Raw genomic sequence first — 57,671 nt, 5'->3', positions numbered from 1 at the left:
GGGCGTCACGATCGCGATGGTCCCCATGCTGGTGGTCTACCTGTCCTTCCAGCGCCAGGTCCAGGCGGGCCTGACCTCGGCCACCCTGAAGTGACGCCGGTGACCTCTGCTTCTGGAGACAATCGCCGGTAGCCCTCCGCAGTGCCCTGTGCGCACGCCGTTCCCGCCCCAGGTGACGGCGTGCGCACTCCTGTGCACGCGCACGGAAACTGTTCAACCTCTTGACGGGCGGCACCCCGAACGGCTCAGCTTAGAGTTCACTAGTTGGACATGGACGGGGCCTCATAGAAGCGGTCCCGCGCGCAGGAGGTCGTCGTGGAGACTCCGGGGTCGCAGTCGTCGCTGCACCGAGCCAACCTGGAGCGTGTCGTACGTGCCGTGCGGCTGGCCGGATCGCTGACCCAGGCGGAGATCGCCAGGACGACGGGGCTGTCCGCGGCCACCGTCTCCAACATCGTCCGGGAGCTGAAGGAAGGCGGGACCGTCGAGGTCACGCCGACGTCGGCGGGGGGCCGCCGGGCCCGCAGCGTCTCGCTGAGCGGGGACGCCGGAATCGTGGTCGGCGTCGACTTCGGGCACACGCATTTGCGCGTCGCGGTCGGGAACCTCGCCCACCAGGTGCTGGCCGAGGAGTCCGAGCCGATGGACGTCGACGCCTCCGCCGCACAGGGCCTGGACCGGGCGGAACAGCTGGTCAACCGGCTGATCGCGGCGACCGGCGTGGACCGCTCCAAGGTCGCCGGCGTGGGTCTCGGCGTACCGGGTCCGATCGAGGAGTCGGGGACGCTGGGCTCGACCGCCATCCTGCCCGGCTGGGGCGGCACCAAGCCCGCCGAGGAGCTGCGCGGACGGCTCGGCGTGCCGGTGCACGTGGACAACGACGCCAACCTCGGCGCCCTCGGCGAGCTGGTCTGGGGCAGCGGCAAGGGCGTGCGGGACCTGGCGTACATCAAGGTCGCCAGCGGTGTCGGGGCGGGTCTGGTGATCGACGGGAAGATCTACCGGGGCCCTGGCGGCACCGCCGGAGAAATCGGACATATTACACTCGATGAGTCCGGCCCCGTCTGCCGCTGCGGCAACCGCGGCTGTCTGGAGACGTTCACGGCGGCGCGCTACGTGCTCCCGCTGCTCCAGCCCAGCCACGGCACCGAGTTGACGATGGAGGGTGTGGTGCGGCTGGCGCGGGACGGAGACCCGGGCTGCCGTCGGGTGATCGCCGACGTCGGCCGCCACATCGGCAGTGGAGTCGCCAACCTGTGCAATCTGCTGAACCCGAGCCGGGTGGTCCTCGGCGGCGATCTCGCCGAGGCCGGAGAGCTGGTGCTCGGGCCGATCAGGGAGTCCGTCGGCCGCTACGCGATCCCCAGCGCGGCGCGCCAACTCTCCGTTCTCCCGGGGGCTCTCGGTGGCCGTGCGGAGGTGCTCGGGGCGCTCGCCCTGGCCCTCAGCGAGATGGGTGATTCAACCCTTCTGGACGGAAGTGCGGGGGGTGCCCTGCACACCGCGGCACCTGCCTTCACTTAGAGAACGGATGGCACCGTTGCCAACCCGTTAAGGATTTACTTCTTGACGTCGCACGTGTGGCCGAGTTGACTTCCAGCCACCTCGGCCGCAACGACGCGGCCTCGTCAGGGAGGTTTCTGAAGTGAACACGCGTATGCGTCGTGCCGCCGTTGCCATCGCCGCCGGTGCGATGGCCGTCTCGCTCGCTGCCTGTGGCAGCGCCGAAGAGGCGGACGGCGGCAGTGACGACGCCAGCAAGTCGGCCGCCAAGGGTGACGACATCAAGGTCGGTCTCCTGCTTCCGGAGAACAAGACCGCGCGGTACGAGAAGTTCGACCGCCCCTTGATCGAGAAGAAGATCAAGGAGCTGACGAACAACAAGGCGGAGATCCAGTACAACAACGCCCGCCAGGACGCCAACCTCCAGGCCCAGCAGGTCGACACGATGATCACCAACAAGGTGGACGTGCTGATCCTGGACGCCGTGGACGCCAAGGCGATCAAGAACTCCGTGCAGAAGGCCGTGGACGCGGGCATCAAGGTCGTCGCGTACGACCGCCTCGCCGAGGGCCCGATCAGCGCCTACACGTCCTTCGACAACGTGCAGGTCGGCAAGACCCAGGGCGAGGCCCTGCTGGAGGCGCTGGGCGACAAGGCCGAGGACGGCCAGATCGTCATGATGAACGGCTCCATCACCGACCCGAACGCCGCCATGTTCAAGGAGGGCGCGCACTCCGTCCTCGACGGCAAGGTGAAGGTCGGCAAGGAGTTCGACACCAAGGAGTGGTCGCCGGACAACGCCAACGCCAACATGGAGGCGGCGATCTCGGCGATCGGCAAGGACAAGATCGTCGGCGTCTACTCCGCCAACGACGGCATGGCGGGCGGCATCATCACCGCCCTGAAGGCCGCGGGCATCGACGTCCCCGTCACCGGCCAGGACGCCGAACTCGCCGCCGTGCAGCGCATCGTCGCCGGTGAGCAGTTCATGAGCGTCTACAAGCCGTACGCCCCCGAGGCCGAGGCCGCCGCGTCGATGGCCGTCGCGCTCGCCAAGGGCGAGGACCTCGGCTCCATCGCCCAGGACAAGGTCGACAGCGACAGCGCCAAGGCGATCCCGTCCGTGCTGGTCGACGTCACCTCGCTGACGCAGGAGAACATCAACGACACCGTCATCAAGGACGGCGTCTACACGGCCGACGAGATCTGCACCAGCAAGTACAAGGCCGCCTGCGACAAGCTCGGCGTCAAGTAACACCAGCCGCCGCGCCGTCCGCCCCGGGCCGGTACGGGAATCCCCGCAGGGTTCCCGTACCAGGCCCGTCAGGGGCCGGGTATCCGGCCGGTACGGGAGTTCCCGCAGGACTCCCGTCCCCGGCCGCCGTACCGCCCCGGGACGGCCGCGGCGCCCCAGGCTCCTTCCGGCGCCCCGCGTCACACAGCCCCGCAAGCTACCCGCGGGGCGCCGGACGGAACATCCCCCCTCTTTCTCTCTGCACAACCTCCCGCCGGGTCAGGCGGCGAAGGAGATGGTTCACGTGTCCGCTACGCCCGTGCTGGCGTTGCGCGGGGTCTCCAAGCGGTTCGGTGCCGTCCAGGCGCTCACCGACGTCGAGCTTGAGGTCCACGCCGGTGAAGTGGTCGCCCTGGTGGGCGACAACGGAGCCGGAAAGTCCACGCTGGTCAAGACGATCGCCGGCGTGCACCCCATCGATGAGGGCGTCATCGAATGGGAAGGCAAGGCCGTATCGATCAACAGGCCGCACGACGCCCAGGCCCTGGGCATCGCGACCGTCTACCAGGACCTCGCGCTGTGCGACAACATCGACGTCGTGGGCAACCTCTTCCTCGGCCGTGAGCTGAGGAGGTTCGGCGTCCTCGACGAGATCGAGATGGAGCGCCGCGCCCGCGAACTGCTCCAGACGCTCTCCATCCGCATCCCCAGCGTGCGCATCCCGATCGCCTCGCTCTCCGGCGGTCAGCGCCAGACCGTGGCCATCGCCCGCTCCATGCTCGGCGAGCCCAAGCTGGTGATCCTCGACGAGCCCACCGCCGCCCTCGGCGTCGAGCAGACCGCCCAGGTCCTCGACCTCGTCGAACGGCTGCGCGAGCGCAACCACGCGGTCATCCTCATCAGCCACAACATGGCCGACGTGAAGGCCGTCGCGGACAAGGTGGCCGTGCTCCGCCTCGGCCAGAACAACGGCGTCTTCGAGGTCAACACGACCTCGCAGGAGGAGATCATCTCCGCCATCACCGGCGCCACCGACAACGCCGTGACCCGCCGTGCGGCGCGCACGAACGGGGAGGTCTCCAAGTGAGCACCGACAACACCTCCACCAACCTGGCCAAGGACGACCACGCGGTCGACAACCCCGAGGCCGCCGCCGCCGCGGTCACCGCCGTCGACCCGCGCCTGCTGGTCCGCGAACAGGGCCTGGCGGGCTACGTCGGCGAGTTCAAGCGGCGGATGAAGGTCGGTGAGCTGGGCTCCCTCCCGGTCGTTCTCGGCCTGGTCATCATCTGTGCCGTCTTCCAGAGCCTGAACTCGGCGTTCCTGTCCGCGCAGAACATCAGCGACATCACCGTCACGATGGTCGGCACCGGCATGATCTCCGTCGGCATCGTCTTCGTGCTGCTGCTCGGCGAGATCGACCTGTCGGTGGCCTCGGTCTCCGGCGCGGCCAGCGCCATCGCGGCCGTCCTGGCGGTCAACCAGGGGCTGCCCGAGTGGCTGGCCGTGGTCATCGCCGTCGCGGCGGGCGCCGCCATCGGCGCGATCCACGGCTTCTTCTTCGCGGTCCTGGGCGCGCCCGCCTTCGCGGTCACCCTCGCCGGTCTGCTGTTCTGGCTGGGCTTCATGCTCCAGACCCTCGGCGAGAACGGCACCATCAACCTGGACAGCGACGGCCTCATCGGCCAGCTGACCACGTACTTCTTCACGGACATCGCCGCCGCCTACGTGCTGGCCACGGTGGTGACCGCGGTCTTCTTCGTCACCTCGTTCCTCGGCAACCGCCGTCGCGAGGCCGTGGGCGTGCCCTCCCGGCCGCTCAACGACACCATCCTGCGCACGGCGCTGCTCGCGGTGGTCTCGTTCGCCGCGGCCTACATGTACAACCAGTACAAGGGCCTGCCGCTGGCCACCGTGATCTTCCTGGTGTTCCTGATCGCGACGGACTTCCTGCTGCGCCGCACCACCTACGGCCGCAAGGTGTTCGCCCTCGGTGGCAGCGTCGAGGCGTCCCGTCGCGCCGGTATCAACGTCACCGCGGTCCGGATCTCGGTGTTCGCGATCTCCGGCGGCTTCGCGGCGATGGGCGGCCTCTTCCTGGCCTCAAAGATCGCCTCCGCCAACCAGAGCGCCGGCACCGGCGACCTGCTGATGAACGCGATCGCCGCGGCCGTCATCGGCGGCACCAGCCTCTTCGGCGGCCGGGGCCGCACCTGGAACGCCCTGCTCGGTGTGCTGGTGATCGTCTCCATCCAGTACGGCCTCCAGCTGGAGTCCATCGCCGAGCCGGTCAAGTACATGATCACCGCGGGCGTCCTGCTCACCACGGTCGTCATCGACTCCGTGACCCGCAAGACCCAGCGGACGGCGGGCCGCGCCTGACCTCCGCTCCGCACGACCCCGTGCCCGGCGCCAACGGCGGCGCCGGGCACGGTCGTGTCGTACGGCCGTCCGGAGCCGTACGGCCGTCCGGAGCCGTACGGGCGGACGCGTGACGTACGACGCACCACCTGCGGTACGCCGACGCGACCGGAACATTAGACTCGACAGGCCCGGCAACAGCTCGATCAGCTCTACTGCAAGGAGGCACGGGTGCCGCTGCTGACCCGCATCAGGGGACCGCGCGATCTGGACCGGCTCACCCCCGAGGAGCTGGACCAGCTGGCCGAGGAGATCCGCACCTTCCTCGTCGACTCGGTCTCGAAGACCGGCGGCCACCTCGGACCCAACCTGGGCGTGGTCGAGCTGACCATCGCCCTGCACCGGGTCTTCGACTCCCCGGCCGACCGGGTGCTCTGGGACACCGGCCACCAGGCCTACGTCCACAAGCTGCTCACCGGCCGCCAGGACTTCTCGAAGCTGCGCACCAAGGGCGGCCTGTCCGGCTACCCCTCGCGCGCCGAGTCCGAGCACGACGTCATCGAGAACAGCCACGCCTCCACGGTGCTCGGCTGGGCCGACGGCCTCGCCAAGGCCAACCAGCTCCTGGAACGCGACCAGCACGTGGTCGCCGTCATCGGCGACGGCGCCCTCACCGGCGGGATGGCCTGGGAGGCGCTGAACAACATCGCCGAGGCCAAGGACCGCCCGCTGGTCATCGTCGTCAACGACAACGAGCGCTCCTACGCGCCCACCATCGGCGGCCTCGCCAACCACCTGGCGACCCTGCGCACCACCGACGGCTACGAGCGCTTCCTGGCCCGCACCAAGGAACTCCTGGACCGCACCCCCGTCGTCGGCAAGCCGCTCTACGAGACCCTGCACGGCGCCAAGAAGGGCCTGAAGGACTTCATCGCCCCGCAGGGCATGTTCGAGGACCTCGGCCTGAAGTACGTCGGCCCCATCGACGGCCACGACATAGAGGCCCTGGAGTCCGCCCTGGCCCGCGCCAAGCGGTTCAACGGCCCCGTCATCGTGCACTGCCTCACCGAGAAGGGCCGCGGCTACGAGCCCGCCGAGCAGGACGAGGCCGACCGCTTCCACGGCATCGGCCCCATCCACCCGGACACCGGCCTGCCCATCAAGGCCGCCGCCGCGAGCTGGACGTCCGTCTTCGGCGACGAGATGGTCAGGCTCGGCCGTGAACGCCAGGACATCGTCGCCATCACGGCCGCGATGCTCCAGCCGGTCGGCCTGAAGAAGTTCGCCGACGCGTTCCCCGACCGCATCTACGACGTCGGCATCGCCGAACAGCACGCGGCGGTCTCCGCGGCGGGCCTGGCCACGGGCGGCCTGCACCCCGTCTTCGCCGTCTACGCCACTTTCCTGAACCGCGCCTTCGACCAGGTCCTCATGGACGTCGCCCTGCACCGGTGCGGGGTCACCTTCGTCCTGGACCGGGCCGGGGTCACCGGTGACGACGGCGCCTCGCACAACGGCATGTGGGACATGTCGATGCTCCAGGTCGTCCCCGGCCTCAGCATCGCCGCCCCCCGCGACGCCGAGCAGTTGCGCGCCCAGCTCCGCGAGGCCGTCGAGGTCGAGGACGCGCCGACCGTGGTCCGCTACTCCAAGGGCGTCGTCGGCCCCGCCGTCCCCGCCGTACGCCGCGTCGGCGGCATGGACGTGCTGCGCGAGCCGGGCACCGACCGCCCGGACGTCCTCCTGGTCTCCGTGGGCGCCCTCGCCCCGATGTGCCTGGAGATCGCGTCCCTCCTCGACAAGCAGGGCATCTCCACGACCGTCGTCGACCCGCGCTGGGTCAAGCCGGTCGACGAGGCCATGGCCCCGCTCGCGGAACGCCACCGCGTCGTCGTCACCGTCGAGGACAACTCCCGCGTCGGCGGCGTCGGTTCCGCGGTCTCGCAGTCCCTGCGGGACGCGGGCGTCGACGTCCCGCTCCGCGACTTCGGCATCCCGCCCCGCTTCCTCGACCACGCCTCCCGCGCCCAGGTCATGACGGAGATCGGCCTCACGGCCCCCGACATCGCCCGTCAGGTCACGGGCCTGGTCTCGAAACTGGACGGCCTCCCCCAGTCTCGGCTGCGCTCAAACGGGGGGACCCCCACCGACCGCACGGCGGCGGACGAGGTGGAGGCGGCGAGGGACTAGAGGAGCGTGCGGGCGACGCCCTTGAGGGGGCGCGGGGAACTGCGCGACAAGCCACCACGGCGCCGCGCCTGCGGAACTCACCCGCACCGCCCCGGCACGTGGCCGGTCACCGCGGCACCGTCCGCGGACCGGCCACCTCCGCCCCCAGCCCCGCCACCCGCCGCCGCAACTCCCGGTCCGCCGTCACCACCAGGCACCGCCGTTCACCCGCTCGGGCGACCAGCTCCACCATGTGGTCGTCGCCGCTGCCCGGCGCGGACTCGACCCGCACGCCGGGCGCGGACTCCACCCCCCGTGCCGCGCCCTCCACCACGAGGACGATCTCCACGGCCCCCGCGTGACCGGGCAGACCCTCCGTGGCCAGCCGGTCCCGCAGCCGTTCCGCGGCCCCGCGCCGGTCCCGCCACCACCCGTCGGGCACCGACCCGACGACGTTCGCGGCGTCGACGATCACCAGCAGCGGGTCACTCATGGCACCCAGGGTCGCACGGACCCGGGGAGCGGACGCCCTCCGGTACCCGATTACAGTGGGCCACGTGTCAAAGGTCCGCACAGTGAACGGCGGCTGGCTGATACGGGGCCGCGACGGCCGGATCGCCGCCTACGCCCCCGGCGACGACGCGGTGTGGTGCCGGGCGGAACAGCGCCCCGGCGGCTCCGTCCTGCCCGCGCGCAGGACGGGCGGTGACCAGCGGCTGCACCCGGGGTTCGCGGTCGGTCAGGGCGCCGACGGCTACGCCCACCTGGTGGCCTGGCGGCCCACCCGGGACGGTGAGTCCGGTCTGGTGCACTCCACCCACTTCCGTGGCCACCTCGCCGCCCTCGACTGGCTGCCGATCGGCCACCCCAACCGGCGCGGCGACCGCACCGGCCACCCCGCCGTGGCCGTCGACTCCGCGGGACGCGCGTACGTCTTCGTCCGCAACCGCGGCCTGGGCGTGCACACCGTCAACCAGAAGGCCCGTGGCGGCTGGAACGCCTGGCACGACCTCAAGGGCTCCAGGGTGGACGAGGAACTCGTCGCCGTCACCGGGGAGTCGGGCTTCGTCGAGGTGTACGCCACCAGCCCGGCGGGCGTCCTGCGCTGGGTCCAGGAGGAGCCCGGCGCCCGCCCCGTCGCCGCCGACCCGCTGCCGGTGCGGGCGGTGCCGGGCACGCTGAGCGCGCTGCCCACCTCCAAGGAGGCCACCACCCTGTTCTACGTCGACCAGGACGGCACCCTGCACGCCTGGCGGCCGGGCGGTGACCCGGTTCCGCTGGCCCCGGCCGCGGGGCCCGGCCCGGTGGCCGCCGTGCGCTGTTCCCTGGACGGCCACGACTGCACGCTGCTGGCCCAGCGCTCCGCCTCCGGGCGCGTCGCCTTCGCCGCGTACCCGACGGAACGGGAGTCGGCGGGCCTGTGGTGGACGGAGTCGGGCCCGCAGCTCCCCGTGGACACCCGCGTCGACCTCACGGAGGACGCCGAGGGCCGTGTCGTCGCCGCGACGATGACCCCGGACGGGGTGCTGCGCCTGACCCGCCAGAAGGACGAGCCGGGGCTGGCGCTGGCGGCCTGGCGGGAGGTCTGACGGGGGTTCGCCTCGGGCACGGGGCGGGTGTGTCTCCGGCCCGTCCGGCGTGGGAGGACGAGGCCGTGCAGGCCGGTACGAGGGTCCGGGGGCGGAGCCCCCGGGACCCCGACGCCGGTGCCCCGCACACCGACAGGCGTACGGGGCACCGGCGAACCCGGCGGAGCTACCGCGGGACGCTCGCCACGCCCGGCTCCAGGAACCGCTTGCCGTTCACCCGCTCGGCGACGCCCTCGCGGTCCAGGTACGGCGTGATGCCGCCCAGGTGGAAGGGCCAGCCCGCGCCGGTGATCAGGCACAGGTCGATGTCCTGGGCCTCGGCGACGACGCCCTCGTCGAGCATGAGCCCGATCTCCTGCGCCACCGCGTCCAGCACGCGCGCCCGCGTCTGCTCCTCGGTGAGGACGGTGTCGCCCTGCTTCAGCAGCGCGGCGACCTCCGGGTCCAGCTCGGGCTTGCCGCTGTCGTAGACGTAGAAGCCGCGCTTGCCCGCCTCGACGACCGCCTTCAGGTTCGGGGAGACCGTGAAGCGGTCCGGGAACGCCCGGTTGAGCGTCTCGGAGACGTGCAGGCCGATCGCCGGACCGACCAGCTCCAGCAGGACCAGCGGGGACATCGGCAGGCCCAGCGGCTCGACGGCCTTCTCCGCGACCTCGACCGGCGTGCCCTCGTCGATGACGTTCTGGATCTCGCCCATGAAGCGGGTCAGGATGCGGTTGACGACGAACGCCGGGGCGTCCTTCACCAGCACCGCGGTCTTCTTCAGCTTCTTGGCGACCGCGAACGCGGTCGCCAGGGACGCGTCGTCGGTCTGCTCGCCGCGGACGATCTCCAGGAGCGGCAGGATCGCGACGGGGTTGAAGAAGTGGAAGCCGACGACCCGCTCGGGGTGCTTCAGCTTCGACGCCATCTCCGACACCGACAGCGAGGAGGTGTTCGTCGCGAGGATCGCGTGCGCCGGGGCGACCGCCTCGACCTCCGCGAACACCTGCTGCTTGACGCCCATCTCCTCGAACACGGCCTCGATGACGAAGTCCGCGTCCGCGAAGCCCTCGGCCTTGTCCAGGACGCCGGTCACCAGCGCCTTGAGGCGGTTCGCCTTGTCCTGGTTGATCCGGCCCTTGCCGAGCAGCTTGTCGATCTCGGCGTGGACGTAGCCCACGCCCTTGTCGATGCGCTCCTGGTCGATGTCCGTGAGGACGACCGGCACCTCAAGGCGGCGCAGGAAGAGCAGGGCGAGCTGGGAGGCCATCAGGCCGGCGCCGACCACGCCGACCTTGGTGACCGGGCGGGCGAGGTTCTTGTCCGGGGCGCCCGCGGGACGCTTGCCGCGCTTCTGCACCAGGTTGAACGCGTAGATGCCGGCGCGCAGTTCACCGCCCATGATGAGGTCGGCCAGCGCCTGGTCCTCGGCGTCGAAGCCCGCCTGGAGGTCGCCGTCCTTGGCGGCGGCGATGATGTCCAGGGCGCGGTAGGCGGCCGGGGCGGCGCCGTGCACCTTGCCGTCGGCGATGAAGCGGCCGGTGGCGACGGCCTGGTCCCAGGCCTCACCGCGGTCGATGACCGGGCGCTCGACCTTGGTGTCGCCCTTGAGGACGCTCGCGGTCCACAGCAGCGACTGCTCCAGGAAGTCGGCGCCCTCGAAGATCGCGTCGGCGATGCCGAGGGCGAAGACCTGCTCGCCCTTGAGCTGCTTGTTCTGGTTGAGGCTGTTCTCGATGACGACCTTGACGGCGTTCTCGGGGCCGATCAGGTTCGGCAGCAGCGTGCAGCCGCCCCAGCCGGGCACCAGGCCGAGGAAGACCTCGGGCAGCGAGAACGCGGGCACCGACTTGGACACCGTGCGGTAGGTGCAGTGCAGGCCGACCTCGACGCCGCCGCCCATCGCCGCGCCGTTGTAGTACGCGAACGTCGGTACGGCGAGGGAGGCGAGGCGCTTGAAGACCTCGTGGCCGCCCTTGCCGATGGCGAGCGCGTCCTCGTGCCTCTTCAGCAGCTCGACGCCCTTGAGGTCGGCGCCGACGGCGAAGATGAACGGCTTGCCGGTGACGCCGACGCCGACGATGTCGCCGTCCGCGGCCTCCTTCTCGACCTGGTCGACGGCGGCGTTGAGGTTCGCCAGCGACTGGGGGCCGAAGGTGGTCGGCTTGGTGTGGTCGAACCCGTTGTCCAGGGTGATCAGCGCGAACTTCCCGGCGCCGTACGGCAGGTCGAAGTGGCGTACGTGCGCCGCGGTGACGACCTCGTCCGGGAACAGCTCGGCCGCGCCCTTCAAAAGCTCAGCGGTGGTGCTCACTTGCTGCCTCCGGCGTTTTCGAAGTGCGGGTTCTCCCAGATGACGGTCGCGCCCATGCCGAAGCCGACGCACATGGTGGTCAGGCCGTAGCGGACGTGCGGCTGCGCCTCGAACTGGCGGGCCAGCTGGGTCATCAGCCGGACGCCGGAGGAGGCCAGCGGGTGGCCGAAGGCGATGGCGCCGCCGTACTGGTTGACGCGCGCGTCGTCGTCGGCGATGCCGTAGTGGTCGAGGAAGGCGAGCACCTGCACGGCGAACGCCTCGTTGATCTCGAAGAGGCCGATCTCGGAGATGTCCAGGCCCGCCTTGGCGAGGGCCTTCTCGGTGGCCGGGATCGGGCCGTAGCCCATGACCTCGGGCTCGACGCCCGCGAAGGCGTAGGAGACGAGGCGCATCTTGACGGGGAGGCCGTTCTCCCGGGCGAAGTCCTGGCTGGCGATGACGGAGGCGGTGGCGCCGTCGTTGAGACCGGCGGCGTTGCCCGCGGTGACCCGGCCGTGGACGCGGAACGGCGTCTTCAGCCCGGCCAGGTTCTCCAGGGTCGTCCCCGGGCGCATCGGCTCGTCGGCGGTGACCAGGCCCCAGCCGGTCTCCCCGGCCTCCGCGTTGGTACGGCGCACCGAGATCGGCACCAGGTCGGCCTGGATGTCGCCGTTGGCGTACGCCTTGGCGGCCTTCTCCTGCGAGCGCACGGCGTACTCGTCGGCGCGCAGCTTGGTGATGTGCGGGTAGCGGTCGTGCAGGTTCTCGGCGGTCATGCCCATGAACAGGGCGGACTCGTCGACCAGCTTCTCGCTGACGAACCGCGGGTTGGGGTCGACGCCCTCGCCCATCGGGTGGCGGCCCATGTGCTCGACACCGCCCGCGATGACGGCGTCGTAGGCGCCGAAGGCGATGGAACCGGCCGTGGTCGTGACGGCCGTCAGGGCGCCCGCGCACATCCGGTCGATGGAGTAGCCGGGGACGGACTGCGGCAGCCCGGCGAGGATGCCCGCGGTGCGGCCGATGGTCAGGCCCTGGTCACCGATCTGGGTGGTCGCGGCGATGGCGACCTCGTCGATCTTCTTGGGGTCGAGGCCGGGGTTGCGGCGCAGCAGCTCCCGGATCGCCTTCACGACCAGGTCGTCGGCGCGGGTCTCGTGGTAGATGCCCTTCGGGCCCGCCTTGCCGAACGGGGTGCGGACGCCGTCGACGAAGACGACGTCCCTGACGGTACGAGGCACGATGGCTCTCCTCCAGGATGCGGGACGGCACTGCTGCGATGCGCTGAGCGCGCGCTCAGGCCCCATGCTACTTGTGGGTAATGTAGCTGCCCAGTCCCCCCGCCCTTAGCGGTGAACATCACACTTTCGGCGGAGCCGTCGACCCCCTGGGCGTCAGGGCCGGGGTCGGCACCGGGTGGGAACCCGGCCCTTCGAGCGGTGCATGTTGCGTACCCGGCCGAGGAGGCGCCCGTCGAGTGAGACCTCGGCGGCGGTGTCGAGGCCGTCGAAGACCAGGTCGGTCCGCTCGTGCCCGGCACCGGCCCGCAGCCGCCGCTCGTACGTCCACTCCAGGCGCCCGACCCACGCCACCTCGGTCTCGTTGGCGCCGAGGAACGGGTCCGGGATCAGCCCCGCCGCCAGCAGGTCGGTGTGCACGCAGCCCGGCACCGCATCGTGCTCGCGGTGACCTGGGTGCAGCGGCGCCTCGTCCCCGACGACAAGGTGGACCTCACACGACGCGCCGCGCGGTGGCCCGCACCCTCGTGTACCTGTCCCTGATCGGCGCGACCGTCGTCGTGCTGCTCCCGCTGACGGCCGTCCTGCTGACCTCGCTGAAGTCGGAGCGGGAGATGGCGTCCGGCAGCGACGCGCTGGCGCCCCCCGACGACCCGCTCGACTTCGACAACTACGTCACGGCCTTCCAGGACGGCGAGATGCTGCGGGCGTTCGCCAACACCGCCGTCATCCTGGCCGTCGCCATCGGCGGAACGGTCCTCATCGGCTCGATGACGGCGTACACCATCGACCGGTTCACCTTCCGCTTCCGGAAGCTGGTGGTCGCGCTCTTCCTGGTCGCCGCCCTGGTCCCAGGTGTCACCACCCAGGTCGCCACGTTCCAGATCGTCAACAGCCTCGGCATGTTCGACAGCCTCTGGGCGCCGATCGTGCTCTACACGGGCACGGACATCGTCTCGATCTACATCTTCCTCCCGTTCGTCCGGTCGATCCCGGTCTCCCTGGACGAGGCGGGGCGACGCGATGACGGCCGCCGCGCTCACCCGGCCTGCGTGGCCAGCGCCTTCACCAGCACCGGCGTCACCAGCTCCACCTGCCAGGGCCGGGCCCCGTAGCCGGTGAGGGCGGCGCCGACCGACTCGGCCGTGGCCTCCGCCGGGGGCTCCCAGCACACCCGGCGCACGGTGTCCGGCGTGATCAGGTTCTCCTGCGGCATGTTGATCCGCTCGGCCAGCGCGGAGACCCCGGCGCGCGCCGCGGAGAGCCGGGCCGCGGCGGCCGGGTCCTTGTCGGCCCAGGCGCGCGGCGGCGGAGGCCCCGTCACCGGCTGGCCCGGCTGCGGCAGCTGCGCCTCGGACAGCGCCTTGGCACGGTCCACCGCGGCCTGCCACTGCTCCAGCTGACGGCGCCCGGTGCGCGGGCCGAAACCGTTCAGCGCGCCGAGCGCCTGCGCGCTGGACGGCAGCGCGAGCGCGGCCTCCACGATGGCCGCGTCCGACAGCACCTTGCCGGGGGAGATGTCCCGGCGCTGCGCGATCCGGTCCCGGGTCTGCCACAGCTCTCGCACCACGGCGAGCTGTCGGCGTCGGCGCACCTTGTGCATTCCGGAGGTGCGCCGCCAGGGGTCCTTGCGGGGCTCGGGCGGCGGGGCCGAGGCGATCGCGTCGAACTCCTGCCGGGCCCACTCCAGCTTGCCCTGCCGGTCCAGCTCCTTCTCCAGCGCGTCCCGCAGGTCGACGAGGAGTTCCACGTCGAGGGCGGCGTAGCGCAGCCAGGGCTCGGGCAGCGGGCGGGTGGACCAGTCGACGGCGGAGTGCCCCTTCTCCAGGACGAAGCCCAGGACGCCCTCCACCATCGCGCCGAGCCCGACCCGCGGGAACCCGGCGAGCCGTCCGGCCAGCTCGGTGTCGAACAGCTGGCTGGGGGTCATGCCTATCTCGCGCAGGCACGGCAGATCCTGGGTGGCGGCGTGCAGCACCCACTCGACACCGCCGAGCGCCTCGCCGAGCCCCGACAGGTCGGGACAGGCCACCGGGTCGACCAGCGCGGTCCCCGCGCCCTGGCGGCGCAGCTGCACCAGATAGGCGCGCTGGCCGTAGCGGTACCCGGAGGCGCGCTCGGCGTCGACGGCGACGGGACCGGAGCCGGCGGCGAAGGCGGCGACGACCCGCGCGAGGGCTTCCTCGTCCGCGACCACCGGCGGAATGCCCTCGCGGGGTTCCAGCAGCGGGATCGGCGCCTTGGTCTCCGCAGATCCGCCGTCGTCCGGAGGGGCGCCCCCGGTGGTTCGCAGTGAAGTGTCTGCTGCGGTCTCTTGGGCGTCGGTCACCCGTCAAGGGTATCCGGATGTTCGACCCCCTGACCTGCGCGTTCCGGCCATTGGGTGGCTGACCTGCCGAAACGCTGCCGGAATCCATGATCGGCCCGGTCGGGGCGGCGGCGGTCACGGGACCGGACCCTTCCGTTGCTCTCCGCAAACCGGTGGTTCGTGGTCGCGGGGCTGGTGGGCCGGGGGGCGCGGGTGGCCGGCCGGTGGGGGCGTGGCTGGAACAGGGTCCCTGGGGCGGCTGGGGCGGCTGGGGCGGCTGGGGCGCTGGGGCGGCTGGGGCCGATCCGGGACACGGGCGCGCCCGTCGACGGTTCGGGTCCCGTCGGCGGGCGCGGTGGGCGGGGGGCGTGGGGGTCAGTGGATGATGCCGGTGCGCAGGGCGACCGCCACCATTCCGGCGCGGTCGCCGGTGCCGAGCTTGCGGGCGATCCGGGCGAGGTGGCTCTTGACGGTCAGGGCGGACAGGCCCATCGAGACGCCGATGGCCTTGTTGGACTGGCCCTCGGCCACCAGTCGCAGCACCTCGACCTCACGGCCGGACAGCTCGCGGTACCCGCCGGGGTGGCTCGGGGCCCCCGGAGGGCGGCGGTGCAGCCGGGCGGCGGCGGCACCGATCGGGGCGGCGCCGGGACGGGTGGGCAGGCCGATGTTGGTGCGGGTGCCGGTGACGACGTACCCCTTCACCCCGCCCGCCAGGGCGTTGCGGACGGCGCCGATGTCGTCGGCGGCGGAGAGCGCGAGGCCGTTGGGCCAGCCCGCGGCGCGGGTCTCGGAGAGCAGGGTGAGGCCGGAGCCGTCCGGCAGGTGGACGTCGGCGACGCAGATGTCGCGCGGGTTGCCGACGCGGGGGCGGGCCTCGGCGATGGACGAGGCCTCGATGACATCGCGCACGCCGAGCGCCCACAGGTGGCGGGTGACGGTGGAGCGGACACGCGGATCGGCGACGACCACCATGGCGGTCGGCTTGTTCGGACGGTAGGCGACCAGGCTTGCGGGCTGCTCGAGAAGAACGGACACCAGGCCTCCTGGAGTGCGGGAAGTGCGGGGACGGGTCGGCTCGTGGGGATGGAGCCGGGACGAACCGTGCTTTCAAGGTCACAGTCGTCTTCGGCACCAACCGCGTCCGCCTTTAGGAAATGATCACGATCTGGTGAGTAACAATCCGTGCAATTCGGACACGCGATCGATCATCCGAAGGTCGAGTCGGATCGTTCACGCTCACGTGGGTGTCGATACGTGTCAAAAAGTGGTCGTGTCGACAAAGCGTGCCGACCGAAAGGAGGTCGAGCGTGAGCAACGGAGCTCAGTGTGACTGCGGCCCCCGGCGCTGCGGCAGCGTCACCACCGACGCGTCCCCCGGGCCGGCCGGGGGCAGCCCCGCGACCTGGGCCAGCAGGTCGCACCAGGACGCCAGGTGCGCCGCCGTGTCCGGCACCCCGCCCAGGCCCTCCCGCGGCGTCCAGGACGCCCGGATCTCGATCTGGGAGGCGGCCGGGCGCTCGGACAGCCCGCCGAAGTAGTGCGAACTCGCGCGTGTGACGGTGCCGCTCGGTTCGCCGCACGCCAGCCCGCGCGCCTGCAGCGCCCCGGTCAGCCACGACCAGCACACCTCGGGCAGCAGCGGGTCCGCGGCCATCTCCGGCTCCAGCTCCGCCCGCACCAGCGTCACCAGCCGGAAGGCGCCCCGCCAGGCGTCGTGCCCGGCCGGGTCGTGCAGCAACACGAGCCGGCCGTCGGCGAGATCCTGCTCGCCGTCGACGACCGTGGCCTCCAGCGCGTAGGCGAAGGGCGCGAGCCGCTGTGGCGCGCGGGTGGCCTCCACCTCCACCTGCGGGCGCAGCCGCGCCGAGCGCAGCGCGTCGACGGCGGCGGCGAAGGCCGCCGGAACCGTCTCGCCCGCGCTGCCGTCGTTGTCCCCGTTCCCCTTGTCATGCCCCCTGGATTCGCCCATTCCGCCAGCGCCGTCCGACAGTCGTCCCTGAGCCGCAGCCATGCGGGGAAGATTAAGCGGAACGCGGGCCGAGCGCAGGGAGGACACCCCGCCCGGACCCGTGCCTCACGCGCCCCGGCGCCGTGCGAGACTCTTTCCCGTGAGTGCCAAGGGAAGCCCGACGGGCAAGCAGCCGACAGCCACGTACGACTCCGCCTTCCTGAAGGCGTGCAGGCGCGAGCCCGTGCCGCACACCCCGGTGTGGTTCATGCGGCAGGCCGGGCGCTCCCTTCCCGAGTACCGCAAGGTCCGCGAGGGCGTCCCCATGCTGGAGTCCTGCATGAGGCCCGACCTGGTCACCGAGATCACCCTCCAGCCGGTGCGCAGGCACGGCGTGGACGCCGCGATCTACTTCAGCGACATCGTCGTCCCGCTCAAGGCCATCGGCCTCGACCTCGACATCAAGCCCGGCGTCGGCCCCGTCGTCGAGCGCCCCATCCGCACCCGCGCCGACCTCGCCCGGCTCCGCGACCTCACCCCCGAGGACGTCTCCTACGTCACCGAGGCGATCGGCCTGCTCACGGCCGAGCTGGGGGAGACCCCGCTCATCGGCTTCGCGGGCGCCCCGTTCACCCTGGCGAGCTACCTCGTCGAGGGCGGGCCGTCCCGCAACCACGAGCACACCAAGGCGCTCATGTACGGCGACCCGCAGCTGTGGGCCGACCTGCTCGACCGGCTCGCCGACATCACGGCCGCGTTCCTGCGGGTGCAGATCGAGGCGGGCGCCAGCGCCGTCCAGCTCTTCGACTCCTGGGTGGGCGCCCTCGCCCCCGCCGACTACCGGCGCTCGGTCATGCCCGCGTCCAGCAAGGTGTTCCGGGCGGTCGCGGAGTACGGCGTCCCGCGCATCCACTTCGGCGTCGGCACCGGCGAACTGCTTGGCCTGCTCGGCGAGGCGGGCGCGGACGTCGTCGGCGTCGACTGGCGGGTCCCGCTGGACGAGGCCGCCCGCCGCGTCGGCCCCGGCAGGGCGCTCCAGGGCAACCTGGACCCGGCCGTCCTGTTCGCCGGGCGCGAGGCGGTCGAGACCAAGACCCAGGAGGTGCTGGACGCGGCGGCGGGCCTGGAGGGCCACGTCTTCAACCTCGGCCACGGCGTCCTGCCGACCACCGATCCGGAGGCGCTCACCCGGCTCGTGGAGTACGTCCACACGCGGACGGCGCGCTGACGCTCACCAGGTGTGCCGGGGCCGGGCGTGCCTGCCGAACAGCAGGCCGCGCGGTTCCGGCGGCGGCGGGGTGCCCCGCCGCAGCGGCCAGGCGATGAGCATCCCGGCGAGGAAGCCGACGATGTGCGCCGCGTACGCCACGGTGCCCGCCTCCGAGACGCCCTCCCCGGAGGAGTACAGCGCCTGGAGCGCGAACCAGAACCCCAGCACCAGCCAGGCGGGCAGCCGCAGCGGCAGGAACACCAGGAACGGCACCAGCACCCACACCCTGGCCTTCGGGTACAGCACCAGATAGGCGCCCAGCACCCCGGCGATCGCCCCCGAGGCGCCGATCAGCGGCTCGGCGGAGCCGTCGTTGGACACCGCGAAGCCGTACGTCGCCGCGTAGCCGCAGACGCCGTAGAACAGCGCGAACGGCACATGGCCCATGCGGTCCTCGACGTTGTTGCCGAAGATCAGCAGGAAGAGCATGTTGCCCAGCAGGTGCAGCCAGCTGCCGTGCAGGAACAGCGCGGTGAGCACGCTCAGTTCGGGCGACTTGTCGTAGTCCGCCGGGCCGAGCAGACAGCCCGTGCCCTGCGGCCCCACGGCGACCTCGCCCGTCGGCACCAGCCGCGGCAGCTGGTGGTGTACCAGCTCGCGCGGGACCACGGCGTACTGGTCCAGGAACGCCTGGAGGTGGCAGAACTGCGCCAGGCTGCTGTCGCCCGCCACGGAGCCGGAGAGGCCGGGCATGAACAGGAACACGAAGACGCAGCCGCCGATCAGCGCGTACGTCACCCAGGGGGTGCGGCGCACGGGGTTCACGTCATGGACGGGGATGACCACACAGGAGTAGTGCCCCCGATGCGCCCCGCGAACCGGTGAACGCGGCCCTCCGTGCGCGCGTATGTCTCCGCGTACGCCGAGCCGACGACGACGTGACGACGACGTGAGGACACAGCCGATGAGCGACCGAGTGGTTCCCCCGATGCAGGCGCTGCCCGACGGCGAGGCCGAACTGGCCCTCGTGGTACGGCTGCCCTGGGAGGACGTGGCCCGGCTGGGCCAGGAGGCAGGGCGGCTCGCCGCGCAGATGCAGCGGCCGGTGACGCTGGACGAGGCGGTCAGCCACCGGCTCCGGTCGGCCCGGGTCACCGCCGCGCACGCCCGCCCCGGCACGACGGCGGGCGAACAGCCCGGCGCCGCACCGGGGAGCGGGTCGGTGGCGTCGCTGCCGAGGCTCAGCGGGTCGGCGTAACGGCCCCTCAGGCGCCCTCAGAAGCCCTCAGCGCCCCTCTGCCGCGCTCAGCCGCGCTCGGCGTCCCGGACCGCCTTCGACGCCTTGCGGGCCGCCACCAGGACCGGGTCCCAGACCGGGGAGAACGGTGGGGCGTAGCCCAGGTCCAGGGCGGTCATCTGGTCCACCGTCATCCCGGCGGTGAGGGCGACCGCGGCGATGTCGACGCGTTTGCCCGCGCCCTCGCGGCCGACGATCTGGACGCCGAGGAGGCGGCCGGTGCGGCGTTCCGCGAGCATCTTCACCGTCATGGGGGAGGCGTCGGGGTAGTAGCCCGCGCGGCTGGTGGACTCGATGGTGGCGGTGACGAACCGGAAGCCCGCGCGGTGGGCGTCCTTCTCACGCAGGCCGGTGCGGGCGATCTCCAGGTCGCAGACCTTGCTGACGGCGGTGCCGACCACGCCGGGGAAGGTGGCGTAGCCGCCGCCGACGTTGGTGCCGACGACCTGGCCGTGCTTGTTGGCGTGGGTGCCCAGGGCGATGTACCGCTCACGGCCGGAGACCAGGTCGAGCACCTCGACGCAGTCACCGCCCGCCCAGACGTTCTCCTGGCCGCGCACCCGCATCGCCCGGTCGGTCAGCAGTCCGCCGTGCTCGCCGAGCGGCAGTCCCGCCGCCGCGGCGAGGGAGGTCTCCGGACGGACGCCGATGCCGAGGACGACCACGTCCGCCGGGTACTCGGCGTCCGGGGTGACCACCGCGCGGACGTGCCCCCCGGCGTCGGTGCGCACCTCGGTGACCTCGGTGCCGTTGACCATGCGGATGCCGAGGCCCTCCATGGCCCGGTGCACCAGACGGCCCATGTCGGGGTCGAGCGTGGACATCGGCTCCCGGCCGCGGTTGACGACCGTCACCTCGTACCCGCGGTTGATGAGCGCCTCGGCCATCTCCACGCCGATGTACCCGGCGCCGACGACGACCGCCCGACGGCCACGCGCGCGTGCGAGGGTGTCCAGCAGCGCCCGCCCGTCGTCGAGGGTCTGCACCCCGTGCACCCCGGCGGCGTCCGCGCCGGGCAGGTCGGGGCGGACCGGCCGGGCGCCGGTGGCGATCACCAGGTGGTCGTACGGCGTCCAGGACTCCGCCCCGGAATCGACGTCACGCGCGCGTACCCGCTGCCCGGCCACGTCGATCTCCGTGACCTCGGTGCGCATCCGCAGGTCGATGCCGCGGGCGCGGTGCTCCTGAGGCGTACGGGCGATCAGCTCCTCGGCGTCGGTGACCTCGCCGCCCACCCAGTACGGGATGCCGCACGCCGAGTAGGAGGCGTAGTGGCCGCGCTCGAAGGCGACGATCTCCAGCTCCCCGGGGCCCCTGAGGCGGCGGGCCTGGGACGCCGCGGACATGCCCGCGGCGTCACCGCCGATCACGACCAGGCGGTTGCTGCGGTTCCCGGGGCTGGCGTCGTCCATACGAACACGCTACGGGCACCGCGCACTTCAGTCCCGTCCGGCCCCGTCCCCACCCCCGCTCCCGCCCTGGTCGGGGCGGGGCGCCGGGCGGGCCTGCGGCAGCGGGCCCAGTGCGGTCGCCGCCTGCGCGGGGGCCGGGCGGCGCGGCAGCCGGGGCCGTACGACCCGCAGCCACAGCAGCGCCAGCAGGGCCAGCGCCGCGGCGAACGGCAGCAGCGCGCCGATCGCGACCGCGAGCCAGCGCAGCATCGTCACGAACGCGTCCCAGCCGCCCGTGACGGCGTCCACGAACCCGGGGTCGTCGTCGTCCTCGGCCCGCTCCGGCACCGGGTTCCCGGACAGGGTGAGGGTGATGGTGGCCAGGCTCGTGCGGTCCTTCAGGGCGGCCCGCCGGGCGAGCAGGGACTCCAGGTCGGCCTGGCGGCCGGTGAGTTCACCCTCCAGGGTGACGACGTCGGCGAGCTTGGTCGCCTGGTCCATCAGCTCCCGGATCCGGGCGACGCTGGCCCGCTGCGTCCGGACGCGGCTGTCGACGTCCACCACCTCGTCGGTGACGTCCTGCGCCTTCGCCGTGCGTTCCAGGAGGGTGCCCGCGCCCTCCAGGTCGGTGAGGACGTCCTCGTAGGCGTCGGTGGGCACGCGCAGCACCACGCGGGTGTGTTCGCCGCCGTCCTCGTCGCGGGTGGTGGACTCGCTGCCGACGAAGCCGCCCGCCCCCTCGGCCGCCGCACGGGCCGCGTCGAGGGCCTTCGGTACGTCCTTCACCCGGACGGTGAGGGAGGCCGTGCGGATGACGTGGCTGGGGGTGAGCCTGGTCGGCGAGGCGTCCCGCGCCTTCGCGGCGCCGCCGTCCGCCGCGGCGCCCTCCTCGGCACCGGCCCTGGCGTCCGCCTGCTTGTCGGAGGCGCCCGAGCTTCCGTCGTCGGAGCCGCTGCATCCGGCGAGCGCCAGCGCCGAGGTCAGCAGGATCGCGGCCAAGGCCCGCACGGAACGCCGCCGTGCGGTGACTGGTGTGCGCATAAGGGTCCACCCCCGGGGTTCGTGGAACTGACGCTCCTTCGACGTGGGGGCGGGCCGGGACGTTGGACTTGTCCGGTCCCGATGCGGTCACGGTCGGGACTCGGCGGGGCCACATGGCCCTTGCGGTCACGGCCGGGAGCGCGCGGTGGGGCCAGATGGCCCTGGTGGAACCGTCAGTGGTGTCTGAGAGGGTGGACCCATGAGCGCAGCAGGAAGCGGAGCCATGGGCGTAGGAGCAACGGACAGCACACACGTCGTCGTCATCGGAGCCGGGATCGCCGGACTGGCCGCCGCCCACCAGGCCCTCGGCCACGGCGCGCGCGTCACCGTCCTGGAGTCGTCCGGCCGGGTCGGCGGCAAGCTGCTGCCCGGTGAGATCGCGGGCGTCCGCGTCGACCTCGGCGCCGAGTCGATGCTGGCCCGCCGCCCCGAGGCCGTCGCCCTCGCGCGCGAGACCGGCCTCGCCGACCGCCTCCAGGCCCCCGCCACCACCAGCGCCGCGCTCTGGACCCGCGGCGCCCTGCGCCCCATGCCCAAGGGCCACGTCATGGGCGTCCCCGGCAGCGCCGCCGCGCTCAGCGGCGTGCTGTCCGACGAGGGCCTCGCGCGCGTCGAGCGCGACGCCGACCTGCCCCGCACCGAGGTCGGCGACGACGTGGCGGTGGGGGAGTACGTGGCGGCCCGGCTCGGCCGCGAGGTCGTCGACCGGCTGGTGGAACCCCTGCTCGGCGGCGTCTACGCGGGCGACGCGTACCGCATCTCGATGCGCGCGGCCGTCCCCCAGCTCTTCGAGGCCGCCCGCACGCACGACTCGCTCACCGAGGCGGTCCGCGACCTCCAGGCCAGGACGGCCACGGCCGCCGCCGCGCCGTCAGGGCCGGTGTTCATGGGCATCGAGGGCGGCGTCGGCAGCCTGCCGCCGGCGGTCGCGGAGTCCGTCCGCGCGCGCGGCGGCGAGGTCCACACGGACACCCCGGTGACCGGGCTGCGCCGGGACGCCGACGGCGGCTGGCGGATCACCGCCGGGGACCGGGTGCTGCGCGCGGACGCCGTGGTCGTCGCCGTGCCCGCCCGCGCCGCCGCCGACCTGCTGCGCGCCGAGGCTCCCGCGGCGGCGGCCGAACTGGCCGCCGTGGAGTACGCGTCGATGGCGCTGGTCACCCTCGCCTACCGGCGCGCCGACGCCGAGACGCTCCCCGAGGGCAGCGGCTTCCTCGTCCCGCCGGTCGACGGACACACCATCAAGGCGTCCACCTTCGCCTCCCGCAAGTGGGGCTGGATCGCCGAGGACGACCCCGACGTGGTCGTCCTGCGCACCTCCCTCGGGCGGTACGGCGAGACGGAGATCCTCCGGCGCGACGACGCCGACCTGGTCGCCGTCTCCCGCGCCGACCTGCGCGCGGCGACCGGTCTGGACGCCGCCCCCGTCGCCACCCGCGTCACCCGCTGGGACGACGGCCTGCCGCAGTACGTCGTGGGCCACCACGCGCGCGTGGCCCGCGTCCGCGAGCACCTCGGCAAGCTCCCCGGCCTCGCCGTCTGCGGCGCCGCCTACGACGGCGTCGGCATCCCCGCCTGTATCGCAGGCGCCCGCACCGCCGCCGACCGCGCCCTCGGCGACCCGCGCGGCGTGGAGCAAGTCACCGCCCACCCGGTGCCCCGCGCGCAGGGTGGAACAGGAGAATAGGAAGCATGAGCGACGAAGCCCCCACCACCGCCACCGGCCGCATCCCCAACAAGGGCAAGCTGGCCAAGGACCTCAACGAGGTCATCCGCTACACCCTGTGGTCCGTCTTCCGGCTGAAGGACGTCCTCCCCGAGGACCGCGCGGGCTACGCCGACGAGGTCCAGGAGCTGTTCGACCAGCTCGCCGCCAAGGACGTCACCGTCCGCGGCACCTACGACGTCTCCGGGCTGCGCGCCGACGCCGACGTGATGATCTGGTGGCACGCCGAGACCGCCGACCAGCTCCAGGACGCGTACAACCTCTTCCGCCGGACGAGGCTGGGGCGCGCGCTGGAGCCCGTCTGGTCGAACATGGCGCTGCACCGGCCCGCCGAGTTCAACCGCGCGCACATCCCGGCGTTCCTCGCCGACGAGACCCCGCGCGAGTACATCAGCGTGTACCCCTTCGTGCGCTCCTACGACTGGTACCTGCTGCCGGAGGAGGACCGCCGCCGGATGCTCGCCGACCACGGCAAGATGGCGCGCGGTTACCCCGACGTGCGCGCCAACACGGTCGCCTCGTTCTCCCTCGGGGACTACGAGTGGATCCTCGCCTTCGAGGCCGACGAGCTGTACCGCATCGTCGACCTGATGCGCCATCTGCGCGGCTCGGAGGCGCGGCTGCACGTCCGCGAGGAGGTGCCGTTCTACACCGGTCGCCGCAAGTCGGTGACGGAGCTGGTGGCGGGGCTGGCGTAGGCGTCCCCGCTCGGGTTTCCCGGCTCGGGCTCCCCCGCTCAGGCCGCGGGGCGGGCGGACCGGTCGCCGTCCGGCGTCGTCGGCTCCGGCAGCGGACGGCCCGCGCAGGACGCGCGCCGGGCCGGGAGGCGGCCCTCCAGCAGGTAGGCGTCCACATGGGCGTTGACGCAGGCGTTGGGGCCGTAGGCGACGCCGTGCGTGCCCGCGTCGTGCTCGGTGACCAGCGTCGAGCCGGACAGCCGCCGGTGCAGTTCGAGGGCGCCCTCGTACGGGGCGGCGGCGTCCCGCTCGGCGGCCAGGATCAGCGTCGGCGGCAGCTCACCGGGGCCGGTGCGGACGTCCAGGGGCCGCTGCCGGGGCGCCTGCCAGAAGGCGCACGGCAGATTCATCCACGCGTTGTCCCAGGTCTCGAAGGGCGCCACCCGCGCGAGCCGGGTGTTGTCCCGGTCCCAGACCGCGAAGTCCGTCGGCCAGGGCGCGTCGTTGCACTCCACGGCCGTGTAGACCGCGCTGGAGTTCTCCGCCTCGGCCGCGGCCTCCTCGGGCGGCGCGGCGATGTCGACGAGCGGCTGCGGATCGCCCTTCAGGTAGGCCGACAGGGCGTGCGCGCGGTGCGGCCAGTAGTCGTCGTAGTACCCGGCCGTCAGGAACGCGTTCTGCAACTGCCCGGGGCCGACCTTCCCGCCCGCCGGTGCGGCGGCGAGCCGCGCCCGCGCCCGTTCGTAGGAGCGCCGCACCTCCTCGGCGGTGCGGCCGAGGCCGTACACGGCGTGGTGGGCGGCGATCCACTCCCGCAGCTCCGTCCAGCGGTCCTCGAACGCGGCGGACTGGGCGAGGTTGTTGCGGTACCAGATCCCGGCCGGGTCCGGGTTCACCGCCGAGTCGAACACCATCCGCCGTACGTGCGACGGGAACAGCGTCGCGTACAGCGCCCCGAAGTACGTGCCGTACGAACCGCTCATGAACGTCAGCTTCCGCTCACCGAGGGCGGCGCGCAGGACGTCCAGGTCGCGGGCGTTGTTCAGGGAGTGGTAGTGCCGCAGGGCGTCGCCGGACCGCTCGGCGCAGCCGCGCGCGTACGCCTTCGCCCGCGCGACCTGCTCCCGCTTGTACGCCTCCGAGGGGTGGGTGGGGGCTGGCGAGGGCCCCTCGAAGAACCGGGCGGGGTCCTCGCAGGACAGCGGCGCCGACGGGCCGACCCCGCGCGGGGCGTAGCCGACGAGGTCGTAGGCGCCCGCCAGGCGCTTCCACTCCGGGACCATGCCGACGAGCGGGAAGTACAGGCCGGAGTCGCCGGGTCCGCCCGGGTTGTAGACGAGGGCGCCCTGCCGGGGCACCCGGCGCCCGCCGTCGCGCGGGTCCCGGCCGGTGGCGCGCACCCGGCTGACGGTGAGCCGGATCTGCTTCCCGTGCGGGCGGGCGTAGTCCAGCGGGACGCTGACCGTGCCGCAGCGCAGGTCGCCCGGCATGTCCTGCGCCTGGGCGCAGGTGCCGAACTCGATACCGGCGGCGCGGGCCCGGGCGGCGGCCACGGCGGTGCCGCGCGCCTCGGCCGACACCCCGGGCCGGGCCGGGGCATCACCGCCCGCCGGGGTGCCGCCCGCCGGGGCGGCCACCAGGGTGGCCAGGAGCAGGGCTGACCCGGTGGCCGAGGAGAGGGCGGCTGCTCGCATCGCGTATCCCTTCGCTGCACGGAGGTGGCGAAAGGGATGTTTCGGGCGCCCGTCGTCGAAGGCAAGCACCGCGCCCGGGTGTCGGCGCCAATGCCCCTGTACGCCCCGGGTCAGTCGCGGGCGTACTGCGCGCGGTGGGCGAACGCCGCGCGGAGGTCCGGCTCGCCCACGGCACGTATGCCCCGTACGGCGACGGTGGCCAGGTAGGCGTGGTCGTCGCCGGTGGTGCGGGCGCTGCGGCGGGTCAGGGCGCCCAGCAGGCGCTGACCGGCGGGGGAGGCCCAGCGGGAGTAGGGGTGCACCTCGATGCGGGCGATGATCAGGCAGCTCACCGTGAGTGTCAGTGGCAGCGCGAACCACAGGGCGATCAGCGGGCGCGGCGTCTCCGTCGTCGTGGGCAGCAGCCCGGCGGGCGCCAGCAGCGCCGTCACGCCCAGCGCCAGCACGACCAGCGCGGCCAGCCGCACCTGGCGGATACCGGCCCCGACCGTCGTGCGCGACCCGTCCGGCACGGCGAGGCCCGCGCGGACCAGCCCGTCGGCGAGACCCCGCACCGGGTCCGCGGCGGCCGTCGCCGTCCGCACCGGCGCGATGGGGGACTGCCCCTCCGGGCCGATCGCCCCGATCACCGACCGCTCGATGTCATCGCGTCCGCGCGGGTCGACGACGGTGGCCCAGCCGGTGTGGGCGAGCAGCAACCGGCGCTGACGGGCCATCGACACCAGCGTCAGGTCGGCGACCCGGGCCGGGCCGCCGGAGAGGAAGGCGGCCTCGTAGAGGGTGAGCTGACGTCTCCCGCCGGGTGCGGTGTCCACCGCCGCCGCGCGCACGGCCGCCAGACACAACCGCGTACACGCCACGCCGGCGACGACCCAGGCGGGCAGCAGGAGCAGGACCCAGAACATGCCGTGTTTCTATGCCAATGACCTGGGGTTGGCCACACCCCGTTCACTATCCGGGCACCGAAGTTGCCGGTACGTGACGTTCCGCCTCGGGTGGAACCGCCCCTTACGTCACACCGTCGACCGCCGCCCCGGCGGTCGCTGCCCCAGCAGCCGCCGCCCCCGCCGCAGCGCCCAGTCGAGCCGCACCGGTGTCCGCCGTGCCGCACGCGGCGCCGGTCCCGAACGCTCCAGCCACCACTCCCGCAACTCCCGCCGGGCCCGCGCCTCCCCCGGACGCCCGGCGTCCAGCAGGCTCGCGGCGAAGTCCAGGGCGTCGCGCCGGTAGCCGCCGGTCATCGGGTGGGCGCGGGCGTAGGCGAGGAAGGCGGAGCGGTAGTCGCCGCCGAGGATCCGGGGCAGCTCCGGGGCTACCTTGGCCACCACGTCCGCCCGCTTCCCGGCGAGCGCCCGGGACTGCGTCCGCAGCCGCACCCCGTCGAACCCCTCCGGCGCGGGGGTGCCCGCGACCAGCGCGGAGAGCAGGGCCGTCTGCCGCAGGGCGAGCCGCTGCCGCGCCCCGTCCGGCGTCGGCGGCACGGTCACCGTGCTGGTCCTTGGCCCCGGCGGGGCGTCCGGTGTGGGCTGTGTGTGCCTTTCCGTGACCGCGTCCGGTGTGGGCTGTGCGTGCCCGCTCGCCACCGCCTCCGGTGCCGCCTGAGCGCGTCCCTTCGCCACCGCCTCCCCGATCGCCGTCAGTTCCCGTTCCAGCTCCGCCGGTACCGGGAAGTTCTCGTCGCGTTCCAGCAGGACGCCCGGCGGCCGGACCCGGGCGGCGAGGTCGGTGAGGATGTCGAGGACCGGCCGCGGAACGGGGTGGGCGTGGCTGTCGTGCCAGACCCCGTCGCGCTGGAAGCCGCCCGCGACATGGACGTAGGCGAGGGCCTCCAGCGGCAGGTCGGCGAGCGCCTCGGCCGGGTCCTCCCCGCGGTTGACGTGGTTGGTGTGCAGGTTGGCCACGTCGATCAGGAGGCGCACGCCGGTGCGGTCGGCGAGGTCGTAGAGGAACTGGCCCTCCGTCATCTCCTCGCCCGGCCAGGAGAACAGCGCGGCGATGTTCTCGACGGCGAGCGGCACGGGCAGCGCGTCCTGCGCGACGCGGACGTTCTCGCACAGCACGTCGAGGGCGTCCCGGGTGCGCGGCACCGGCAGCAGATGGCCCGCCTCCAGACGCGGCGACGCGGTCTGCGGCCCGCCCGCGCGGACGAAGGCGATGTGCTCGGTGACCAGCGGCGAGCCCAGCGCCTCGGCCCGCTCGGCGAAGGCGGTCAGCCGGTCCGCGTCCGGCCGGTCCGCGCCGCCGAGCCCGAGCGAGACCCCGTGCGGAACCACCGTCACCCCGCGCGCGAGCAACTGCCGCAGGGGTTCCGGGAGATGCCCCGGGCAGACGTTCTCGGCGACGACCTCGACCCAGTCCACGCCCGGCATCCCCGCCACGGCGTCCGCGATCTCCGGCCGCCACCCGATCCCCGTACCCAGCGGTTCCATGGCCCGTCCCCCTCCTCGGCACCTTTCCCCGGGGTATGGCCCACCGCGGCACACGCCGAACCCCGTCCCGCGCACCTTCAGAGGAACATTTGAGGTTGGACGATCGGCTACCGCCGCCGGGTCAGCGGCGCAGCGCCGGGTGGTCGGCCACGACCGTGCAGCTGCCGGGGGCGATCTCCGTGAAGCCCGCGTCGCGGACCACCGGGAGACCGCTGGCGGTGAGGGCGGCCCAGTCGGCCGGGTCGGCGGTACGGACGGCGAGCGGGAAGCCCGCGTCGTGCCAGACCGCGCGTTCCCCGGCGGACAGTTCCCACCAGGCGAGCTGCGCGCCGTGCCCGGCCTGCGCCATCGCCTTGCCCGCCGACATCTCCACCTCGGGACTGAGCCACAGCACGGGAGCGCCCCGGTCGGCCGGGGTGGGGGGCTCGGGGTCGTCGAGGTCGGTGCCGGAGACCTGGAGCCGGGCCAGGTCCCTGGGCCAGCCGTCCAGCGGCACGGGCGGGAAGACCCGCACCTCCGCCGACTTCCCGGTGACCGTCATCCCGGGCAGTGCCTCCGCGCGCCGCCACTCCGCGCCGCGCGCCCGCCGCACCACCTTGCGGATCCGGCCGACCTGCCAGTCCCGCACGGCCTCGGCCCACTCGCCGTCGCCCAGCGACCGCTCGTCGCCCAGCATCACCAGCACCGCGCGGGCGGCCGTCTCCAGCGCGTCCGTCCGCGCGGGCGGCGCGGACCGCTCGATCCGCGCGACCAGCGGCAGCACGAACTGCGGTGCCTGGTCGCGCTGGGTGGACTCATGACGGAAGGGACTGTCGCTCACGCCCCCAGTGTGCCAGCAGGGACATCACCCCGAGCAGGCCGTCCGCTGCGCCTCCTGCCTCCCCCAAGTTCTCGACTTCGCTCGAACAGGGGGGATCCCCATCGAACCGCGGTCGGTGTCACCGGCGTCGCTCATGCCTCCAGCGCAAGTCGCCCAGCGCCGACCGCCGTGAGTCGCCCAGCGCCGACCGCCGTAAGTCGCTCAGCGCCTGCCGCCCGTGGCGCCGATCAGCTCGGACACCTTCACGAACCGGTACCCCCGCGCCCGCAGCTCGGGCACGATCCGGCGCAGGGCGCGTTCGGTCGTGGGGGCGGCGCTGCGGGTGCAGTGCAGGACGACGACGGAGCCGGGGCGCACGCCGTCCAGCACCTGCCGGGCCACCGCGTCGGCGTCGGTCGCGAACGCGTCGCCGCTGACCACGTCCCACTGCACGGCGGTGACGCCGGTGGCGCCGAGGGCCCGCAGCGCCCGCCGGTCGTAGCAGCCGCCGGGGAAGCGGAAGTAGGGCATCGCGTCCGGCACGCCCACCGCGCGGAAGGTGGCGTACGCGCGCTCCACGTCCGCCCGCATCCGGTCGGCGTCGAGGGTGGGCAGCCCGTGGCAGTCGGCGGTGAAGGCGTGGTGGCTGTAGGAGTGGTTGGCGACCTCGAAGAGCGGGTCGCGGCCGATGGAGCGGGCCTGCACGGGGTACTCCTCGGCCCACCGCCCCGTCATGAACACGGTGGCCGGGACCTTCAGCGCCCGCAGCGCCGCGATCAGCTCCGGGTGGTCGAACCGCTCACCCGCCGCCGCCCGCGGCCCCTGGTCGGCGGTCATGTCGGCGTCGAAGGTGAGGGCGACGGCCTTGCCGTGGTCGCGCGGGCCGTTCTCGAAGACGGGCGCCAGCCCGGCGGGCCCCGGCGCCAGCGTCGGCGGGCGGGAGACCGCGGCCGCCGGGGTGGACGGGGCCGGTGGGGCGGAGCGGGGGGCCTCCTGGGTGCCGCAGGCGGTGAGTGCGGCGACCGCGGCGCCCAGGAGGGCGGCGGTGACGGCCGTGCGTGCATGACTGATCACCGTAGGAAAGTACGATGATCAGTCTCCCGGTCGGTGGTGACGCGGCGGGCGGGTCACCTGCCTGGCCGCCCCGCCCCCGCGCCGGGTCACCTGCCTGGCCGCCCCGCCCCCGCGCCGGTCACCTGCCCGGCCGCCCCGCCCAGGGGCCGGTCACCGCGAAGGTCGTGCCCGGGGTGTAGCAGTTGACGTACATGGTCGAGCCGTCGGGGGAGAAGGTGACGCCCGCGAACTCGCCCCACTGCGGCTCCTCCTCGGTGCCGGTGTTCTGCCGGTTGCGGGCCAGGGCGTAGACCTCGCCGCGCCGGGTGACGCCGTAGACGTGCTGGGCGCCGCCGCCGTCCTCGCAGACCATCAGGCCGCCGCTGGGGGCGAGGCAGATGTTGTCGGGGGACTCGCCGGGGAGCTGGATGTCGGTGTCCGGGCCGAAGACGACGACCAGGGTGAGGTGGCGGCCCGCCGGGTCGTAGCGCCAGATCTGCCCGAAGTGGTCGGCCGCCGAGCCGTCGCCGCTGCGCGCGAACGACGACACGAAGTACACGCTGCGCCCGCCCCAGTAGCAGCCCTCCAGCTTCTGCGCGTGGGTGATGCCGCGCGGGCCGAAGTCCTGCAGCCGGACGGGGGTGTCGGTGGCCAGCGGGTCCGGTACGTCCGCCCACTCCACGCCGTCGAAGCGCGCGCCCGGCTCCTGGACCGCGGACAGGTCGGGCACGCCCGGCACCCGCATCGCCTGGAGCCGGCCGCCCGCGCGCAGCGAGCCGGTGCCGCCGAGCGGGCGCTCGGGCAGGAAGCGGTAGAACAGGCCGAAGGGGCGCTGGAAGGCGTCCTCCGTCTCGTAGACGACGCCGGTGCGCGGGTCGACCGCGATGGCCTCGTGCTGGAAGCGGCCCATCGCGGTCAGCGGGACGGCACCGGTGCGGCGGGGGTCCACCGGGTCCACCTCGAAGATGAAGCCGTGGTCCTTGGCGTAGCCGTTGGTGCCGGCCCGGTCCTCGGTCTCCTCGCAGGTCAGCCAGGTGCCCCAGGGCGTCGGGCCGCCCGCGCAGTTGACGGCCGTACCGGCGATCGCGACCCGCTCGGCGCGTACGCCGCCGTCCCGGTCCAGGGTCAGCGCCGTGCAGCCGCCCATGCCCGCCGGGTCGTAGGTGAGGCCCTCGACGGCCGGGACGCGGATCGCGGCGGTGGGGCGGTTCTCGTGGTTGCGGACGAGGTGGACCCGGCCGTGCCGACCGCCGAACGCCGCCATGCCGTCATGGTGGGACGGCACCTGCCCCTCGCCGGAGCGCAGCGGGTCGCCCTCGCGGGAGAGCACCCGGTAGCGGAACCCCTTCGGCAGGTCGAGCAGCCCGTCCGGGTCGGGGACGAGGGGGCCGTACCCGTGCTGGCCGAGGCCCTGGGCGGCGGCCGTACCGGCAAAGAGGTCGGTCAGGGACCCGGCGAAGGCGATGCCCACGCCCGCGGCCCCGGTGCGGGCGAGCAGCCGACGGCGGGTCACGGAGGTGTCGGTGCGCGGCGTGCGGGTCTCAGCCGGCGCTGTCTCGGAGGACTCCGTCGCGGACGGACGCGTTCCGGACGACTCTGTCTTGGACATGGCGGACCTTCCTGCTGGCGGACAGGACTGTGCGCCGACGTGTCTACCACCGGCCGTCGATCACCGGAACCACGCGCGTAGCGCGGGTCACTCCCGACGTGGGGTGAGTTCCCCCGGACGCGGCTGCTCCTGGGCCTTCTCCAGGAAGCGCAGCAGCTCCACCGGGAAGGGCAGCACCAGCGTGGAGTTCTTCTCGGCGGCGACCGCGACCACCGTCTGGAGCAGCCGCAGCTGGAGCGCGGCCGGGGTGTCGGCCATCTGCTGCGCCGCCTCGGCGAGCTTCCGGGACGCCTGGAGTTCCGCGTCGGCGTTGATGATCCGGGCCCGCCGCTCCCGGTCGGCCTCGGCCTGCCGGGCCATGGACCGCTTCATCGCGTCCGGCAGCGACACGTCCTTGATCTCCACCCGGTCGATCTGCACGCCCCAGCCGATCGCCGGGCTGTCGATCATCAGCTCCAGGCCCTGGTTGAGCTTCTCGCGGTTGGACAGCAGGTCGTCGAGGTCGCTCTTGCCGATGATCGACCGCAGCGACGTCTGGGCCATCTGGGAGACCGCGAACCGGTAGTCCTCGACGTTGATGATCGCCGCCGCCGCGTCGACCACCTTGAAGTAGACGACCGCGTCGACCCTCACCGTGACGTTGTCGCGCGTGATGCCCTCCTGGGCGGGCACGGGCATCGTCACGATCTGCAGGTTGACCTTGTGGAGCCGGTCCACGAACGGGACGATCAGCGTGAGGCCGGGCGGGCGTACGGCGCCCCGCAACCGGCCGAGCCGGAGCACCACCCCGCGCTCGTACTGCTTGACGACCCGGGCCGCCGCGGCGACGTACACCGCGCCCGCGGCACCGGCCGCCACGGCCACCGTCAGCAGTTCCTCCACCATGACGGCCTCCTCGCCCAGAGGTCCGCGGCGGGGACCTGGACTGCCGCACCTGCCCCTGCCGCTGCCGCTTCTCCTGCCACGATAGGCCGGTGCCGGGCCGGGGGCCATGGCCTGGCGCCGGGGCCGTCACCCGGCGTGGACGAGGCTTCCGGCGTCGCGGGCCAGGGCGGTGAGGCGGGAGATCGCGCGGAAGTACTTCTTGCGGTAGCCGCCCCTCAGCATCTCCCCGCTGAACAGCCGGTCGAAGGGCAGACCGGACGCCAGCACCGGGACCTCCCGGTCGTAGAGCCGGTCGGCGAGGACCACCAGGCGCAGGGCGGTCGACTGGTCCGGCACCGGGCGCACACCGGTGAGGCACACCGCGCGCAGGCCGTCGGTGAGGGCGCCGTAGCGGCTGGGGTGGACCCTGGCGAGGTGGTCCAGGAGGTGCGGGAAGTCGTCGAGGGCGGCGCCCTCGGTGGCGTACGCGGCCCGGGTGACCTGCTCGTCGGTGAACGGCGGCGGGGCCTCGGGCAGCCCGCGGTGGCGGTAGTCCTCGCCGTCGATGCGCAGGGCGTGGAAGTGCGCGGACAGGCCCTGTATCTCGCGCAGGAAGTCGGCGGCGGCGAACCGGCCCTCGCCGAGCTTGCCGGGCAGGGTGTTGGAGGTGGCGGCGAGCGCCACGCCCGCGTCGACCAGCTTGCCGAGCAGGGTGGAGACCAGGACGGTGTCGCCGGGGTCGTCCAGCTCGAACTCGTCGATGCACAGCAGGCGGTGGCCGGAGAGGGTGCGCACGGTCTGCTGGAAGCCGAGGGCGCCGACCAGGTTCGTCAGCTCCACGAAGGTGCCGAACGCCTTCAGCGCGGGCTCGGCGGGGGTGGCGTGCCACAGGGAGGCCAGCAGGTGGGTCTTGCCCACGCCGTAGCCGCCGTCGAGGTAGACGCCGCGGGGGCCGGTCGCGGGCCTGGCCTTCGCGCGGCCGAAGCCGAGGAGGCCGCGCCTGCCGGTGGGCCTGCCGGTGCCGGTCGCGCCGCCGAGTCCGGCCGCGAAGCCCTCCAGGACCCTTACGGCCTCGCTCTGGCTGGGCTGGTTCGGGTCCGGTAGGTAGGTGCCGAACCGGACCGAGTCGAAGCGCGGTGGCGGCACCATCTCGGCGACCAGGCGCTCCGCGGGGACGTGCGGCTCGCGGGCGCACAGGGACAGCGGAGCGGCGTCGGCGGTCTGGCCGATGCCGGGGGCGGGGGCGGGGGAGCCGGAGGTGGGAGACGACACGGTTACCCATGCTAAGGGTCGTGGAACACTGCACGTCATGCGACGCCTGTTCCCTGTGACCGACCAGACAGCGACCCAGGAGCCCGCGGGGGGTGAGTGGAGCCTCGCCGCGCTGGCCGACGCCTACGCCTATCCGGAGGCCGAGCCGGGGCCGGGCGGGCCGCGGGTGTGGCTGCGGGCCAACATGGTGTCCACGCTGGACGGGGCCGCGCAGCACGACGGCCGGTCGCAGCCCATCTCCCACGCCACCGACATGCGCGTCTTCGGCACCCTGCGGGCGCTGGCGGACGTGGTGCTGGTCGGTGCGGAAACGGTCCGCCGGGAGGGGTACCGCCCGGCACGCGCGCGTGCGGAGTTCGCGGCGCTGCGGGAGGCGGCCGGGCAGGGCCCGGCCCCGGCGATCGCGGTGGTCAGCGCCAGTCTGGAGCTGGACTACACCCTGCCGCTGTTCACCTCGCCGCTGGTGCCCACCCTCGTCCTCACCGGCGCCGCCGCGGCCCCCGACCGGGTCGCCGCCGCCGAGAAGGCCGGGGCGCGGGTGGTGACCGCCGGTGACGGGATGGGCGTGGACCCCGCGCGCGCGGTGCGTGCCCTCGCCGACCTGGGGTACACCCGGCTGCTCACCGAGGGCGGTCCGCGGCTGCTCGGGCAGCTGGTGGCCGCCGAGGTGCTGGACGAGTTGTGCCTGACCGTGTCCCCGACGCTCACCGCGGGGGACGCGCAGCGGATCGCCGGGGGGCCGTCGGTGGCGGTGCCGCACCGCTTCGAACTGGCGTCGCTGCTGGAGGAGGACGGTTTCCTCTTCACTCGTTACCGTCGGCTGTGACCGTACGACGGCCGGGCCAACCGGGTCCGACGGCCGGGGCCACCGGTTCCGACGGCCGGGGCCACCGGTTCCGACGGCCGGGCGATCGGTTCCGACGGCCGGGACAACCGGTGCCGAATCGGTGGAATCTACCGTTCCGCTTAGCTTCCGATGGGCACACTAGGACTCGCGGTCCCCGTGCGAACACGGGGAAGGATGGTTTCCGCAGGGCCGGGCACCGGTCCACGGAGGACATGAGGGCCCACCGGCCCTCGAAGAGAAGGGGCGTCCGGTGTTCACCAGCGTTTTGATGATCGAGAAGGCCCTGACCTCCGCCGACGTGGAGTTCGTCACCACCCTGCACGGGGACGAGCCGGTCGCCTTCCACGTACTGCTCCAGCCCCGTGGCGAACAGGCCGACCGGCTGCTGCGGGCCATCGACGACGTCGCCCTCGGCGAACTGGACGAGGCCGTTCGCGAGGGGGAGACGCCCGAGGGCGAGGCGGCGAAGAGCGTCGGACAGCAGGCCCTGGAGGTCTCCCTCACCGCCCTGCGCGCCTCCGGCAGCACGGCGGAGGGACGGCTCGTCGAGGACCACCCCCTGGACGCGCTGAGGAAGCTCGTGGGGGAGACCGGCGCGGACGAGGTGATCGTGCTGACCGACCCGCACTACGTGGAGGAGTTCTTCCACCGCGACTGGGCCTCACGCGCCCGGCACAAGGTGGGCGTACCGGTGCTGAAGCTGTTCTCCCACAGCAAGGCGTGACGTCCGTCCAGGGGGCGTCGCGGTAGGCCGTGGGCGGGGCGGGACGTCCGGCGGGCCGGGCCCCACCGCCTAGGCTGGGGTCCGGCTCTATACGCTTCCTCCGCACGCCCGCTTTCCGGATCTTGGGAGACACACGCATGACACCCGGCCTTCCCACCGCCATGGACCGACCGCACTTCATCGGCATCGGCGGCGCCGGGATGTCCGGGATCGCCAAGATCCTCGCCCAGCGGGGCGCCGCCGTCGCGGGCAGCGACGCCAGGGAGTCCGAGACCGCCGACGCGCTGCGCGCGCTGGGCGTGACCGTGCACATCGGGCACGCCGCCGCGCACCTCGCCGACGACGCCAGCTGTGTCGTCGTCTCCTCGGCCATCCGCGCGGACAACCCCGAGCTGGCCCGCGCCGCCGAGCTGGGCATCCCCGTGGTGCACCGCGCCGACGCGCTGGCCGCGCTGATGGACGGCCTGCGCCCGATCGCCGTCGCGGGCACCCACGGCAAGACCACGACCACCTCCATGCTCGCCGTCTCCCTGGCCGAGCTGGGCCGGGAGCCGTCGTACGCCATCGGCGGCGACCTCGACGTGCCCGGCTCCAACGCCCGGCACGGCCAGGGCGAGGTCTTCGTGGCGGAGGCGGACGAGAGCGACCGGAGCTTCCACAAGTACGCCCCCGAGGTCGCCATCGTCCTCAACGTCGAACTCGACCACCACGCCAACTACGCGTCGATGGACGAGATCTACGAGTCCTTCGAGACCTTCGCGCGCCGTGTCGTCCCCGGCGGCACCCTGGTCGTCTCCGCGGACCACGAGGGCGCGCGCGAGCTGACCCGGCGGCTGGCCGGAACGGTGCGGACGGTGACGTACGGCGAGGCGGACGACGCCGACGTGCGCGTCCTGTCCGTCGTACCGCAGGGCCTGAGGAGCGAGGTCACGGTGGTGCTCGACGGCGCGGAGCTGACGTTCGCGGTCTCCGTGCCCGGCCGCCACTACGCGCACAACGCGGTCGCCGCGCTGGCGGCGGGCGCCGCCCTCGGCATCCCGGCCACCGAACTGGCCCCCGCGCTGGCCGCCTACACGGGCGTCAAGCGGCGCCTCCAGCTCAAGGGCGAGGCGGCCGGGGTGCAGGTCGTCGACTCCTACGCGCACCACCCGACCGAGATGACGGCCGACCTGGAGGCGATGCGGGCCGCCGCCGGTGACGCCCGCATCCTCGTCGTCTTCCAGCCGCACCTGTTCTCCCGCACCCAGGAGCTGGGCAAGGAGATGGGCGAGTCCCTCACCCTCGCGGACGCCTCCGTCGTCCTCGACATCTACCCGGCCCGCGAGGACCCGGTCCCCGGCGTCACCAGCGCGCTGATCGTCGACGCGGCCCGCGCGGCGGGCGTCGACGTCACCGCCGTCCACGACCAGGCGGAGGTGCCCGACGTGGTGGCGGGAATGGCGAAGGCCGGTGATCTCGTTCTGACCATGGGCGCGGGCGACGTCACCGACCTCGGACCGCGCATCCTGGACCGTCTGAGCAAGTGAGTGAAGGGGCTGAGGCTCATGTCGTACGACGTCGAGAAGCCGGACGAGCAGTGGCGCGCGGAGCTGACCCCGGCCGAGTACGCCGTACTGCGGCAGGCCGGTACGGAGCCCGCCTTCACCGGTGAGTACACCGACACCAAGACCACGGGCGTCTACTCCTGCCGGGCCTGCGGCGCGGAGCTGTTCACCTCCGACACCAAGTTCGAGTCGCACTGCGGCTGGCCGTCCTTCTTCGACCCGAAGGACACCGACGCCGTGGAGCTGATCGAGGACCGCTCCCACGGCATGGTCCGCACGGAGGTCCGCTGCGCCCGCTGCGGCTCCCACCTCGGCCACGTCTTCGAGGGCGAGGGCTACCCGACCCCGACCGACCAGCGGTACTGCATCAACTCCATCTCCCTGCGCCTGTCCCCCGACGGGGGCTGAGCCCGGGAGGGACGCCGTGCGGGGCCGCGTCCTGCGGCGGGCGGGCACGACGAACCCGTCGCCGCGGCGCGACCACGGGCCACAGCGACGGGGCTGAAGCGGGAGCTAGCGGGCCAGCAGGTCGCGCAGGGCCTTCACCACCGTCGTCGGGTCCTCCTCGGCCATGAAGTGGCCGCAGGTGACCGTGGAGTGGTTCAGGTCGGGGGCCCAGGCACGCCAGAGGGCGGTGGCGTCGTAGCCGAGGGCGGCGCCCCAGTCCTGCTGGAGGACGCTCACCGGCATCCGCAGGGTCGTTCCGGCCGTGCGGTCCGCCGTGTCGTGTTCCACGTCGACACCGGCCGAGGCCCGGTAGTCGGCGACGATGGACGGGACGGACTCCCGGCAGGCCCGCAGGTAGGCGGCACGGACCTCGGCGGGCACGGCGTCGGGGTCGCGGGTCCACAGGTCGAGGAAGTGGCCGAAGAAGGCGTCCGGCGCGGCGCCGATCAGCTCCTCGGGCAGGCCGGGCGGCTGCGCCATCAGGTACAGGTGGAAGCCCACCGCCGCGCTGGTGCCGTGCAGCACGTCCCACATGTCCAGCGTGGGCACGATGTCGAGCAGCGCCAGGTGGGTGACCGTCTCCGGGTGGTCGAGCCCGGCGCGGAAGGCGACCAGCGCGCCCCGGTCGTGGCCCGCGAGCGCGAACCGGTCGTGGCCGAGGGCGCGGGCCAGCGCCACCACGTCGGCGGCCATAGCGCGCTTGCTGTACGCCGACCCGTCCGCCGCCTCAGCCGGTTTGTCGCTGGCGCCGTAACCGCGCAGGTCGGGACAGATGACGGTGTGGTCGGCCGCCAGGTCGGCGGCGACGTGCCGCCACATCAGGTGGGTCTGCGGGAAGCCGTGCAGCAGAACGACGGGGCTGCCGGAGCCGCCGACCGCGGCGTTCAGGGTGACGCCGTCGGCGACGGGCACGCGGTGCTGCGGGAAGCCGGGGATGGATGTCATGGGGTGCGCTTTCCTCTCGGGCGCCGGTGACGGACACGCCGAGCCTGCCGGGGCCGGATCAGCGGACAATCAGTACGACGACCAATTCGGCGATCAGTACGACGACCAGTTCGACGACCAGTTCGACGACCAGTTCGGCGATCAGTACGACGACCAGTTCAGTGATCGGTACGGTCACGGCAGGGGAGGCAGCGGCATGGAGCGAGTCGCGTTCGGGGTGCTCGGGCCGGTCACGGCCGAGCGCCGGGGCGTCGCCGTCGCCCTGAAGGGGCCCCGGCACCGGGCCGTCCTGGCCCGGCTGCTCGTCGCCCGCCGTCGCGTCGTGCCCGTCGGGCTGCTCGTCGACGACCTGTGGGAGGAGCCGACCGCGGGGGCCGTGGGCGCCGTACGGACCTTCGTCGGTGATCTGCGGCGTGCCCTGGAACCCGACCGGCCGCCCCGCGCGCCGGCCCGGCTGCTGGTCACCGAGGGCCCCGGGTACGCCCTGCGCGCCGCCCCGGACACGGTGGACGCCCGGCGTTTCGAGACCGCGGTGGGCGAGGCGGCGGCGCTGCCGCCCGAGCGGGCCGCCGAACGCCTCGGCGCCGCCCTCGCGCTGTGGCGCGGCCCCGCCTACGCCGACTTCGCCGACGCCGACTTCACCCGCGCCGAGCGGGCCCGCCTCACCGAGTTGCGGCTGACGGCCGTGGAGCGGCTCGCGGCGGCCCGGCTCGGCGCGGGCCGGGCCGCCGAGGCGGTGCCCGACCTGGAGGCCCACCTCACCGAGCACCCGTGGCGCGAGGAGGCGCGGCGGCTGCTGGCGCTCGCGCTGTACCGCACCGGACGGCAGCCGGACGCCCTCGCCGTGCTGCGCCGGGGCCGCGGCGAACTCGCCGGGCGGCTCGGTCTCGACCCCGGGCCCGAGCTGCGCCGTCTGGAGGACGACATCCTCACCCGGCACCCCCGTCTGGACACCCCCAGCGGACCGGCCGCGACCGCCGCCAGGCTGTGGGAGCGCACGGCGGAGGCGTACGACCGGGCCGTGGCCACCGGCGCGCGGGCCCGGTTGGAGTCCACGGTCGGTCTGATCCGCACCCTCGCGGTGACGGGCGGCAGCGGGCTGCGGGCCGCCCAGGAGACCCGGCTGGCCGCCGTGACCGCCGCGGAGGAGTACGGCGATCCGGAACTCACCGCCCGCATCATCGGCGCCTACGACGTGCCCGCGATCTGGCCCCGCGCCGACGATCCCGGGGAGTCGGCCCGGCTGGTCGCGGCGGCCGAGCGCACCCTTGCCGCGCTGCCGCCGGGGCCCGCCGAGGACCCCGTGCGCTGTCGGCTGCTCGCCACGATCGCCCTGGAGACCCGCGGTGTCCGTTCGGCGCGCGGTCCGCGTGCCGCGGTCGAGGCGGAGGCGCTCGCTCGGCGGCTGGACGATCCCGCGCTGCTCGCGTTCGCCCTCAACGGCGTCTTCATGCAGTCCTGCGACGGCGCGGGCCTGGCCGACCGTCGGGATCGGATCGGGGTGGAGCTGGTCGGGCTGGGGGCGCGTACGGGGCTGGTCACGAGCGAGGTGCTGGGGCACCTGATCCGGCTCCAGGCGCGGTCGGCCCGGGGAGACTTCGCGGTGGCTGACGCGCACGCCTCGGCCGCGGATCGGCTTGCCGCACGGCATGAGCTGAACCTCGTCGGGGTCTTCACCGGGTGGTACCGGGCGTTGCGTGTCGCCGTCGGTGGTAGTGCGCGGCGGGCCGAGGCGGCGTACCGGCGGGCTGCCGCGGGGTTGGAGGGGGCGGGGATGCCGGGGGTGGAGCGGGGGCTGTTGCCGTTGGCGTTGTCGTGCCTGCGGTTGGGGAGGGGGGTGGAGCCGGAGGTTGATCTGGGGGAGGACTGGGGGCCGTATCGGCCGTGGGCGGAGGCGCTTGCGGGGGGTGGGGCCGAGGGGTTGCCCGAGCCGGCGCCGGGTCTGATGTACGAGGCGTTGTGCTGTGTTCAGGTTGCCGCGGCGGGGCGCGTCGGTGACCGGCGTGCGCTGCGGGAGGCTCAAGGCCGGCTGCGGCCTGCCGCCGGGCAACTCGCGGGGGCGGGGAGCGGCATGGTGACGTTGGGGCCGGTGGACGGGTGGCTCGCGGAGACGCGGTGACCGGCGGGGCGTCGCGCGGCCGGGCGCCGCGGGGTCCCCCCCGAGCTCTTCGAGCAGGGGGTACCCCCAGCGCCCACCTCCCCCGGGCTCTCGGCTTCGCTCTGGCAGGGGGCTCCCCTCGCCCCGGCGGCACGACTGCCCGCGGCGGCGGCAGGCGCGGTCTCCGTTGACCTTACGGATTCGGGACATTCAGGCGCGGGTGTCCCGTGGGCGGGGGCGGAGTGCGAGGCTGGCGGGATGGAGCAGCAGTTGAGTGGGGCCCCGGGGGCACGGGTGCTGGTTGTGGACGACGATCCCACCGTGGCCGAGGTCGTGTCGGGGTACCTGGACCGGGCGGGGTACGTCGTGGACCGTGCCGGGGACGGGCCCGACGCGTTGGCGCGGGCGGCGGCGCACTGGCCGGACCTGGTGGTCCTGGACCTGATGCTGCCCGGCATGGACGGCCTGGAGGTGTGCCGTCGGATGCGGGGGCGCGGTCCCGTGCCGGTGATCATGCTCACGGCGCGCGGCGACGAGGACGACCGCATCCTCGGCCTGGAGGTCGGCGCCGACGACTACGTGACCAAGCCGTTCAGCCCGAGGGAGCTGGTCCTGCGGATCGGGTCGGTGCTGCGCAGGGCGCGTCCGGGGAGTCAGCCCTCGGAGGTGCTCAGCAGCGCCGGGCTCACCGTCGACCCGGCCGCGCGGCGGGCGCTGAAGGGGGCCACGGAGCTGTCCCTCACCACCCGCGAGTTCGACCTGCTGGGGTTCTTCCTGCGGCATCCGGGGCGGGCGTTCAGCCGGGAGGAGCTGATGCGGGAGGTGTGGGGCTGGGACTTCGGCGACCTGTCGACGGTGACGGTGCACGTGCGCCGACTGCGCGGCAAGGTGGAGGACGACCCGGCCCGGCCGCGGTTCATCCAGACGGTGTGGGGGGTCGGTTACCGGTTCGACCCCGCCGACGCCCCGGAAGCGGCGGAGGGCTGACCGTGCGCGACACCCTCCTCATCGCCTTCTTCGCCTTCCTCGGCGCGGCCACCGCCGGGGTGCTCGGCGCCTGGGTGCTGCGGCTGATCCGGCGCTGGTCGCTGATCGCGCACCTCACGGTCGTCGCGGCGGTCGCCGTGGGCGCGATGCTCGCCGGGACCCTCGCGGTCGCGCAGGCGATGTTCCTGTCCTCGCACGACCTGAGCGTGGTGACGACCGTGGTCGCGATGGCCGCCGTCGTCTCCCTCGGCACCGCCGTGCTGCTGGGCCGCTGGGTCGTCGCCCGCAGCCGCGCCCTCACCCTCGCCGCGCGCTCCTTCGGCGACGGCGGCGCCTTCACCTCCCCGGACGGGCCCGCCACCGCCGAACTGGCCGCGCTCAGCCGGGAGCTGGAGGAGACCAGCCGCAGGCTCGCCGAGTCCCGCGACCGCGAACGCGCCCTGGAGACCTCGCGGCGCGAGCTGGTCGCCTGGATCTCGCACGACCTGCGGACCCCGCTCGCCGGGCTGCGCGCGATGTCCGAGGCGCTGGAGGACGGGGTCGCCAGCGATCCGCAGCGCTATCTGCGCCAGATGCGGGCCGCCGTCGAGCGGCTGGACGTCATGGTGGGCGACCTGTTCGAACTCTCCCGCATCCACGCGGGCGCCCTCGCCCTCAGCCCGTCCCGGATCTCGGTGTACGACCTGATCGGCGACGCCCTCGCGGGCGCGGCGCCGCTCGCCCACGAGCACGGGGTGCGGCTGGTCGGCGACCGGGTCGACGCGGTGCCGGTCGAGGTGGACGGCAAGGAGATGAGCCGGGTCCTGGGGAACCTGCTGGTGAACGCCATCCGGCGGACGCCCGCCGACGGCACGGTGGCGGTGACCGCCGAGCGCGGCCCGGACGGCGTCGTTGTCTCCGTCACCGACGGCTGCGGCGGCATCCCCGAGGCGGACCTGCCGCGCGTCTTCGACACCGGCTGGCGCGGCAGCGGCGCCCGGACCCCGCCCGCGGGCGCCGGTCTCGGGCTGGCCATCGTCCGCGGCATCGTCGAGGCCCACCAGGGCCGGGCCGCCGTCCACAACGTCACCGGCGGCTGCCGCTTCGAGGTCACCCTGCCGACGGCGGAGGTGTGAGACCGGCCGGGGGGAGCGGCAGCCGGACCGTGAACTCCGTCGCGCCCGCGGTCGACGCCAGGGTGATGTCGCCGTCGTGCGCGCGGGTCAGGGACGCGGCGACCGCGAGGCCGAGGCCGCTGCCGCCGCGGTCGCGGGTGCGGGCCTTGTCGACGCGGTAGAAGCGGTCGAAGACGCGGTCCCGGTCGCCCGGCGGAATGCCCGGGCCGGTGTCGGTGACCCGTACCAGTGCCGCTCCGGCCGTCACCGAGGCCGCCACGAACACCCCGGTCCCGGCCGGGGTGTGCACGGCCGCGTTGGTGAGCAGGTTGTCCAGCACCTGACGGATGCGCGGGGCGTCCAGCCGTAGCCGTACGGGGGCGTCCGGGACGGTGAGGGTCAGCGGGTGGTCGGGGTGGGCCGCCCGGAACGCGTCGGCGGCCTCCCGTACCAGCTCCACCAGGTCGGTGTCCGCGAGCCGCAGCGGGGCCGCGTCCTCGTCCGCGTCGAGCCGGGCGAGCAGCAGCAGGTCGTCCAGGAGGACGCCCATCCGCGCCGCCTCGGAGCGCAGCCGGGCCAGGTGCCGGTCGCGTTCCTCGGGCGCGTTGGCGGCGGCGTACTGGAAGAGGTCCGCGTAGCCGCGTACCGACATCAGCGGGGTGCGCAGCTCGTGGGAGGCGTCCGCGACGAACCGGCGCAGCCGCCGCTCCGCCTCCGCGCGCACGGCGAGGGAGTCGTCGATGTGCTCCAGCATGGTGTTGAACGCGGTGCGCAGCTCCTCCACCTCGGGCCCGCCGCCCGGCGCGTCGGCGCGCAGCGGCAGCCGGGCCGCCGACTCGGTCAGGTCGTGGGAGGCGATGCCGTGCGCGGTGGACGCGATGTCGCTGAGCGGCTTCAGGCCGCGCCGCAGCAGCCCCCGGCCGCTCACCACCAGCGCCACCAGCGCCAGCGCGAACGCCACCACCTGCACGGTGACGAGCTGCTCGACGGTCTCCTCGACGCCCTCCATGGGCGCCGCCGTCACCAGCACCACCCCGGGACCGACCGCGCAGGCCCGCAGCCGGTAGGTGCCCTCGCCGTCGAGGTGCGCGGTGCCGACCAGTTCGGTGTCCGCGCCCGCCCGGCGCTGCGCGAGGGCGGTCAGCGGGCCCGTGTCGGCGGGCACGTCGGCGGGCCTGCGCAGCTCCGCCGTGCCGCCGGTGACGTCGTAGACCGCGGTGTACCAGCCGTAGTACGGCTCCCGGGTGACCGTGCCGTGCGCCGCCGCGTCCTTGGACTGCACCGTCTGCACGATCTTCATCTGCTCGCCGAGCTGGCGCTCCAGGAAGTCCCGCATGTACGTCGTCAGCGCGGTGCCCAGGGCCGCGAACACCAGCAGGGACAGCACCCCGAGGCCGAGCGCGAGCCGGGTGCCCAGGCGCAGCCGCCGGTACGCCCGCAGCGGCCGGGCGATCACGCGTCGGCCTCCCGGACGACGTACCCGAAGCCGCGCACGGTGTGGATCAGTGGCGGGCCGGTGTCGTCCAGCTTGCGGCGGAGTCTGCTGATGACGAGTTCGACGACGTTGGACCGGCCGCCGAAGCCGTACTCCCACACGTGGTCGAGGATCTGCGCCTTGGTCAGCACGGTCGGCGACCTGCGCAGCAGGTAGCGCAGCACCTCGTACTCGGTGGGCGTGAGCGTCAGCGTCCGGTCGCCGCGCCGGACCTCGTGGGTGTCCTCGTCCATGGTCAGGTCGGCCACCCGCAGCACCGACCGCTGGAAGCCGGGTCCGGCGCTGCGCCGCAGCACGGTCCGCAGCCGGGCCATCAGCTCCTCCACCGCGAACGGCTTGACCAGGTAGTCGTCGCCGCCCCGGGTCAGCCCCGCCACCCGGTCCGAGACCCCGTCCCGGGCGGTCAGGAACACCACGGGCACCATCGTCCCGGAGGCGCGCAGCCGGTCCAGGACGCCGAAGCCGTCCACGTCGGGCAGCATCAGGTCGAGCACCACGATGTCGGGGCGGAACTCGGCCGCCCGGCGCAGCGCCTCCGCCCCGCTGCCCGCGGTGACCGCCTCCCAGCCCTCGTAGCGGGCGACCGTCGCCACGAGGTCGGCGATGGGCGGGTCGTCGTCCACGACGAGCAGTCGTACTTTCTCCACCTTCTCATGGTGCGGCACGGGACGGTGGACGCGGCGGGCGCACGGGCCCCCCAGCATGATCGATATGCACTTGAAAGTTGGATGACAGGTGTTCGACAGGATCCGCCAGCGAAGCTCGGAGCAGACCCCAGAGCGAGGAGCTGCCGCCCGTGACGACCCTCTCATCACCTCCCGTCCCACCGCCCACGGCGCTCCGCCCCCGGGTGGTGGCCCGTACCGGTCTGTACGCCGTGCTGGCCGCCAACGCCGTCGTGGTGGCGTACTTCTTCGTCGCGGCCGGGTTCACGGGCAACACCCTGCTCGTGCTCGGCCGCCTCGCCGGGCTCTACGGCGCCCTGCTGATGGCGTTCCAACTGCTGCTGGTGGCCCGGCTGCCGTGGCTGGACCGCCGGATCGGCATGGACCGGCTGACCCTGTGGCACCGCTGGACCGGCTTCACCCTGGTGTGGACACTGCTCACCCACGCCGTGCTCATCACCCTCGGCTACGCCCAGTCCAGCGGCATGGACCCGGTCAGCCAGCTCGTCGACCTCGCGAGGACCACCGAGGGCGTGCTCCGCGCGGTCGTCGCGCTGTCCCTGGTCCTCGTCGTCGGCACCGTCTCGGCGCGCTGGGCCCGGCGCCGACTCGCCTACGAGACCTGGCACTTCACGCACCTCTACACCTACCTCGCCGTCGTCCTCGCCTTCACCCACCAGGTGGCGACCGGGACGACGTTCGTGGCGTCGGCCGCCGCGCGGGCCTACTGGTGGACCCTGTGGGGAGCCGCCCTCACCGCGGTGGCCGTGGGGCGGCTGCTGCTGCCGCTGTGGCGCAACGGGCGTCACCACCTACGCGTCGCGGCCGTCATACCCGAGAACGACGACGTGGTCTCCGTGTACATCACCGGCCGCGCCCTGGACCGGCTGCCCGCGCGGGCGGGCCAGTTCTTCCTCTGGCGGTTCCTGACCCGGGACCGCTGGTGGCAGGCGAACCCCTACTCGCTCTCCGCCGCCCCCGACGGGCGCACCCTGCGCCTGACCGTGAAGGCCGCGGGCGACGGCTCCCGCTCCCTGCGCCACCTCCGTCCCGGCACCCGCGTCTTCGCCGAGGGCCCCTACGGCGCCTTCACCACCCTGCACCGCACCCGCCCCGACGCCCTGCTCATCGCGGGCGGCGTCGGCGTCACCCCCATCCGCGCCCTGCTGGAGGAACTCCACGGGCACGCCGTCGTCGTCTACCGGGTGGCGAGCGAACGGGACGCCGTCCTCTACGCCGAACTGCGCGACCTCGCCCACGCCAGGGGCGCCGTCCTGCACCTCGTCACCGGCCCCGCCGCCCCCGACCGGCTGGCCCCCGCCGAACTGGCCCGCCTGGTCCCGGACGTGGCCCACCGGGACGTCTACCTCTGCGGCCCGCCCGGCATGACCGGCGCCGTCCGCCGCAGCCTGCGCGAGCTGGGCGTGCCCGCCGCGCGGATCCACTTCGAGCGCTTCAGCCTGGCCGGTTGAACGAGAGGCACCGAGCGAGACCGAGCGAGACCGAGCGAGACGAGGAAGCGTCACCGTGAAGCGAGCACTGCCCGTACTGGTCCTGACCGTCGCCGGGCTGGTCCCGGTGTGGCGGTACGCCCCGTCCCCGGAGGTGAGCGCGGCGCCCCCCGTGCCCACCGCGCCCGCGCGGCCCGGCACCGAAGTCGTCGCGGGCTCCACCGTCAGCACCGAGCGGGGGCCCATACAGGTCGAGGTGACCTTCGAGGGCGACACCATCAGCGCCGTACGGATGCTCCGGCAGCCCCACCACCCGCAGACCACGGACTCCGTGCCCGTGCTGATCGAGGAGACGCTGCGGGCGCAGAGCGCCGACGTCGACACGGTCTCCGGCGCCACCCTCACCAGCGACGGCTACCGCGAGTCCCTCCAGGCCGCCCTCGACGCCAAGGGCGCCTGACCATGCCGCCGAACCGCGTCGAGCACGTCATGGGCCTGCCCGTCTCCCTGCGGATCGACGACCCCGGCGTCCCCGCCGCGCTCACCGACGCCGTGTTCGCGTCGCTGCGCGAGGCCGACGAGCGGTTCAGCCCCTTCAAGCCCGGCAGCGAGGTGTCCCGCTACGGCCGGGGCGAGCTGGCGCGCGCCGGCGTCAGCGGTGACCTCGCCGAGGTGCTGGACCTGTGCGCGGAGTACCGGGCCGCGACCGGCGGCGCGTTCGACGCCTGGCCGCCCGGGCGCGGCTTCGACCCGTGCGCGGTCGTCAAGGGCTGGGCGGCCCAGCGCGCCGCCCGGCTGCTGACCGACGCCGGGGTGGCCCGGTTCTGCCTCAACGCCGGGGGAGACGTGGTCGTCGGCGGCGGGCCCTGGCGGGTGGGCGTACGGCACCCCGAACACGCCGACCGGCTGTGCGCCGTCCTGGAGCTGACCGACGGGGCGGTGGCGACCTCCGCCCGCTACGAGCGCGGCGACCACATCGTCGACGCCCGCACCGGACGCCCGGCGACCGGACTGCTCAGCGTCACCGTCCTCGCCCCCACCCTCACCGAGGCGGACACCACCGCCACCGCGGCGTACGCGCTGGGTGCGGCGGGTGTGGCGTGGGCCGCCGCCCGCCCCGGCTGCGAGGTGTACGCCGTCGACACCGAACGCCGGGTGCTGCGTACTCCCCGCTTCCCGGTACCGGTTTAGACTCTCCCCCCAACGGCCCGCGGACCGCGGTGAAAGTGGGCAGCGACAGCCAAACCCGAAGGGTATTCGGCGTTTTGATACGGATAGATTCAGTCACCAAGCGGTACCCGGACGGCACGGTGGCGGTCGACCGGCTCTCCCTCGACATCCCGGACCGCTCGATCACGGTCCTCGTCGGCCCGTCCGGCTGCGGCAAGACGACCACCCTGCGGATGATCAACCGGATGGTCGAGCCGAGTGAGGGAACGATCCTGCTCGACGGCACCGACATCCAGCGGCAACCGGTCAACACCCTGCGCCGGTCCATGGGTTACGTCATCCAGAACGCCGGTCTGTTCCAGCACCGCACGATCCTCGACAACATCGCCACCGTGCCCCGGCTGCTCGGCTGGGGCAAGCAGAAGGCCCGCGGCCGGGCCCGGGAGCTGATGGAGCGCGTCGGCCTCGACCCGGCGCTCGCCCGCCGCTACCCCTACCAGCTCTCCGGCGGCCAGCAGCAGCGTGTCGGCGTGGCCCGCGCGCTCGCCGCCGACCCGCCGGTGCTGCTGATGGACGAGCCGTTCTCCGCCGTCGACCCGATCGTCCGCAAGGGCCTCCAGGACGAACTCCTGCGCATCCAGGCCGAGCTGGGCAAGACCATCGTCTTCGTCACCCACGACATCGACGAGGCCGTCAAGCTCGGCACCATGGTCGCCGTGATGCGCACCGGCGGCCACCTCGCCCAGTTCGCGCCCCCCGCCGAACTGCTGTCCGACCCCGCCGACGCGTTCGTGGAGGACTTCCTCGGCGCCGACCGCGGCATCCGGCGGCTCTCCTTCTTCCCGGCCGCCGGACTCGACCTGCTCACCGGCCCGATCGTCGCCGTCGACGCCGGCGCCGAGCAGGTCGCCGCCCGCACCGCGCCCGACGTGCCCTACCTCCTCGTCACCGGCGTGGACGGCCGCCCGCTCGGCTGGGCCGAACCGGACCGGCTGACCGGCGGGGCCGTCGACCCCGCGCGGCTGCTGCCCTGCGGGCGGCCCTTCACCGCGGGCACCGACTCGCTGCGCGCCGCCCTCGACTGCGCCGTCCTGTCACCCACCGGCTGGGCCGTCGCCGTGGACGCCGAGGGCCGCGCCGCCGGGGTCGTCTCCCAGCAGTCCATCGGCGAGGCGATCCGCGGGGCGCACGCGCGGGGCCGTACGGACGCGCCGGTCGAGAAGGCCGTGCGATGAACGACCTGTTCCACATGCCCAGCGACCTCCAGAACAGCTACTGGGGGCTGGTCGTGCTGCACCTGCGGCTCGCCATGGTCCCGGTGCTCGCCGGACTGCTGCTGTCGCTGCCCGTTGCCCAGCTCTGCGTGCGGCTGCGCTGGCTGTACCCGCCCGTGCTGTGGGTGACGACCGTGCTGTACGCGGTGCCGTCGCTGGCGTTCTTCGTCGTCCTCATCGACTACACCGGCCTCAGCGAACTCACCGTGATGATCCCGCTCGCCGTCTACAGCCTGGTGGTGTTCGTGCCGGCGATCGTCGACGGCGTCCGCTCGGTGTCGCGCGAGACCCTCGACGCCGCCGCCGCGATGGGCTTCGGGCCCGTACGCCGCTACCTCCAGGTCCAGCTGCCGATCGCCGCGCCCGCCATCATCGCCGGGTTGCGGGTGGCGTCCGTCTCCAGCATCTCCCTGGTCAGCGTCGGCATGTTGATCGGCAACCAGGGCGCCCTCGGCAACCTGCTCAACAGCGGCATGATCTACAACCAGCCGCGGCTCATCTGGCTCTCCGTCATCGGCACCGCCGTCCTCGCCGTCCTCGTGGACGCCGTACTGGTGCTGCTGCGGATCCTGGTCACCCCGTGGATGCCGCGCGGCGGCGGCCGGAACAACCGCACGATCGCACCGAAGGCGGCCACCCGGTGAACGTACTGGACTTCATCGAGGCGTTCTTCACCGACGGCGCCCACTGGCACGGCTACGACGGCATCCCGACCCGGTTCCTCGAACACATCGGGTACTCCCTGATGGCGCTCGGCATCGCCGCCGGCATCGGACTGCCCGTCGGCCTCGTCACCGGGCACACCGGGCGCGGCGGCAACACCCTCGCCCTCATCGCCACCGCCGCCCGCGCACTGCCCAGCTTCGGCCTGCTGGTGCTGCTGTTCGTGCTGCTCGGCCTCGGACTCGCCCCGGTGATGATCCCGCTGGTCGTGCTCGCCGTCCCGCCCATCCTCGTCACCACCTACGAGGCGATGCGCTCCGTCGACCCGGCGCCCGTCGACGCCGCCCGCGGCATGGGGATGCACGAGGCCGAGGTGCTGTTCCGCGTCGAACTCCCGGTCGCGCTGCCGCTGATCCTCAGCGGACTGCGCTCCGCTGCCATCCAGATCGTCTCCACCGCCACCATCGCCGCCTACGTCAGCTTCGGCGGCCTCGGCCGCTACATCGTCGACGGCCTCTACCAGCGCGACTACGAGAAGGTCGTCGGCGGCGCCACCCTGGTCGCGGTCCTCGCCCTGGCCACCCTCGGCGTCTTCTGGGCGGTGGCCAGGCTCACCGTCTCCCCGGGGGTACGGCGGGGCGGCTGAGCGGACGGCTGTCCTGTACGCGCCCTCCGCGCCCGTTCCCCGCACGCCGAGGCGGGTGCGGTGCGGACACGGACGGAGCGGGAGAGCGAGGCCGTGCCGGAGCGGACTTCGACGCTCGGGCACCCGGGCCCGCCTACACGACTCCTCGGGCAGCCTGATCCACACCGCCCCGGCAGCGCGCGGCTACGACTCCGTCGGCGACCGGCCCCACGTCTGCCCGGCCCGCCCCTGCTGACGGGAGCACCGCCGAGCAGGGGCGCCGGACCCGCCGCCGACACCCGCGCGGTGGGCCCCGGCCGCGCGTGGCCCGCCACGGTCAGCCCTCGGTGCGGGCCAGCGCCTGTTCCAGCACGACCAGCAGGGCGTCCCGCACCGAGCCGCGCTCCCGGGCGTCGAACTGCAGCACCGGGACGCCCTCGGAGACGTCCAGCGCCCAGCGGACCTCCTCCAGCGAGTGCTCGACCAACCCGTCGAAGGCGTTGATCGCCACGGCGAACGGGACGCCCTTGTGCTCGAAGTAGTCGACGGCGGCGTAACAGTCGTCCAGACGGCGGGTGTCGACGATGACGAGCGCGCCGACAGCGCCCTCGACGATGTCGTCCCACATGAACCCGAACCGCTCCTGGCCGGGCGTGCCGAACAGGTACAGCTTCAGCGTCGGGTCGATGGTGATGCAGCCGAAGTCCATCGCGACCGTGGTGGTGGACTTGCGCGGGGTGAGCGACAGGTCGTCCACGCCCGCCGCGACCTCGGTGATGGCGGCCTCGGTGGTCAGCGGCTCGATCTCGGAGATCGCCCCGACGGCGGTGGTCTTGCCCACCCCGAAGCCGCCCGCGATCACCAGTTTCACCGGCAGCGGCGGTCGTACGGCCGTCCTGGCCGCCACGGCGCCGGTCAGTGGTTCAGTCGGTGTCACGGAGTACCCCCCGGGAGTCGGGGATGGCGCGGAGGCCATCGATAACCCTTCGCAGTACGGACGCGTCATGGGTGGCGGCGCTGTCCGGCACGTGGACCGCCAGCTGTCCGGCGGCGCGCAGGTCCTCGGCGAGGACCCGTACCACGTTCAGATGCAGCCGCAGCCGCGCGGCGAGTTCCGCGATGGACTGCGGCCGCCGACACGCGGCGACGATGTCATGCCGTTCGAAGGAGAGCCCGTCGAGCGCGTCGAGCCCCTCGGCGGTGGCGACCACCTGGGTCTCCACGGGGATCGGCGCACCGGCCGCGGCGCCCGCCACCCGGCCCGCCGTGAGCAGGAACGGCCGTACGGCGGGGACCGGCGCGACCGGCTCCGCGCCGGGGGGCGACAGGAGGCCGTCCTTCCCGGCACCGCCCGGGATGCGGTCGTCCACCATGGCTCGTTCTTCTCTTTCTCTCAGACCGGGCGGTGTCGCGCCCGGTCAGCCCGTCGACGGGACGCCGACGGTGTTCTTCAGCTCCAGCACCAGCTGGGGGCTGAGCGCGGCACCCGCGCGGTTGGCGAACAGCGTCATCTCGTAGGCGATGTTGCCCAGCTTGGCCTCCTTGTCGGCGACCACGCCGAGCACGGCACCGCTGCCGATCGCGGAGACCAGGACGTGGCCGCCCTCCAGATCGATGATGACCTTGTTCAGGGCGCCCAGGCCGTAGTTGCCGGACGCCCCGGCGGCCAGGCTGGTCAGCCCCGAGACGATCGCGGCCAGCCGCTCGGAGTGCGCCCGCTCACGCAGCTGCGCCACCGCGATGAGCAGACCGTCGGAGGACACGGCGATGGCGTCGACGACACCCGCGGTCTCCGTAGCAAAACGGTTCAGCAGCCATGTGAAGTCGGCTGCGGCGGCCCGCAGGTCGTCCGGCGTGCTGCCGCCGCCCGTGGGAGTGCCACCTGTCGACGTGCTCACTGCTCCGCTCCTTCCGGGAGGTTGTTCTGACCGTGGTCCGGCGTGCGCTGGTCCTGCGTGCGCCGCGCCGACGCGCGGACGTCGGGGGTGTCGTGCCGCTGGGGAGCGGGGTGGCTTCCGGTGTCGCTGTCCCGATGGGCCCGCTCCACCGCCGCCTCGAACTCGTCCAGCGCGTCGCGGACCGCTTCCGCGTCCGCGGGCGGCGTGGCCTTCAGCAGCGCCTGCCGCTCGGCCTCGGCGGAGGTGGTGCTCAGCGTGGCCCCCCGGACCCGCCGCCGCAGCGGCCGGGGGCCGCCGCCTTCCTCGCCGTTCCTGGCCTGGGGGATGAACGCCGCGTCCGCCGCCGGGTCCCGCCGCGGGACCCGCCGGGGCAGCGGCTGTACGGCGTCCCCGGCACCGCCGTCCCCGTCCGCCGCCGGAGCGCGCTCCACGACGGCGGGCCGCGGAGCCGTGGGCCCGGTGCCGGGCGCGGCCGCGGCGCCGGTGCGGGCCTCCGGCTCGGTCCGGGCGCCGACGGGGGCCTCCCGCGGCGGTGTCGTCGCCGCGCCGCCCGGCTCCAGCGTGTTCGGCACGGTCAGCAGCAGCGACGCCGGGATGGAGACCTCCGCCGTGACACCGCCGCCCCGGGTGCGGGACAGCGTGACGTCGATCTCCCAGCGGCGCGCGAGGGTGCCGACGACGAACAGGCCGAGGACCTTCGTCGGCACCAGGTCGAGCCGCTCACGGCGGATCAGCCGGGCGTTCTCCTCGGCCAGGCGCTCGGCGCTCATCCCGAGCCCGTGGTCGGTCACGGTGATCGTCGCGCCGCCCTCGGGCCCGCTGCGCAGCGTCACCTGGACGGGGCTGTCCGCGGGCGAGAACGACACCGCGTTCTCCATGAGTTCGGCCACCATCAGCGTCAGGTCGCCAACGATGTCGGGCTCCACCACGATCTCGGCCCCGGCGTGCAGCTCGACCCGCTGGTAGCCCTCGATCTGCCCGAGCGCGGCCCGGACCACGTTGGTGAGGTCGACCGGGCCGGAGCCGAGCACGGTCTCCCGGATCCCGGCCAGCAGCATCAGGCTGTCGGCGTTGCGGCGCAGCCGGACCGCGATGTGGTCGACGCGGTAGAGGCGCTCCAGCAGCGCCGGGTCGGTCTCCCCGCGCTCGACCGCGTCGATGAGGGCCAGCTGCCGGGTGGTGAGGTTGCTGACCCGGCGGCCCACGTTGCCGAACATCTCCGCGACGTTGCGGCGGCTGAGCACCTGGCGTTCCAGGAGCGCCGCCGCGGTGCTCTGTACGTGGTTGAACGCGTCCGCCAGGTCGCCGATCTCGTCCTGCGCGGTGACCGGCACCTCGCGCAGCCGCGGCGGCGCGTCGTCCTCGGTGTCGTCGTCCGCCACCCGCGCCAGCTCCCGCCCGGCCACCTCGGCGACCTGCCGGGCAGCCCCGGTCAGTGTCTGCACCGGCCGCACCACGGAGCGCCGTACGACGACGGAGAAGGCGAGCCACAGCACGAAGCCGAACACGGCGCCGCCCAGCAGCCAGCCCGCGTTCCACCAGGCGTCGTTGGAGGCGTCGTCGGCGCGGTCGGCGATCTGGTCGATGAGGGAGGCGGTGATCTCCAGGCGGGTCTGCGCCTGCTGCCGGTAGGCGGGGTAGGCGGCGAGCGCGCTGGTGAACTTCTCCCGGATCTCCGCCGGGGTCCCGGCCTGGAGGTTGCTCGGGTCGATCTGGAGTTCGGCGTACTGCCGCACGATGGTGGCCTGCGCCGCGCTGTGCTCGATGCCGCGCAGCTCGGCCGTCTGCTCCTCGGAGGCGAACCGGGCGAAACGTTCAGCCTGGTTGGTGTAGACGTCGTAGGAGCCGACCGCGCTGATGAACTCGATGAGGGCGTTGGAGTCACCGGTCGTCGCGGAGAACACGCTGGTCTCGAAGGCGCTGTGGGCGGCGTCGGCGCGCAGCAGCGAGTCCAGCAGGCTGCCGGTGTAGGAGGTCGCCAGCGGCGTGGTGCGGTCCAGGCTGAGGCCGTCGATGAGGCCCATGGACGCGCCCGTGTAGGCGGGGTCGATGTTGTCGGCGGGCAGATAGCCCTGCGCGATCGTCGCCCGCAGGCTGTCCAGGCCGCTGACCTCCCTGAGGGCCTGCGCCTCGGTCCCCGGCAGCCGGTCCCCGAAGGTGTCGCGGACCTTCTCCACCTGTGCGTCGACGGCGTTCTGCGCGTCCGTGTACCCGTCGGTCGAGGGCTGGGTGCCGGGTCCCGACGCCTCGAAGCGCACCGAGAGCAGGATGGCCTGCTGGTGCTCGGTCGCCAGCCGGTCCACCAGCTCGGCGACCTGGATGCTGTCCCGGACCAGCTGGGCCGACTCCGCGGCGTCCCGGGCCTGCTGCACCTGGTCGGCGATCAGATAGGTGAGCAGTACGGCGAGCCCCGCGAGCGGGGCGCCCACGAGGACGTTGAGTTTGCGGCGGAACGGCCAGCGGTCGGCGAAGCCGCGCAGTCCGCGCCCCTCGTTCGTGGACACCGGGCCTCCTTCTTGGGGGTGTCGCGAGCGGCCGGAGGTCAACAGCGGGGAGACTATCGTCTCTTGTGATGATCGATCACCACTGGATGTCAAGAATCCGTTACAACCGGCTCGGTTCGGATCGACGCCAATTGGTGACCTGACCACACTTGACTGACCGAGAAAGAGCTGGATTGGATCAGTTGACGGCGCAGAAATGCCGCCCGCCCCACCAACTCGCTAGCCCCGGAACGGGAATTGTGACTTCTACAGTGAAGAGCAGCTGGTCCATCAAGAGGCGCCGCGTGGCCACCGTCGCCTTCGCCCTCACTGCGGCCCTCGTCGCGGCGGGCTGTGGCTCCGACGACGACTCCGGTGACGACCCGCTGGCGGAGGACAAGGCGGACGGCAGCAGCGTCGTCGTCGGCTCGAACAACTTCGCCGAGAGCATCCTCCTCGCCGACATCTACGGCGAGGCCCTCAAGGCCAAGGGCATCAAGGTCACCTACAAGCCCAACATAGGCAGCCGTGAGACGACTTACGGACTGCTGAAGAACGGCGCCATCACCGTGCTGCCGGAATACAACGGCTCACTCCTCGCCTATCTCGACCCCGACGCGGAACAGAAGTCGGTCGAGTCGGTGAACGCCGCCGTCAAGGCCAAGCTCGACGACAAGCTGACGCTCCTCGACTCCGCGCCCGCCGAGGACAAGGACTCGGTGTCGATCAACAAGGAGACCGCCGAGAAGCACGGTCTCACCGGTGAGTCGACGCTCGCGGACCTCAAGGACATCGCTCCCGAACTGGTCATCGGCGGTTCCCCGGAGTTCCAGACCCGGCACCAGGGGCTGATCGGCCTGGAGAAGGAGTACGGGCTGGAGTTCAAGTCCTTCAAGGCGCTCGACGCGGGTGGCCCGCTCACCCAGGCCGCGCTGACCAAGAACACCGTGCAGGCCGCGGACGTCTTCACCACCGACCCGACCATCACCAAGGAGGGCTTCGTGGTCCTCCAGGACCCGAAGAACCTCTTCGGCTTCGCCAACGTGACCCCGCTGGTCTACGAGAGCGACCTGTCCAAGGAGGGCATCGACACCCTCAACGCGGTCTCCGCCAAGCTGGACACCAAGACGCTGCTCGACCTGGACTCCCAGGTGCAGCTGGAGAACAAGGACCCGCTGGACGTCGCCAAGACCTGGCTGAACTCCGTCGGTCTCGACTGACCGCTCCCACGCGTCGCGCGCTGTGGGCGTCCCCGGTCGACGGGGGCGCCCACAGCGCGTATGTCTCCACGCGTATGTCTCCACGCGTATGTCTCCACGCGTATGTCTCCAGGCGTTGTCCCCGCGCGTCTGTCCAAAGCGGACAACCTCGGTCAACTGGTCGACGTAGAGGGTCAGTTCCCGGCCGGGTCGAGGGTTTCCCCCGTATCCCCATCAGTAACCCCTTGCCTATCGTTCGGTCTCGGCCGCCCCACAGAGAACATCCCCACCGGGACGGCTTCGCACCAACTCCCCTCCGCCTCGACGACGAGGCGACCGACCGCCGCTCCGCGCTGCCCGGAGCACGGCCACGAAGGGCAAGCCCATGCGAATAACCCCCACATCCCCCACATCCCCCACATCCCCCACGTCCCCCACACCCCGCACGTCCGCTGTCTCCCCCACGTTCCGGCGGAAGCTGCTGTCCGTCACCGCGGTCTCCGTGTTCTCGGCCGCCCTGCTCACCGGCGCCACCGCCACCACGGCGGTCGCCCAGGCGGACCCGGCGCTCACCGAGGCCGCCCCCGGCACCACCGCCGAACGCCTCATCGTCGGCTACAAGTCCGGTGCCGAGGAGGCCAGATCGAACAAGGCCGCCTCCGCCGACGCCACCGCCAAGGCCGAGGAGACCGGCGAGCGCCTCGACTTCGAGCGCCGCCTCGGCACCGGCGCCGCCCTGGTCGGCCTCGACGAGGACACCACCCGCGCGGGCGTCGCCGACGTCATCGCCGAGTACGAGGCGGACCCCCAGGTCGCCTATGTCGTACCGGACCGCCTCAACAAGCCGCTGGCCACGCCGAACGACACCGAGTACGGCAAGCAGTGGGACCTCTTCGAGGCCACCGCGGGCATGAACGTGCCGGGCGCGTGGGACGTCGCCACCGGCAGCGGGGTGACCGTCGCCGTCATCGACACCGGCTACGTCAGCCACTCCGACCTCGCCGCGAACATCGTCGGCGGGTACGACTTCATCTCCGACGCCACCGTCGCGGGCGACGGCAACGGGCGCGACAGCAACCCGGCCGACCCGGGCGACTGGACCGCCGCCGGCGAGTGCCAGGCAGGTGACCCCGCCTCCGGCTCCTCCTGGCACGGCACGCACGTCGCGGGCACCATCGCCGCCGTCACCGACAACGGCAAGGGCGTCGCGGGCATCGCGCACGGCGCCAAGGTCTCCCCGCTGCGGGTGCTCGGCAAGTGTGGCGGCTACGACTCCGACATCATCGACGCCATCACCTGGGCGTCCGGCGGCACCGTCTCCGGCGTGCCCGCCAACCCGAACGTCGCCAAGGTCATCAACATGAGCCTCGGCGGCGGCGGTTCCTGCACCACGGCCACCCAGAACGCCATCAACGCCGCCGTGAACCGCGGCACCACCGTCGTCGTCGCGGCGGGCAACAGCAACGCCAACGCGGCCAACTACTCGCCCGCGAGCTGTGCCAACGTCATCTCGGTCGCGGCGACGAATCGTTCCGGCGCCCGTTCCTACTACTCCAACTACGGCACCGTCGTGGACATCGCGGCCCCCGGCGGCGAGACCCGCACCACCACCGCCAACGGCATCTACTCCACCCTGAACTCCGGCTCCCAGGCGCCGGGCGCCGAGTCCTACGCCTTCTACCAGGGCACCAGCATGGCCGCCCCGCACATCGCGGGCCTGGCGGCGCTGATGAAGTCGGCGAACACCGCGCTGACCCCGGCCCAGATCGAGTCCGCGATCAAGACCAACGCGCGGGCCCTGCCCGGCGCCTGCTCGGGCGGCTGCGGCGCCGGTCTGGCCGACGCGGCCAAGACGGTGCGGGCGGTGAGCGGCGGCGGCTCGACGGGCGGCACCACCTACTCCTCCGGCACCGCCGTCTCCATCCCCGACGCCGGTACGGCGATCGAGTCCCCGATAACCGTCAGCGGGCGCGGTGGCACCGCGCCCTCGACCCTCCAGGTCGGGGTGGACATCACCCACACCTACCGCGGTGACCTCGTCGTCGACCTGGTCGCCCCGGACGGTTCGGCGTACCGGCTGAAGTCCGCCAGTTCCTCGGACTCCGCGGACGACGTCGTGGCCACCTACACCGTGAACGCCTCCACCGAGACGGCCGACGGCACCTGGAAGCTGCGGGTGCAGGACGTCTACGCGCGGGACACCGGCAGGCTGAACGGTTGGAAGCTAACGTTCTGAGAATTTTCTGAGAGGCTCCCTGGACGGGCGGGCCGACCGGTGCGGAGGGGCACCGGTCGCTGTGGTTCTACTCTCGACCCACAGCTATGAAGTGTTCGTGCTTCGCAAGAGCTACCAGTCGCCAGTAATTCCA

Annotated in this window: 50 protein-coding genes and 2 pseudogenes (1 of these 52 running past the window's edge); 27 read left to right on the top strand and 25 right to left on the bottom strand. The window is 73.3% G+C overall.

Going from position 1 to position 57,671, the window contains the following annotated elements; genetic code table 11:
- From ABZ659_RS27140 to dxs, 6 genes are all read left to right on the top strand, one after another.
- Positions 1-94, top strand: partial view of a carbohydrate ABC transporter permease gene (locus ABZ659_RS27140; RefSeq protein ID WP_360224850.1) — the final stretch only. 833 nt of this gene lie to the left of the window's left edge; the window shows 94 of its 927 coding nt (coding positions 834-927); the start codon falls outside the window, past its left edge; its stop codon occupies positions 92-94.
- Positions 95-315: 221 nt separating this feature from the next.
- Positions 316-1,524 (top strand): ROK family transcriptional regulator, encoded by a 1,209-nt coding sequence (locus ABZ659_RS27135; protein WP_360224848.1) that lies wholly within the window; start codon positions 316-318, stop codon positions 1,522-1,524.
- A 133-nt stretch (positions 1,525-1,657) separates the two neighbouring features.
- Positions 1,658-2,758, top strand: a complete 1,101-nt coding sequence (locus tag ABZ659_RS27130; protein ID WP_360224906.1) for a substrate-binding domain-containing protein — start codon at positions 1,658-1,660, stop codon at positions 2,756-2,758.
- Positions 2,759-3,032: 274 nt separating this feature from the next.
- Positions 3,033-3,824 (top strand): ATP-binding cassette domain-containing protein, encoded by a 792-nt coding sequence (locus tag ABZ659_RS27125; protein WP_360224846.1) that lies wholly within the window; start codon positions 3,033-3,035, stop codon positions 3,822-3,824.
- Entirely contained in the window at positions 3,821-5,119 is a 1,299-nt protein-coding gene (locus ABZ659_RS27120) for a sugar ABC transporter permease (protein WP_360224844.1), read from the top strand. The genes ABZ659_RS27125 and ABZ659_RS27120 overlap by 4 nt, the downstream gene beginning before the upstream one ends.
- Before the next feature lie 210 nt (positions 5,120-5,329).
- Positions 5,330-7,288, top strand: coding sequence for a 1-deoxy-D-xylulose-5-phosphate synthase (gene dxs / locus ABZ659_RS27115; RefSeq protein ID WP_360224842.1), 1,959 nt, complete (start codon positions 5,330-5,332; stop codon positions 7,286-7,288).
- A 106-nt stretch (positions 7,289-7,394) separates the two neighbouring features.
- Here dxs and ABZ659_RS27110 read toward each other — a convergent pair whose 3' ends face one another.
- The gene (locus tag ABZ659_RS27110) at positions 7,395-7,760 is read right to left on the bottom strand and encodes an NTP pyrophosphohydrolase (protein WP_360224840.1); all 366 of its coding nucleotides are present in this window, start codon (positions 7,758-7,760) and stop codon (positions 7,395-7,397) included.
- Positions 7,761-7,842: 82 nt separating this feature from the next.
- Here ABZ659_RS27110 and ABZ659_RS27105 point away from each other — a divergent pair, with 82 nt between their 5' ends.
- Positions 7,843-8,856, top strand: coding sequence for a hypothetical protein (locus tag ABZ659_RS27105; RefSeq protein WP_360224904.1), 1,014 nt, complete (start codon positions 7,843-7,845; stop codon positions 8,854-8,856).
- Between the two features lie 166 nt (positions 8,857-9,022).
- Here the strand turns inward: ABZ659_RS27105 and ABZ659_RS27100 are convergent, their stop codons facing one another.
- From ABZ659_RS27100 to ABZ659_RS27090, 3 genes and pseudogenes are all read right to left on the bottom strand, one after another.
- Positions 9,023-11,152: a 3-hydroxyacyl-CoA dehydrogenase NAD-binding domain-containing protein gene (locus tag ABZ659_RS27100; protein ID WP_360224838.1), complete on the bottom strand. Its 2,130-nt coding sequence runs from the start codon at positions 11,150-11,152 to the stop codon at positions 9,023-9,025.
- Complete coding sequence (locus ABZ659_RS27095) at positions 11,149-12,375, bottom strand: acetyl-CoA C-acyltransferase (protein WP_360224836.1); 1,227 nt, start codon at positions 12,373-12,375, stop codon at positions 11,149-11,151. Before ABZ659_RS27095 ends, ABZ659_RS27100 begins: the two co-directional genes overlap by 4 nt.
- Before the next feature lie 192 nt (positions 12,376-12,567).
- Positions 12,568-12,804: pseudogene (locus tag ABZ659_RS27090) on the bottom strand (glycoside hydrolase family 2 protein); the annotation flags it as partial.
- A 20-nt stretch (positions 12,805-12,824) separates the two neighbouring features.
- Here ABZ659_RS27090 and ABZ659_RS27085 point away from each other — a divergent pair.
- Positions 12,825-13,385, top strand: a pseudogene (locus ABZ659_RS27085) (carbohydrate ABC transporter permease); the annotation flags it as partial.
- A gap of 26 nt (positions 13,386-13,411) precedes the next feature.
- Here ABZ659_RS27085 and ABZ659_RS27080 read toward each other — a convergent pair.
- The 3 genes from ABZ659_RS27080 to ABZ659_RS27070 all read right to left on the bottom strand — a co-directional run bounded on the left by ABZ659_RS27080 (position 13,412) and on the right by ABZ659_RS27070 (position 16,652).
- Positions 13,412-14,701 (bottom strand): ribonuclease D, encoded by a 1,290-nt coding sequence (locus ABZ659_RS27080; protein ID WP_360224834.1) that lies wholly within the window; start codon positions 14,699-14,701, stop codon positions 13,412-13,414.
- A gap of 354 nt (positions 14,702-15,055) precedes the next feature.
- Positions 15,056-15,718 carry a response regulator transcription factor gene (locus tag ABZ659_RS27075; protein ID WP_360224832.1) on the bottom strand — a complete coding sequence of 221 codons (663 nt, stop codon included), beginning with the start codon at positions 15,716-15,718 and terminating at the stop codon, positions 15,056-15,058.
- A 286-nt stretch (positions 15,719-16,004) separates the two neighbouring features.
- The gene (locus ABZ659_RS27070; RefSeq protein WP_360224830.1) at positions 16,005-16,652 is read right to left on the bottom strand and encodes a DUF3000 domain-containing protein; all 648 of its coding nucleotides are present in this window, start codon (positions 16,650-16,652) and stop codon (positions 16,005-16,007) included.
- A 139-nt stretch (positions 16,653-16,791) separates the two neighbouring features.
- Here ABZ659_RS27070 and hemE point away from each other — a divergent pair, with 139 nt between their 5' ends.
- Entirely contained in the window at positions 16,792-17,859 is a 1,068-nt protein-coding gene (gene hemE / locus ABZ659_RS27065; RefSeq protein ID WP_360224828.1) for a uroporphyrinogen decarboxylase, read from the top strand.
- Between the two features lie 3 nt (positions 17,860-17,862).
- Here hemE and ABZ659_RS27060 read toward each other — a convergent pair whose 3' ends face one another.
- Positions 17,863-18,687, bottom strand: coding sequence for a rhomboid family intramembrane serine protease (locus ABZ659_RS27060; protein WP_360224826.1), 825 nt, complete (start codon positions 18,685-18,687; stop codon positions 17,863-17,865).
- A 118-nt stretch (positions 18,688-18,805) separates the two neighbouring features.
- Here ABZ659_RS27060 and ABZ659_RS27055 point away from each other — a divergent pair, with 118 nt between their 5' ends.
- Positions 18,806-19,099, top strand: coding sequence for a hypothetical protein (locus tag ABZ659_RS27055; protein ID WP_360224824.1), 294 nt, complete (start codon positions 18,806-18,808; stop codon positions 19,097-19,099).
- A gap of 47 nt (positions 19,100-19,146) precedes the next feature.
- Here ABZ659_RS27055 and ABZ659_RS27050 read toward each other — a convergent pair whose 3' ends face one another.
- Positions 19,147-20,550 (bottom strand): FAD-dependent oxidoreductase, encoded by a 1,404-nt coding sequence (locus ABZ659_RS27050; protein ID WP_360224822.1) that lies wholly within the window; start codon positions 20,548-20,550, stop codon positions 19,147-19,149.
- Between the two features lie 27 nt (positions 20,551-20,577).
- On the bottom strand, positions 20,578-21,570 hold the full coding sequence (locus tag ABZ659_RS27045) for a DUF4349 domain-containing protein (RefSeq protein ID WP_360224820.1): 993 nt from the start codon (positions 21,568-21,570) through the stop codon (positions 20,578-20,580).
- Positions 21,571-21,793: 223 nt separating this feature from the next.
- On the opposite strand from ABZ659_RS27045, the gene hemG reads away from it, so the two are divergent.
- A complete protein-coding gene (gene hemG / locus ABZ659_RS27040) occupies positions 21,794-23,257 on the top strand; it encodes a protoporphyrinogen oxidase (RefSeq protein WP_360224818.1) in 1,464 nt (487 codons plus the stop codon).
- 5 nt (positions 23,258-23,262) lie between these two features.
- Positions 23,263-23,994, top strand: coding sequence for a hydrogen peroxide-dependent heme synthase (gene hemQ, locus ABZ659_RS27035; RefSeq protein ID WP_360224816.1), 732 nt, complete (start codon positions 23,263-23,265; stop codon positions 23,992-23,994).
- A gap of 38 nt (positions 23,995-24,032) precedes the next feature.
- On the opposite strand, the gene ABZ659_RS27030 is transcribed toward hemQ, so the two are convergent.
- The 8 genes from ABZ659_RS27030 to zapE all read right to left on the bottom strand — a co-directional run bounded on the left by ABZ659_RS27030 (position 24,033) and on the right by zapE (position 33,732).
- Positions 24,033-25,667, bottom strand: a complete 1,635-nt coding sequence (locus ABZ659_RS27030; RefSeq protein WP_360224814.1) for an alpha/beta hydrolase — start codon at positions 25,665-25,667, stop codon at positions 24,033-24,035.
- Between the two features lie 110 nt (positions 25,668-25,777).
- Positions 25,778-26,572 carry a TIGR04222 domain-containing membrane protein gene (locus ABZ659_RS27025; protein WP_360224812.1) on the bottom strand — a complete coding sequence of 265 codons (795 nt, stop codon included), beginning with the start codon at positions 26,570-26,572 and terminating at the stop codon, positions 25,778-25,780.
- Between the two features lie 108 nt (positions 26,573-26,680).
- Entirely contained in the window at positions 26,681-28,096 is a 1,416-nt protein-coding gene (locus ABZ659_RS27020; RefSeq protein WP_360224810.1) for a DUF692 domain-containing protein, read from the bottom strand.
- A 121-nt stretch (positions 28,097-28,217) separates the two neighbouring features.
- Positions 28,218-28,916: a peptidyl-tRNA hydrolase gene (locus tag ABZ659_RS27015; RefSeq protein WP_360224809.1), complete on the bottom strand. Its 699-nt coding sequence runs from the start codon at positions 28,914-28,916 to the stop codon at positions 28,218-28,220.
- Positions 28,917-29,117: 201 nt separating this feature from the next.
- Positions 29,118-29,969 (bottom strand): polysaccharide deacetylase family protein, encoded by an 852-nt coding sequence (locus ABZ659_RS27010; protein WP_360224807.1) that lies wholly within the window; start codon positions 29,967-29,969, stop codon positions 29,118-29,120.
- A 118-nt stretch (positions 29,970-30,087) separates the two neighbouring features.
- The gene (locus ABZ659_RS27005) at positions 30,088-31,557 is read right to left on the bottom strand and encodes an alkaline phosphatase PhoX (RefSeq protein ID WP_360224805.1); all 1,470 of its coding nucleotides are present in this window, start codon (positions 31,555-31,557) and stop codon (positions 30,088-30,090) included.
- 87 nt (positions 31,558-31,644) lie between these two features.
- Positions 31,645-32,442 carry a slipin family protein gene (locus ABZ659_RS27000; protein ID WP_360224803.1) on the bottom strand — a complete coding sequence of 266 codons (798 nt, stop codon included), beginning with the start codon at positions 32,440-32,442 and terminating at the stop codon, positions 31,645-31,647.
- Between the two features lie 126 nt (positions 32,443-32,568).
- Complete coding sequence (gene zapE / locus ABZ659_RS26995) at positions 32,569-33,732, bottom strand: cell division protein ZapE (protein ID WP_360224801.1); 1,164 nt, start codon at positions 33,730-33,732, stop codon at positions 32,569-32,571.
- Between zapE and ABZ659_RS26990 the strand changes: the two genes are divergently transcribed.
- From ABZ659_RS26990 to msrB, 4 genes are all read left to right on the top strand, one after another.
- Positions 33,731-34,519 carry a pyrimidine reductase family protein gene (locus ABZ659_RS26990; protein ID WP_360224799.1) on the top strand — a complete coding sequence of 263 codons (789 nt, stop codon included), beginning with the start codon at positions 33,731-33,733 and terminating at the stop codon, positions 34,517-34,519. The two genes, zapE and ABZ659_RS26990, sit on opposite strands and share 2 nt — an antisense overlap.
- 271 nt (positions 34,520-34,790) lie before the next feature.
- Positions 34,791-35,264, top strand: a complete 474-nt coding sequence (locus ABZ659_RS26985) for an indole-3-glycerol phosphate synthase (RefSeq protein ID WP_360224797.1) — start codon at positions 34,791-34,793, stop codon at positions 35,262-35,264.
- A 137-nt stretch (positions 35,265-35,401) separates the two neighbouring features.
- Positions 35,402-36,790 carry a UDP-N-acetylmuramate--L-alanine ligase gene (gene murC, locus ABZ659_RS26980; RefSeq protein ID WP_360224795.1) on the top strand — a complete coding sequence of 463 codons (1,389 nt, stop codon included), beginning with the start codon at positions 35,402-35,404 and terminating at the stop codon, positions 36,788-36,790.
- A gap of 18 nt (positions 36,791-36,808) precedes the next feature.
- Positions 36,809-37,216 carry a peptide-methionine (R)-S-oxide reductase MsrB gene (msrB, locus tag ABZ659_RS26975; RefSeq protein ID WP_360224793.1) on the top strand — a complete coding sequence of 136 codons (408 nt, stop codon included), beginning with the start codon at positions 36,809-36,811 and terminating at the stop codon, positions 37,214-37,216.
- Positions 37,217-37,321: 105 nt separating this feature from the next.
- Here msrB and ABZ659_RS26970 read toward each other — a convergent pair whose 3' ends face one another.
- Complete coding sequence (locus ABZ659_RS26970) at positions 37,322-38,200, bottom strand: alpha/beta hydrolase (protein WP_360224791.1); 879 nt, start codon at positions 38,198-38,200, stop codon at positions 37,322-37,324.
- 196 nt (positions 38,201-38,396) lie between these two features.
- Between ABZ659_RS26970 and ABZ659_RS26965 the strand changes: the two genes are divergently transcribed.
- From ABZ659_RS26965 to ABZ659_RS26955, 3 genes are all read left to right on the top strand, one after another.
- A complete protein-coding gene (locus ABZ659_RS26965) occupies positions 38,397-40,319 on the top strand; it encodes an AfsR/SARP family transcriptional regulator (RefSeq protein WP_360224789.1) in 1,923 nt (640 codons plus the stop codon).
- 237 nt (positions 40,320-40,556) lie between these two features.
- The gene (locus ABZ659_RS26960; RefSeq protein WP_360224787.1) at positions 40,557-41,285 is read left to right on the top strand and encodes a response regulator transcription factor; all 729 of its coding nucleotides are present in this window, start codon (positions 40,557-40,559) and stop codon (positions 41,283-41,285) included.
- Between the two features lie 2 nt (positions 41,286-41,287).
- Positions 41,288-42,400, top strand: coding sequence for a HAMP domain-containing sensor histidine kinase (locus tag ABZ659_RS26955; RefSeq protein ID WP_360224785.1), 1,113 nt, complete (start codon positions 41,288-41,290; stop codon positions 42,398-42,400).
- On the opposite strand, the gene ABZ659_RS26950 is transcribed toward ABZ659_RS26955, so the two are convergent.
- Entirely contained in the window at positions 42,375-43,835 is a 1,461-nt protein-coding gene (locus ABZ659_RS26950; RefSeq protein WP_360224783.1) for a HAMP domain-containing sensor histidine kinase, read from the bottom strand. The genes ABZ659_RS26955 and ABZ659_RS26950 overlap by 26 nt on opposite strands.
- A complete protein-coding gene (locus tag ABZ659_RS26945; protein ID WP_360224781.1) occupies positions 43,832-44,521 on the bottom strand; it encodes a response regulator transcription factor in 690 nt (229 codons plus the stop codon). The genes ABZ659_RS26950 and ABZ659_RS26945 overlap by 4 nt, the downstream gene beginning before the upstream one ends.
- 149 nt (positions 44,522-44,670) lie before the next feature.
- Here ABZ659_RS26945 and ABZ659_RS26940 point away from each other — a divergent pair, with 149 nt between their 5' ends.
- The 6 genes from ABZ659_RS26940 to ABZ659_RS26915 all read left to right on the top strand — a co-directional run bounded on the left by ABZ659_RS26940 (position 44,671) and on the right by ABZ659_RS26915 (position 49,743).
- Positions 44,671-46,011: a ferredoxin reductase family protein gene (locus tag ABZ659_RS26940; protein ID WP_360224779.1), complete on the top strand. Its 1,341-nt coding sequence runs from the start codon at positions 44,671-44,673 to the stop codon at positions 46,009-46,011.
- Between the two features lie 55 nt (positions 46,012-46,066).
- A complete protein-coding gene (locus ABZ659_RS26935; protein ID WP_360224777.1) occupies positions 46,067-46,450 on the top strand; it encodes an FMN-binding protein in 384 nt (127 codons plus the stop codon).
- Positions 46,451-46,452: 2 nt separating this feature from the next.
- Entirely contained in the window at positions 46,453-47,181 is a 729-nt protein-coding gene (locus ABZ659_RS26930) for an FAD:protein FMN transferase (protein ID WP_360224775.1), read from the top strand.
- Between the two features lie 74 nt (positions 47,182-47,255).
- Positions 47,256-48,395 carry an ABC transporter ATP-binding protein gene (locus ABZ659_RS26925; protein ID WP_360224773.1) on the top strand — a complete coding sequence of 380 codons (1,140 nt, stop codon included), beginning with the start codon at positions 47,256-47,258 and terminating at the stop codon, positions 48,393-48,395.
- Positions 48,392-49,078 carry an ABC transporter permease subunit gene (locus tag ABZ659_RS26920; protein ID WP_360224771.1) on the top strand — a complete coding sequence of 229 codons (687 nt, stop codon included), beginning with the start codon at positions 48,392-48,394 and terminating at the stop codon, positions 49,076-49,078. The genes ABZ659_RS26925 and ABZ659_RS26920 overlap by 4 nt, the downstream gene beginning before the upstream one ends.
- Positions 49,075-49,743, top strand: coding sequence for an ABC transporter permease (locus tag ABZ659_RS26915; RefSeq protein ID WP_360224769.1), 669 nt, complete (start codon positions 49,075-49,077; stop codon positions 49,741-49,743). Before ABZ659_RS26920 ends, ABZ659_RS26915 begins: the two co-directional genes overlap by 4 nt.
- Before the next feature lie 316 nt (positions 49,744-50,059).
- Here ABZ659_RS26915 and ABZ659_RS26910 read toward each other — a convergent pair whose 3' ends face one another.
- The 4 genes from ABZ659_RS26910 to ABZ659_RS26895 are packed head-to-tail and all read right to left on the bottom strand — an operon-like array spanning position 50,060 to position 54,124.
- Complete coding sequence (locus ABZ659_RS26910; RefSeq protein WP_360224767.1) at positions 50,060-50,659, bottom strand: ATP/GTP-binding protein; 600 nt, start codon at positions 50,657-50,659, stop codon at positions 50,060-50,062.
- Complete coding sequence (locus tag ABZ659_RS26905; protein WP_360224765.1) at positions 50,646-51,095, bottom strand: DUF742 domain-containing protein; 450 nt, start codon at positions 51,093-51,095, stop codon at positions 50,646-50,648. Before ABZ659_RS26905 ends, ABZ659_RS26910 begins: the two co-directional genes overlap by 14 nt.
- Positions 51,096-51,140: 45 nt before the next feature.
- Positions 51,141-51,620, bottom strand: a complete 480-nt coding sequence (locus tag ABZ659_RS26900; protein ID WP_360224763.1) for a roadblock/LC7 domain-containing protein — start codon at positions 51,618-51,620, stop codon at positions 51,141-51,143.
- The gene (locus ABZ659_RS26895; RefSeq protein WP_360224761.1) at positions 51,617-54,124 is read right to left on the bottom strand and encodes an ATP-binding protein; all 2,508 of its coding nucleotides are present in this window, start codon (positions 54,122-54,124) and stop codon (positions 51,617-51,619) included. Before ABZ659_RS26895 ends, ABZ659_RS26900 begins: the two co-directional genes overlap by 4 nt.
- 284 nt (positions 54,125-54,408) lie before the next feature.
- Between ABZ659_RS26895 and ABZ659_RS26890 the strand changes: the two genes are divergently transcribed.
- On the top strand, positions 54,409-55,323 hold the full coding sequence (locus ABZ659_RS26890) for an ABC transporter substrate-binding protein (protein ID WP_360224759.1): 915 nt from the start codon (positions 54,409-54,411) through the stop codon (positions 55,321-55,323).
- A gap of 364 nt (positions 55,324-55,687) precedes the next feature.
- Positions 55,688-57,538 (top strand): S8 family serine peptidase, encoded by a 1,851-nt coding sequence (locus ABZ659_RS26885; protein ID WP_360224757.1) that lies wholly within the window; start codon positions 55,688-55,690, stop codon positions 57,536-57,538.
- Positions 57,539-57,671 lie beyond the last annotated feature (133 nt).

The sequence above is a fragment of the Streptomyces sp. NPDC006997 genome, assembly GCF_040635175.1.
Taxonomy (GTDB): domain Bacteria; phylum Actinomycetota; class Actinomycetes; order Streptomycetales; family Streptomycetaceae; genus Streptomyces.
This window is presented reverse-complemented; position numbering and strand designations above follow the sequence as displayed.

Coding starts and splice junctions, on each gene's coding strand:
- ABZ659_RS27070 (WP_360224830.1), bottom strand. CDS start 16,652: ATGGGCGAATCCAGGGGGCATGACAAGGGGAACGGGGACAACGACGGC.
- ABZ659_RS27030 (WP_360224814.1), bottom strand. CDS start 25,667: ATGCGAGCAGCCGCCCTCTCCTCGGCCACCGGGTCAGCCCTGCTCCTG.
- ABZ659_RS27130 (WP_360224906.1), top strand. CDS start 1,658: ATGCGTCGTGCCGCCGTTGCCATCGCCGCCGGTGCGATGGCCGTCTCG.
- ABZ659_RS27125 (WP_360224846.1), top strand. CDS start 3,033: ATGGTTCACGTGTCCGCTACGCCCGTGCTGGCGTTGCGCGGGGTCTCC.
- ABZ659_RS27050 (WP_360224822.1), bottom strand. CDS start 20,550: ATGGACGACGCCAGCCCCGGGAACCGCAGCAACCGCCTGGTCGTGATC.
- ABZ659_RS26990 (WP_360224799.1), top strand. CDS start 33,731: ATGCGACGCCTGTTCCCTGTGACCGACCAGACAGCGACCCAGGAGCCC.
- ABZ659_RS26920 (WP_360224771.1), top strand. CDS start 48,392: ATGAACGACCTGTTCCACATGCCCAGCGACCTCCAGAACAGCTACTGG.
- ABZ659_RS27110 (WP_360224840.1), bottom strand. CDS start 7,760: ATGAGTGACCCGCTGCTGGTGATCGTCGACGCCGCGAACGTCGTCGGG.
- ABZ659_RS27020 (WP_360224810.1), bottom strand. CDS start 28,096: ATGGAACCGCTGGGTACGGGGATCGGGTGGCGGCCGGAGATCGCGGAC.
- murC (WP_360224795.1), top strand. CDS start 35,402: ATGACACCCGGCCTTCCCACCGCCATGGACCGACCGCACTTCATCGGC.
- ABZ659_RS27005 (WP_360224805.1), bottom strand. CDS start 31,557: ATGTCCAAGACAGAGTCGTCCGGAACGCGTCCGTCCGCGACGGAGTCC.
- ABZ659_RS26965 (WP_360224789.1), top strand. CDS start 38,397: ATGGAGCGAGTCGCGTTCGGGGTGCTCGGGCCGGTCACGGCCGAGCGC.
- ABZ659_RS27045 (WP_360224820.1), bottom strand. CDS start 21,570: ATGCGCACACCAGTCACCGCACGGCGGCGTTCCGTGCGGGCCTTGGCC.
- zapE (WP_360224801.1), bottom strand. CDS start 33,732: ATGACGTGCAGTGTTCCACGACCCTTAGCATGGGTAACCGTGTCGTCT.
- ABZ659_RS26960 (WP_360224787.1), top strand. CDS start 40,557: ATGGAGCAGCAGTTGAGTGGGGCCCCGGGGGCACGGGTGCTGGTTGTG.
- msrB (WP_360224793.1), top strand. CDS start 36,809: ATGTCGTACGACGTCGAGAAGCCGGACGAGCAGTGGCGCGCGGAGCTG.
- ABZ659_RS26885 (WP_360224757.1), top strand. CDS start 55,688: ATGCGAATAACCCCCACATCCCCCACATCCCCCACATCCCCCACGTCC.
- ABZ659_RS26970 (WP_360224791.1), bottom strand. CDS start 38,200: ATGACATCCATCCCCGGCTTCCCGCAGCACCGCGTGCCCGTCGCCGAC.
- ABZ659_RS26930 (WP_360224775.1), top strand. CDS start 46,453: ATGCCGCCGAACCGCGTCGAGCACGTCATGGGCCTGCCCGTCTCCCTG.
- ABZ659_RS27025 (WP_360224812.1), bottom strand. CDS start 26,572: ATGTTCTGGGTCCTGCTCCTGCTGCCCGCCTGGGTCGTCGCCGGCGTG.
- ABZ659_RS27055 (WP_360224824.1), top strand. CDS start 18,806: ATGAGCGACCGAGTGGTTCCCCCGATGCAGGCGCTGCCCGACGGCGAG.
- ABZ659_RS27000 (WP_360224803.1), bottom strand. CDS start 32,442: ATGGTGGAGGAACTGCTGACGGTGGCCGTGGCGGCCGGTGCCGCGGGC.
- hemG (WP_360224818.1), top strand. CDS start 21,794: ATGGGCGTAGGAGCAACGGACAGCACACACGTCGTCGTCATCGGAGCC.
- hemQ (WP_360224816.1), top strand. CDS start 23,263: ATGAGCGACGAAGCCCCCACCACCGCCACCGGCCGCATCCCCAACAAG.
- ABZ659_RS26905 (WP_360224765.1), bottom strand. CDS start 51,095: ATGGTGGACGACCGCATCCCGGGCGGTGCCGGGAAGGACGGCCTCCTG.